The organism is Nocardia sp. NPDC005746 (genome assembly GCF_040630785.1).
GTDB lineage: Bacteria > Actinomycetota > Actinomycetes > Mycobacteriales > Mycobacteriaceae > Nocardia.
On record NZ_JBEXYE010000001.1, the window covers coordinates 627,665 to 683,631 of the forward strand.

Genomic DNA, 55,967 nt, shown 5'->3' on the forward strand with positions numbered 1-55,967 from the left:
GATGCGGTCGTAGCCCCCGAGCACCTTGACGAAGTGCCGCGCCAGTTTCGCGGTGTCGGCGCGGTACCCGGTATTGCAGTGCATCTGCCCGCAGCAGCTCTGTGCCGTCGGGAATTCCACCTCGACGCCGAGCCGCCGCAGCAGTTTCACCGTGGCCTGTCCGGTGCCGGGGTAGAGCACATCGTTGATGCAGGTGACGAAGAGAGCGATACGCATACGGTCCCTTCCGTAGTGGTCAAACGCTGTGGCGGACTTCGGTGGCCGGTTGCCACTGCGGGGCGTTGCGGGCGAACAGCCACATGATCGCGCCCATCACGGCCAGCGCGACGGCCATCAGCACGTGGGTCTGGGTGCGGCCGAGGTGGTCGACCAGGCGCGGGGTGAGCAGCGCCGCAAAGGAATTCGACCATCCGACGAGCAGCACCGGGATGATCGAGATGAAGCAGATGGCGGTGAACATCAACCGCCCGCCGAATTTGTCGGTCAGCACGCCGACCGGAATCCGGCCCAGCGATCCGACCAGGACCGGGGTGGCGACCAACAGCGATTGCCGGCCGGGGGAGAGGTCCAGCCGCTTGGTATAGCTGCTCGATAGCGGACCAATCAGATTCCATGCCAAGAAGGTGAATGCGAAGGCGGCTGTAGCGAGTGTCAGATTTCTCGCGTTCATCCCTTTTGTCTAACAGATTCGCAGGTAGAACGGGCTAAATTGGGCCATTTCGGCGCGCCTCCGAGTGCCGTGCCGCCGCATCCGCACTATGGTCTGCTGTCGGATTGCGCATCTCCCAGGAGGAGCAATGAAAGTGTGGCGATCTCGCCGGTGTCGCGCGGCCCTGCTGCCGGCCCTGGCGGGTGCGATCGCGGTGGCCGGAATCGTGGCGCAGGCTGGTCGGCCGCTACCCGCCGTCGCCGAACCCGCGAGCGACCTTCCCCTCATCATCGACGTCAGCGCACCCCCCGACGGGCCGTGCGCCGGCCCGCTGCACGGCACCGCCGCCGTCTACTTCCCGCCGGGAGTCGACTCGCACGCGGAGGTGGAGTGGCGGATTCTCGGTGGCGGCCAGCCGATTCGCAGCGGCATCACCGTGGTGGAGAACGACGTGATGGCGGTCGGGTTCGACCTCCGACACGACGAGCTACCCAGCGACGGCCTGCTCCGCGTGGACGCGCGCGCTCGGATCCCGGGCGGCGACGTCAGCGGCTACGGCAAGCCGTGGAACTTCCGGGTGAACCGGGATTGCCGCCCGCTGCACGTGGTCTCGGTCGGCGACTCGGTGTTGTGGGGCCAGTCGGTGCTCGGCGGCGTGAGCGCCCCGCGCAAGCACAGCTTCGCCAACGTGGTGGCCGATGCCCTCGGATCCAGGACCGGCCGCGGCGCCACCCTGCACGACTACACCGCCTCCGGCGCCGCCCTGGACGCGCCCGGCGAGCACCCGACCGGCAAATGCCCCGGCGGGGACGCCACCCTCGACGTGTTCTGCCAGCTCGACAAGGCCACCGGCGAGGCCACCGCGAACGGCTACCCGGTCGATCTGGTGCTGATCGACGGCTGCCTCAACGATCTGGACCCGGTCTTCGGCATTCCGGTGGGCGTCACGCCCGGCACTCAGGATCTGACGGCCGCCGTGCACCGAGAATGCGGTGGCGTGGGCGCGGACGCGGTGAACCCGGCCGCCGCCGTGCCCTATTACAGCGGAGCCGCTCTCGGGTACGGCGGACGTGGCATGCGGGAGGCGGTGCAGGCCGCGCACCAACTGCCCGGCACACCGAAGGTACTGGTGGGCAACTACTTCCACGGCTACGACGGGGATCGGGTGCCGGAGTCGTTGACCCAGCGCTGGTCGGAGTTCGTGCGGGTGTCCTCGGAGTTGTTCCGGCAGGCCGTCGCCGACGCCAATGCCGCCGCGGGCGAGGGGTACGCCACCGCCGCCGACGGGTTGTTCACCGAGGATGCCGTCGGCGGTCAGGATCCGGCGCAGGTCGTGAAGGAGCCCGCGCAGACGACGCCCCGGGACATCGCACAGCCCGCCGAGCGCACGCCGGCCCTGAACCCGCTCGGCGACGAGGCGGCCTCGCTGCGCCTGCTGGTCTGCCCCCAGGTCAACGACCTGCCGCAGTGCCGGGCCATCCCGGCCGTGTCCCCGCCCGACCTCGAGGTCGCGCGCAAGCACGCCGACGCCTTCCTGATGAATCCCCGGATCAGCGAATGGTTCGGTGGCGGTGAGCCGTTCGGTATCGGGTTCACGGCGTCGAAGGTGACCGCCCGGTCCGGCAACGCGGTCAGTTTCGACGCGGAGCGAGCGGGCGGCGCCATTCGCCGGTACGACTGGTACTTCGGCGACGGCTCGCACGAGACCACCACCGATCCGGCGGCCTCGCACGTCTACAACGGGCTCGGTCCGAACCTGCCGCGGCTGGTGGTCACCGATATGACCGGCCGCCGAAGCCTGTACGAGCTGGCCGAGCCCATCACCGTGGGCTGATCAGGAGTGCGGGTCTCGATCAGGCGTGCAGTGCGGCTACCAGGTCGGCGATGGCCTCGTCGCGGACCTGGTAGCCGGGGAAGTAGCAGCAGACGCGAGCGGCGGTGTCCCCGAAGCGGTTCCGGATCTGCGCGGCGCACTGAGCGGGCGTGCCACTGACCGTGAGCGCGTCGACCATGGTGTCGTCGATCAGTGCGGCCATCTCCCGCCAGCGACCCTGTTTGGACAGCAGATTGAGCTCGGGCTGCAGATCCGCCCAGCCCTCGACCTCCAGCACCGGGCGGTAGGCGGGCGTGGAACCGTAGAACGCCAGCAGGTTTCGCACCGCCTTGCGCGCCGTGGTCAGCTCTTCTTCCGTATCGCCCATGGCCACAATGGCTTCCACGATGATCTCGAACGGCCGGGTGGAGTCGCCGCGGCCCTTGCCCACCGCGGCGAGGGTCCGCTCCCGGTAGTGGCGCTCGGTGGTGAACGGCATGACCAGCAGCCCGTCCGCGACCTCGGCGGCCATGGCGGTCATGCGCGGACCCAGCGCGCCGACCAGAACCGGTGGCGGCCCGGACGGATTCGGACCCGGATCGAATTGCGGCGTCATGAGCGTGTGCTGCCAGAACCGCCCGCGGTAGTCGAGGCGCTCGCCGGTCTGCCAGGCCCGCAGAATCGCCTGCACCGCGAGCACCGTGTCGCGCATCCGCTCCACCGGCTCCGACCAGACGCTGCCGTACCGCTTCTCGATGTGCGGGCGGATCTGGCTGCCGAGCCCGAGCCGGAACCGCCCGCCCGAGAGCGCCTGCAGATCCCACGCGGTGTGCGCCAGATGCATCGGGCTGCGCGGGAACGCCATGGCCACATTGGTCATGATGTCGGTTCCGGCGGTGGCGGCCAGGGTGAGCGGCGCGAACACGTCGTGCGCGCCCTCGAAGGTGAACACGCCGTCCACCCCGAGTTCGCGCAATCGCGCTGCGCGCGAGGCGGATTCGGCCAGTGGCGCGTTGAGCCACAGATCGACGGGCAGGGTCACCGCTGACTCCTCGGAAGAAAGGACAACAGCCCCGGGCCGAGAGGTAGGAGGCCCGGGGCTGTTGCAGGTCAGCGATGGTCGTGGCCGCTGACCCGCGCGCCGGAGCTACCAGGGAAGTAGCAGTCTCCGGAGCGGCTCGGTGGGATTACTGTCCGCCGTTGATGAACTCGGCGGCCTTCTCGCCGATCATGTAGCTCGGCGCGTTGGTGTTGCCGCCGGTGATGCTGGGCATGATCGAGGCGTCGGCGACGCGCAGGCCCTCGATGCCGTGCACCTTCAGGGTCGGGTCGACGACCGCGCGCTCGTCCACGCCCATGCGGCAGGTGCCGACCGGGTGGTAGATCGAGTGCACGCGGTTGGGGAGCTCGCGGCGCAGCGCGGTCTCGTCCGCCCACTGCTGGCCCGGGAAGAAGTTCTCGGTCCAGTCGCCCGCGATGCTCTTGTGCGACATGATCTCCTGGATCATCTTGATGCCCTCGACCAGGAACTCGGTGTCCCACGGGTCGGTCAGGTAGCCCGGGTCGATGAGCGGCGAGGCGAACGGGTCCGCCGAGGCCAGCTTCATCTCGCCGCGGCTCTTCGGGTAGATGAGCGACGGCATGATGGTGAAGGCCGGGCGGCGGTCCACCAGGTGCAGCTTGTCGGCGTCCTGGTTGGGCGTCGGGTAGCTCCACGGCAGGGTGTGGATCTGCATGTCCGGGTGGTCGCCCTCGGCGAACTTGGTCTTGACGAAGCCGGCGGCCTCGAAGACCGTGCGGCCCATGAAGGAGCTGCCCGGGTTGCGCATCTCCTTGAGGATGCCGCGCGCGAAGTAGGTCGGGATGCCGCGGTGGATGGCCTTCTTGGACACGAAGGTCATGGGCACGAACAGGTGGTCGTGCAGGTTCTGGCCGACCGGCAGGTCCGCGACGACCTCGATGCCGTGCTCGCGCAGCTGCGCGGCCGGGCCGATGCCCGAGAGCATGAGCAGCTGCGGGGAGCCGATCACACCACCGGAGACGATGACCTCCTTGGCGGCCTTCACGATCCGGCGGGTGCCGTTCTTCTCGGCGATCTCGACGCCGGTGGCGCGGCCGTTCTCGATGACCACGCGGGTGGCGTGCACGTGCGTGAGCACGGTCATGTGCGAGTTCGGCATGTTGGTGATGAAGCCACGCGAGGAGCTGTAGCGGATGCCGTCCTTGACGGACTGCTGGAAGATCGAGAGGCCTTCCTGCGACCCGCCGTTGTAGTCCTTGATGATCGGCGCGCCGAGGGACTCGGAGGCGGCGGTCATGAACTGCTCGGCGATCGGGGTGATCTCGCGGGGGCGGGTCACCTCGATGGGGCCGCCGGTGGCGCGGTAGTCGTCGGCGCCGTCGACCCAGTTCTCCAGGCGCTTGTAGGCTGGCAGGACCTCGTCGTAGGACCAGCCCTTGTTGCCCTCGGCGGCCCAGGAGTCGAAGTTGGCCTTGTTGCCGCGCACGTAGAGCATGCCGTTGACCGAGGACGAGCCGCCGAGCACCTTGCCGCGGGTCATCGGGATCTTGCGGTCGTTGGCGTGCTTCTGCGGGACCGAGTACTGCTTCCAGGTCACCAGCTTCTTCAGCTGCGGGACCGTGTGGACCATCGAGATCATGCCGGGGCGGGTGACCAGCTGGGTGTTGTCCTTGCGCCCGGCCTCCAACAGGATCACGCTCGCGCCGGCCTGCGCGAGGCGCCCCGCCAGCACGGCGCCGGCGCTACCCGCGCCAACGACGACGTAATCGGCTTCGGACGTGGAGCCCGGGGAAGGGGTCATATCAGTTACCTCATCTTCGAGTGTGCCTGGCATCACTGTAGAACAGGTTCTAGTCTGCCGACACCCCGGATGGGCTGTCCAGTCCCAAGATCGACTTCGGGTTGGAGGCTGGAAACGCTGCCCTATGGCCGGTCGGCATGGTTGAATTCCTGTGAAACACGTTCCAATTTCGTGATCTTAGCGGCACCTTGCCCGAGGAGGAACAGTGTCTGTTCCGTCACTGCCCGCCGGCTTCGACTTCACCGATCCCGCGCTCTGGGCCGACCGTAGTCCGGTCGAGGAGTTCGCTCTGCTGCGGCGTACCGCACCCGTCTGGTGGAACGCGCAGACACCCGAGCAGGCCGCCCCCATGGACGACGACGGGTACTGGGTGATCACCCGCCACGAGGACGTCAAGGAGATCTCCCGGCGGCCCGAACTCTGGTCCTCCCATCGCAAGGGCTCGATCATCCGGATGCCCGCCGATTCCGAACCCGAACAGCTCGAACTCGGCCGCGAAGCGTTGCTGGTGAACATGGATCCGCCGAAGCACACCAAGATTCGGCGCATCGTGTCCAAGGGCTTCACCCCGCGCGCTGTCGAGGGCTTGCGGGCCGCGCTCACCGAACGCGCGGAAAAGATTGTGCGGGAGGCGAAATCCACCGGCGGCGGCGATTTCATCGAGCAGGTGGCGTGTGAACTCCCGCTGCAGGCCATCGCCGAACTGCTCGGGGTGCCGCAGGACGATCGATACAAGCTGTTCCACTGGTCCAACCAGCTGATGAACTACGACGATCCGGAATTCGCGGGCCAGAACATGGCCGCCAATGCCGAATTGCTGGGCTACGCCTACAACATGGCCGAACAGCGCCGGGCCTGCCCGGTCGGCGACATCGTCAGCCAGTTGGTGACAGCCGATGTCGACGGCGAGGCGCTGGGCTCCGACGAATTCGGATTCTTCGTCATCCTGCTGTCGGTGGCGGGTAACGAGACCACCCGCAATGCCATCGCGCACGGAATGAAGGCCTTCGTCGACAACCCCGATCAGTGGGAGCTGTACCGGCAGCGCCGCCCGCACACCGCGCCCGACGAGATCGTGCGCTGGGCGACGCCGGTGACGGCGTTCCAGCGGACCGCCACCCAGGACACCGAACTCGGCGGGCAGAAGATCCGCGAAGGCCAGCGCGTCGGATTGTTCTACAGTTCCGCCAACTTCGACGAGGAGGTCTTCGACCGCCCCTTCGAATTCGATGTGCTGCGCGATCCCAATCCGCACGTCGGGTTCGGCGGCACCGGCACGCATTTCTGTGTCGGCGCGAATCTGGCGCGGCTGGAGATCGACCTGATGTTCAATGCCATCGCCGACGCCATGCCGGAAATCCGCGAGGTCGAACCGCCGCAGCGGCTGCGTTCGGGCTGGATCAATGGGATCAAGCATTGGCAGGTCCGCTACTCCTGAGCCGGTGACCCCGTCGAACCCGTTCTAGAATTCGGCCTTGTGACCAATCTTCGCGAAATTCCGCTGCGCACCCTGACCGACAAGCCCACCTCGCTGGCCGAGCTGGCCGACGACCAGGTCGTGCTGCTGGTCAATGTCGCCTCCAAGTGCGGGCTCACCCCGCAGTACTCGGGCCTGGTCGAACTCCAGCAGACCTACGGGTCGCGCGGGTTCACCGTGGTCGGCGTGCCGTGCAACCAGTTCATGGGCCAGGAGCCGGGCACCGCCGAGGAGATCGCCGAGTTCTGCTCGGCGACCTACGGCGTGGACTTCCCGTTGCTGGAGAAGAGCGACGTGAACGGCGATGGCCGCATCCCGCTGTACCAGGAGCTGACCCAGGTGGCCGACGCCGACGGCGCGGCCGGGGACATCCAGTGGAACTTCGAGAAGTTCCTGATCGGCCGGGACGGCTCGGTGCTGGGCCGTTTCCGCCCGCGCACCGAGCCCAAGGACGCGGCGATCGTCGCCGCGATCGAGGCCGCGCTCTAGTCAGTCCTGGGACGGCCGGGCGCGGCGGCGATAACGGACCGCGCACGGCTGTTCCAGCTGGACCACCATCTTGGAGTGGTCGTTGCGGTAGCTGTCGGACGGCTGCGCCAGTTCGAACTCCCAGTCCCGCAACAGGATCGAGAAGATCGCCTTCAGCTGCATGAGCGCGAACGCCGCGCCCACACAGCGGTGCCGGCCCGCGCCGAACGGGATCCAGTTCCAGCGGTTGGCCAGATCCTCCTGATTCGGGTCCAGGTAGCGGCCCGGATCGAAATGCTCCGGATCCGGGAACGCCTCCGGAATCCGGTTGGAGACAGCGGGACTCGCCGCCACCAGGTCGCCCGGATCGATGCGGTGGCCGCACACCTCGAACTCCTCGCGCGCCACCCGCATCAGGATGATGAGCGGCGGGTGCAGGCGCAGCGCTTCCTTCAGCACCGCCTCCAGATTCGGAATCTGGCGCAGCGCATGGAAACTCACATCCGCGCCGTCGGCGTAGAGGGTGTCCAGTTCGGCGACCACCTGACCGAGCACCTCCGGGTGCCGGAGCAGTTCGATGATGGTCCAGGCGGCCGTCCCCGAGGTGGTGTGGTGACCGGCGAACATCATGGAGATGAAGATGCCGGTGACCTCGCTGGCCGAGAACCGGGGCTGGCCCTGCTCGTCGCGCACCGACACCAGCACGTCGAGCATGTCCCGATCGTCCTTGCCGGTCGGCGGATTCGCCATCCGCCCGGCCATGATGTGGCGCACCAGCTTCACCAGCTGGTGGCGGGCCTCGTCGCGGCGGCGGAAGCTCTCGATATCGGCGTACGGGTCGACGTAGCAGTAGGCGTCGGTACCGCGCTCGAGCTCATGGTAGAGGTGCGCGAAGCGGTCGTCGAGCTCCTCGCGGAACTTGGTCCCGATCAGGCAGGCCGAGGACGTGTAGATGGTGAGTTCGGCGAAGAATTCGAGCAGGTCGATCTCGCCCTCGTCGCCCCAGCGGGCCAGCATGCGTTCCACCTCGCGGGCGATGGTGGTGGCGTGCCCGCGCATCTGCTCGGCGCGCAGGGCGGTGTTGTGCAGCATTTCCTTGCGCCGTTCGGGCGGGGCGTCGAAGACCACGCCCTCGCCGAAGATCGGCTTCATGAACGGATACGCCGCGGCTTGATCGAGTTCATCGTCGCCGGCGCGGAAGAAGAACTCATTGGCCTGCGCACCGGTCAGCAGGATGACATCGCGATCCGCCAATCGGAACGAGCCGATATCACCGCATTCGCTCCGAACCCGGGCCATGAGGGCGATGGGATCGGTGCGGAATTCCTCCAAGTGGCCGTGCTCGTGCTCGCCACCGGATACCGCGCGCGGTTTGACCAGGGTCATCTGTGACCTCCCGGGTAGACACCTGTCCAGACGGTACTACGGAAGGGAATGCACGGCAAGGTATCCCACGGATTCCCGCGCGAAATCGGAATGGTTATTTCAGGGCCGCAGGATGCGCAGCGCGGATTTCTCCATGCGCTCGGCAATTTCGGCGTAGGACGCGTAACCCATGCCCGCGCGCACCAGCGCGCCCGCGTAGATCATTTCGAGCGTCTCGATGAGTTCGGGATCGGAGTCGGAGCCCAGCGCGTCGATCAACCGCCGCCGGATCTCGCCGCCGATCCGCAGCCGCAGATGCGCCACATCGGGGTCGACACCCAGTAGCGCGGCCGTCACGGCGCCCGCGAGTGTGGGCTCGTCGGCCATCAGCATCGCGATCTGCCGCAGCACTGCCAGCACCCGGGCGGTGGAGTCGATGCCCTCCCCGGCGGGTGCGTCCGTGGCGGCGAGCCGCCGCCAGAACATCTCCGCGACCAGGTGTTCCTTCGAAGAGAAATACGTGTACGCGGTCGCCGTGCCGACCCCGGCCCGGGCCGCGACCATGCGCACGGTCAGCCCCGCGAACCCCTCCTGGGACAGCACGTCCATGGCCGCCCGGGTGAGCTTGTCCACGGTGTCGGCCTGCTTCTCGGTGAGCCGCCGGCGGGTGGCCTCCATGCTCACCGCTGAGCGGTCGGAAAGGGGATCAGACACGTGTCCGGATGCTACTATGACTCGGCCCGCCGGGCAACTCGCGGTATGCGCGATCGGTATGAATGAGACCGCACCGGAAAGGCTTTCGAATGCTCCCCGCCGCGCTCTCCGCCACCCCGCGCGAATTGCCCGCACTCATCGAGCAAATCACCGCCACGCTGCCCCCGGACGAGGCCGCCGCATTGTCCGAGGCCGCCCGCACCTATGCGGGCAAGGGCGCGATCCTGGAGATCACCGCGGGCCCTGGCGATGCCGCCGATGCCTACGCCGCCGCCGTCCGGGAATGGCGCGCTCCGCTGCGCCTGCTGCTGATCACCGGCTCCGACTCCGCCGCCGCCGAACGCGCCTACGACGACTGGTCCCACTGGGTGGCCGGCGGCGGCCTGCTGGCACTGCGCGCCGCGGACGAGCTCTACCGCCGCGCCGAGGCCACCGGCAAGTTCCGCACCCTCGCCGCCACCGGAACCCTGCGCATCCTGCAGCGCATCGCCGCCTGCAACTAGCGGCTCGCTGCCATTTCGGCATTCAGCGCGCGAATGTAGGCGATCGCGAAGTCCGGGAACAATTCCCGCGGGTACGCGCCGCCGTCCAGGCCCCGCAGTTCGACCACCCCGTCCTGCATGCGGATATCGCTGATCCATTCGTACCGGATGCGGGTTCGCCGGCTGCCCAGGTGAATATCCGCCGCGTCCGGCCCGAAGCGTGCCGCGAAGCCCGTGCCCGGCGGGAACTGGTGCGCCATTTCCCTTTCCCGCCGATTCCGGTTCGCGGTGTAGGTCAGGGAGAACGCGACGGCCAGCAGCAGGATGCCCGCGGCCGCGAGCGGAATCGGCCCCGACCCGCGGATCGGATACAGCGTGCTCAGGTAGATCGACGAGAGCGCGGCGAAGATGATCGCCCGTCGCACCCGGAATCTGTGCGCCGGAACCCGGACCAGCCGGCTCGTGTCTCCGGGCCGCACGACGTAGACGGCCGACGGATCGGCCAGCGGCGGAATCGGACTCGGCGGATCGGCCGGGTGGGCATCCGCCGTCATGAGTTGGAGTGCGCTGTTGGGGAACAGTTCTCGCGGATAGGTGTGGTACTGCTGACCCTCGCCGAAGGCGACCGCCGCGGGCGTGACCTCCAGGTCGCGGATGCCGTCGTAGCGGACCCGGCGGTGGGTGTCCGCGCCCACCTGGACGTCGAACGCGGCGGGCCCGAACCGGGTCGCCATCACCGTGCCCGGCGCGGCCATGGCCGAGAACAGGGCCAATGTCCGTGCGGGATCGGAATTCCAGCGCCGCCGGTACATTCCGACCAGCGCCGCGCAGATCGCCAGCCCGATCAGCAGGCCGCTGACCGACCACAGCGAGTACAGCACGATCGCCGTGATCACCCAGCGCAGCGCGTTGCGGCGTCGTCGCCGGGAGTGCCGTCGCACCCAGGCCAGCGCCGACTCGGCCAGCGCCCGCGCGGTGTCCTCGTGCGTGATGAACACCGCGGTCGGGTCGGACAGGCCGGGCATCGGCGGCAAGGGTTCGAACACGGCTCGAGCGTACGATTCTTGCCGCCGTACCGAATCCGCAGGTGAATCGGCCATGGCGGCCGATCCGATCAGGCGGACGGGGTGTTCAGACCCAATGGGGTGAGCTTGGCGGCCAGCCGGTCCAGGTAGGCGAGGACCTCGTCCTCGGACTTGTCGGGCAGACCGTAGACGGCGTCGGTGACCCCGGCTTCGGCCCAGGCCGCGAGCTGGTCGGCGTCCGGCTTACCGGCCAGCGCCACCACGCGCGGGGCGCCCTGGCGGCCCGCCTCCTGCCAGTGCTTCAGCAGCAGGGCGGTGGAGGCGGAGATGTCGGACTCGTACGGCGTGGTGATCCAGCCGTCGCCGGAACGAGCGATCCACTTGAAGGTCTTCTCGGTGCCGCCCGCGCCGATCAGCAGCGGAATGTGCGACTGGACCGGCTTGGGCCAGGCCCAGCTGGGCCCGAAGGAGATGAAATCGCCGCTGTAGGAGGCTTCTTCCTCGGTCCAGAGGGTCCGCATCGCCTCCATGTACTCGCGCAGCACGGTGCGGCGCTTGTTGCCCGGGACGCCGTGGTCGGTGAGTTCGTCGGTGTTCCAGCCGAATCCGGCGCCGATGGTGACCCGGCCGCCGGAGAGGTGGTCCAGGGTGGCGATGGTCTTGGCGAGGGTGATCGGGTCGCTCTCGGTGGGCAGCGCCACCGCGGTGGACAACTCGATGCGGGAGGTGACGGCGGCCGCGGTGCCCAGCGCGACCCATGGGTCGAGGGTGCGGGTGTAGCGGTCGTCGGGCAGTTCGCTGGTGCCCGTGTGCGGGTGGGCGGCGTCGCGCCGGATCGGGATGTGAGTGTGCTCGGGCACGTAGAACGAGTCGAAACCGCGGTCCTCGGCCGCCTTGGCGGCGGCCGCGGGCGTGATACCGCGGTCGCTGGTGAAGAGAACGATGCCGAAACGCATGGGGGAGAAGTCCTTTCAGAGCTGCTTGGCGGCGGAGACGCCGGCGCGGCGGCCGAAGAAGCTGCCGTCGCCGAGGGAACAACCGGAGGCGTATCCGCCGGCGCAGATGCCGGAGGTGACGCGACCCGCGGCGTACAGGCCGGGGATCGGTTCGCCGGAGACGTGCAGGACCCGCGAGTCCAGATCGGTGCGCAGGCCGCCGAGTGTGAAGCCGCCGGTGTAGCCGCGCAGGTCGTAGGCGCCCAGCGGGGTCCGGATGGGCTTGACCCATTCGGTCTTCTTGTTCAGGAACGGGTCGTTGCCCTGCGCCGCGTGGTGGTTGTAGAGGTCGATGGTCGACTGGAGGGTGTGCTCCGGCAGCCCCATCTCGCCTTCCAGCTCCGCGACAGTCTCGGCGACCCAGGTCGGCGCGATGCGCAGGAACGACATGGACGACTTGGTCTCCATGGCCTCCTCCAGCGCGAGCTCGTCGATCACCAGGTACGCCTTGTTGTCCTGATCCTGCAGCACGGCCTGACCCATGCGCCCGGGGTAGGTGTCCTCGGTGATGAACCGCTGCCCGTGCCCGTTCACCAGGATGCCGCGGGCCACCAGCTGCGGGTCCACCACCAGGGCCACCTCGGTGGCGTCCATGTGGGCGAGGTCCGCGCCGAGCGCCTGCGCCACCCGGATGCCGATGCCGTCGTGCTCCTCGACCGTGGCGGCCGGGCGGCCGGCGATCTTGGGCGCGAACTGTTCCACCATCTCGTGGTTGTAGGCGAAGCTGCCGGTGGCCAGCACCACGCCGCGCTCGGCACGTACGTGCACGGGCTTGCCGTAGCGGGTGGCGGCCACGCCGACCACGCGGCCGGTCTCGTCCACGATGAGCCGCCGCATCCGCACGTCGTACTCGTGCCGCACGCCCAGCTCGTCGGCCTTCTGGGCGAGCGGCTCCATCAGCATGTAGCCGCCGCCCTTCTCGCCCAGCTTCTTGTCCTTGGTCCAGGCCAGGTGACCGCGCGGGGCGGGCGGGATCTTGTCCTTGAAGGGGGCGGCGTTCTCGCCGCCGGAGAACATCAGGCCCTCATCGGCAGGCGGCTCGTAGCCGGGTTCGCCCCAGAACACCTCGTTGAACGGGACACCCTGCGCGACAAGCCAATCGAAGTGCTCGACACTGCCCTGGCAGTAGTCGTGGATCTTGGCCTTGTCGACGCCGGGGCCCAGGGCCGCGGTGAGGAACGCCTCCATGTTCTCGGCGGTGTCCTCGAAGCCCAGCTTCCGCTGGAGCGCCGTGCCACCGCCGAGATAGATGAAGCCGCCGGACATGGCGGCCGCGCCGCCCCAGCCGCCGGTGCGTTCCAGCACCAGGACATCGGCCCCGGAGCGGGCGGCCTCGAGGGACGCGCACACCCCGGCGATGCCGAAGCCGACGACCACGACGTCGGCCTGGTAGTCCCAGGTCTCGACCTCATCGGCCAGAAGCGGGCTGACGCTTGCGGTTTCCGCCATTGTCTCTGTATTCCTCACTGCGGGTCGGGATTACTACTTCTTCTGGTCTTTGGCGAGCGTCTTGCGTACGGCGCCGTCGAGCTTGGTCGCGCTGGGCCAGCCCACATAGTGGGCCAGGAACACCGTGATCTCGCGCAGCTGATCGGCGTCGAGCTCGCCGTTGCGCAGGGCCGCGCCCACCTGGATCTCGAGGATGTCGGCGTGCCCCTGCGCGGTGATCGCGCCGAGCAGCAACATGCGCCGGTCCCGCATGGAGAGGCCGGGCCGGTTCCAGATATCCGCGAAGAGATGATCCGCGGTGACCTCGAAGAACGGGTCGCCGGAGAAGTTCGGCAGGTCGAAGCCGTACACCTCCGACATCGTCTTCAGGCCCTGCTGCCGCTGTTCGGACATCTGCTCGTCGCTCATTTCTGCTCCTTCGCAATGGATCCGGGCCCCACGCCGAGTCCGTCTCCCAAGTTGTGCAAGGCCTGCTGCGCCAGCGGTAGGTCGAGATCCAACCGGCCCGCGAGATCCAAGGCCAAGGACAGGTCCTTCTCACCGAGATCGCGCACATGACCGAGGATGGGGAACCAGAAATCGTCCGCCTCGACCGGTGCGGTGGTCTTGCGCAGCATGATCGCGCCGGGCCCGCCGGTGTGCGAGTCGGAATGCCGGACCACCTTGCCGAGGGCGGCGATATCCAGTCCCGCGGCCTCGGCCAGCCGCTGCGCCTCCGACGCCGCGGTGAAGGCGACGAAGTGGAGCAGGTTGCGCGCCAGTTTCATCCGCGTGCCCGCGCCGACGTCGCCGGCGTGGATGACCAGCGATCCGAACCGCCCGAACGGCTCGCGCACCGCCTCGAAGGCGGCGGGACTGCCGCCCACCATGACCGCGAGCGCGCCCTGCTGCGCGGCGGGCGCCCCGCCGCTGATCGGCGCGTCCACGAATTCGACACCGTGCGAAGCGCATTCGGCACCGAGTTCCACGGCGGTCCGATCGGAGATGGTGGAGTGCACCGCGATCACGGTGCCGGGCTTCGCGGTCCGGAGCAGACCGTCCGGGCCGGTCACCACCGTGCGCACCTGCGCGTCGTCGAGGACGACCACCGAGATGACCCGGCACCGCTCGGCCACGTCCGCGGCGGTCGCGGCGGCGGTCGCCCCCGCGTCGGTGAACGGCCGCAGCGCGTCGGCCCGCATATCGCAGACCACGAGCCCGCCCGGCCATTCGACCAGCCGCTGCGCCATCGGCGCACCCATATTGCCGAGTCCGATGAACCCGATCGAGATGCCCTCGCTCATGGCCGGAACACCTGCCCGCCATCGACATTCAGCACCTGACCGGTGACCCAGCCCGCGTCGTCGGACAGCAGGTACAGGCAGGCCCCGACCATGTCCTCGGTGGTGCCGAGCCGCTTGAGCGCCATCTGCTTCACCAGCTGATCCACGAACTGCTCGGGCACGATGCTGCGGGTGGCCTCGGTGTCGGTGGGTCCCGGTGCGATGGCGTTCACCCGAATCCTGGAGTGCCCCAACTCGTGTGCCAGCTGCTGGGTGAGGCTGTTGATCCCGGCCTTGGCCAGCCCGTAGAAGCCGGAGTAGGTCCAGGCGGCGGTGGAGGACTGGTTCACGATGGACCCGCCGCCCGCCTTGGCGATGTGCTTGTAGACCGCGCGGGTGACGTTCAGCGCGCCGTCGAGGTTCACGGCCATGAACTTCTTGTAGTAGTCCCACGGCACGGACACCAGCAGGTCCAGCTTCATATCGCCGTAGATGGCGGCATTGTTGACCAGGTGGTTGATGCCGCCGAACTCGGCGACGGTGAAATCGGCCAGGGCCTTGGCGGATTCCGGATCGGCGACGTCGACCGGCGCGAAGACCGCGACGCCGCCGTCGGCGGTGATCTCCTTGGCGGTCGCCTCGCCCAGTTCGCTGTTCAGGTCGGCGACGACGACTTTCGCGCCCTCGGCGGCCAGCGCCTTCGCGTAGGCCGCCCCGATGCCGCGCGCGGCGCCGGTGACGATGATCGACCTGTCGGTGAATCGGCTCATGTCGGTACTCCTCAGACGCCGGTCGCGATGAGTTTGGTCTCGGTGTATTCCTCGAATCCGAGGACGCCCATTTCCCGGCCCACGCCGGACTGCTTGTAGCCGCCGAAGGGCGCGTCGGCCGAATACCAGATGCCGCCGTTGACGCTGAGCGTCCCGGTGCGCACGCCGTTCACGACCTCGCGCAGCCGCTCGGGGTCGCTGCCCCACACCGTGCCGGACAGGCCGTAAGGGGAGTCGTTGGCGATGCGGACGGCATCGGCGTCACCGTCGTGCGGGATGACGGTGAGGACCGGCCCGAAGATCTCCTCCTGGGCCACGATGGAACTGTTGGGCAGGCCCGTGATCAGCGTCGGTTCGACGAACCAGCCGTTCTCACGGTCGGGCCGCTTGCCGCCGGTGACGATGGTGCCGCCCTCGGCGCGCGCGATGTCGAGATAGCGCTCGATCCGCGCCCGCTGGCGTTCGGAGATGACCGGGCCGCACACGGTTCCGGGTTTCGCCGGATCCCCGGGACGAATGCCCGCCATGGTGCGCGCGGCGGCTTCGACGGCCTGATCGTGCAGTTCGCGCGGCACCAGCAGGCGGGTGCTGATCGCACAGCCCTGGCCCGCGTGTACGCACACGCCGAACGCGGCATAGCTCGCGGCGGCCGCGATGTCCGCGTCGTCGAGCACGATGAACGCTGACTTGCCGCCCAGCTCCAGGAACACCTTCTTCAGCGACGCCGCCGCGGCGGTCATCACCGCCTTGCCGGTCTGGGTGGACCCGGTGAACGAGATCATGTCCACCCGCGGATCGGTGACCAGCTGCGTGCCGAGGCCGTGATCGTCGGAGGTGACGATATTGACCACCCCGGCCGGAATGTCGGTCTCCTCGGCGATGATCCGGCCCACGGCCGCCGCGCACCACGGGGTGTCGGGCGCGGGCTTGAGCACCACGGTGTTTCCGGCCGCGAGCGCCGGACCCAGTTTGGCGAAGTTGATCTGGTGCGGGAAATTCCAGGGCGTGATCGCCCCGACCACGCCGATGGGTTCGCGCCGCAGCCGGCGCGAGCTCTTGATCCCCATGGGCGCGGCGACCCCGAGATCGGTTTCCCACGCGTAGTTCTCGGCCAGATCGGCGAAGTAGCCGAGATCCCCGACCGGTCCCTCCAGCTGCGGACCGCTGGTGAGCATGCGGGGTGCGCCCGCCTCGGCGATGGTGATCTCGCGCAGTTCCTCGATGTGCCCGCGCAGGGCGTCGCGCAGCTGCCGGAGGCAGGCCGCGCGGAATGCCGGATCGCGGGACCAGTCGGTGGTGTCGAAGGCGGTGCGGGCCGCGGCGATGGCCGCGTCCATATCGGCGGAGTCGGCATTGGCGGCATAGCCGAGGGGTTCCCCGGTGGCCGGGTCGACGGTGGTGAACACACCGCCGCCGCCGGGCGTCAACTTGCCGCCGATCAGCAGGTGCGAACCGCCGTCGGGGACGAGATCGCTCGGGCTCATAGGTAGCTCCCATGCTGTCCGGACACGTGTACGGACTATAGGTTCGCGGCTCGGAAACGCGCAAGAACAGGTTTCAGTTTCTGCGGTCCGGCCGATTTTCTTCGCGGGATTCCGTTGTGAGGTGATCCCGTCGCTAGTACCGTACAGACACATGTCCAGCTACGTGTCTCCGTTGCTGGAAAACGTTCGTCAGAGCCGATGAACGAGTTATCGAATACGAGGTGGACCCACCATGACCGCAGCCTCGCTGGAGCCGCTGCTGTTCGACCCCTACGACTACCGCATCCACGAGGACCCCTACCCCGTGTACCAGCGGTTGCGCACCGAGGCCCCGGTGTACCACCACCCCGAGCTGGACTTCTGGGCGCTCTCGCGGCACGGGGACGTGGCGGCCGGCTTCCGGGACAACGTGCGCCTTTCCAGTGCCAACGGGGTCTCGCTCGACCCCGCCGCCTGGGGGCCGCACGCCTGGCGAACCATGTCCTTCCTGGCCATGGACGACCCCCGGCACCTGCGTCTGCGCAAGCTCGTCTACCAGGGATTCACACCCCGGCGGGTGACCGAGATGGGCGCGCGGATCCGCGAGATCACCCTGCGCTACCTCGAACCCGCCCTGGCCGGCGGCGATTTCGACTGGATCGACGCGGTCGCGGGCCAGGTCCCGATGGACGTCATCTCCGAACTGCTCGGCGTGCCCGAAGCCGATCGCGCCGAACTCCGGCGGCTGGCCGACCTCCTGGTGCATCGTGAGGAGGGCGTGCTGGACGTGCCGATCGCGGCCATGGAGGCGGCCATGAAACTCGCGGGCTACTACAACGAGATCCTCGCCGAACGGAAGCGCAAACGCGCCGACGACCTCACCTCGGCCCTGCTCGACGCCGAGGCCGACGGGGACCGGCTGACCGAGGAGGAGATCCTCGGCTTCATGTTCCTCATGGTGGTCGCAGGCAACGAGACCACCACCAAACTGCTCGGCAACGCCCTGTACTGGGCGGGCCGCAATCCCGAGCAGTACGCCAAGGCCGCCGCCCACCCCGAACTCGTGGAGGACTGGGTCGAGGAGACCCTGCGCTACGACGCCTCCAGCCAGATCCTGGCGCGCACCGCCGCCGAGGACCTCGAGTACTACGGGCAGACCATTCCCGCGGGCTCGAAGGTGCTGCTGCTCATCGGATCCGCCAATCGCGACGACGCCGTCTTCCACGACCCGGATCGCTACGACCTCGAACGCGGCGACAAGGGCGGGCTGATCAGCTTCGGCCGCGGCGTGCACTTCTGCCTCGGCGCGCACCTGGCGCGACTGGAGGCGTCGATCGTGTTGCGCGAGTTCGCCGCTCGCGTCCGCTCGTACGGCATCGCCGACACCGGTATCCAGCGCGTGCATTCGGTGAATGTGCGCGGCTTCGCCCACTTGCCCGTCTCCGTGGAGGTTCGCTGAATGGCCCGCTTCGCACCGCATCCCGCCCGCCGCCCCGCCATCGTGGCGGGCGCGTCCTCCGGAATCGGGGCCGCCACCGCGGAAGCCCTTGCCGCGCTGGGACACCCGGTCGCGCTGGGTGCGCGCCGGGTGGAGATCTGCGAAACCCTCGCCGAGAAGATCCGCGCCGAGGGCGGGGAAGCCTTCGCCGGACGGCTCGACGTCTGCGATACCGCCTCGGTGAACGAATTCGTCACCGCCGCCGAGTCGGCGCTCGGGCCCACCGAGGTCCTGGTCTCCGGCGCGGGCGACCTCGAATTCGGGCAGGGCTGGGCGATGGATCCCGACCTGTTCGAATCCCAGGTGCGGGTGCACCTGGTCGGCGCGCAACGCCTCGCGCACCGGGTGCTGCCCGGCATGATCGAGCGGCAGCGCGGCGACTTCGTGGTCATCGGCTCCGACTGCGCCGTGCGGGCCCGGCCCGGCGCGGGCGCGTACAACGCCGCCAAGACCGGCGTCGAGGCGTTCGCCACCCAGCTGCGCATGGAACTGGAGGGCACCGGCGTGCGCTCGTCCATCGTGCGGCCGGGCCAGACCCTCACCGGCATGGGCATGCAGGCCACCCCGGAAGTGGTGGGTCCGCTGCTGGAGAACTGGGTGAAGTGGGGATTCGCCCGGCACCCGCAGTTCCTGCGGCCCGCCGATCTCGCGGCGGCCGTGTCCGCGGTCGTGTCCACCCCGCGCGGCGTGCACCTGGTGCTGGTGGAGGTCCAGCCCGAAGCGCCACTGCGCGAGCCGAATCCGGAAGGACCCTGACCATGCGCCTGGTCGTCGATCTCGACCTCTGCCAGGGCCACGCCGTCTGCCAGGACGAGGCCCCCGACCTCTTCGAGGTGCCCAAACAGGGACAGGTGCGGATCCTGCGCGCCGACCCCGGCACCGACCTGGACGCGGCCCGCGCCGCCGTCCGCTACTGCCCGACCCAGGCCCTGTCGCTCGTAGACGACAGCGCTGTCGAATGAAGGAGACAGCCGTGAGCTGGTCCCGCGACGAACTCGACGAGATGATCCGCCGCTGGGTGGACGAGAACAAACAGTGTGAGGCGGCCGGGGACTGGAAACCCCTCGAGCACTTCTACACCGACGACGCCACCTATGGCTGGAACTACGGTCCGCAGCAGGAATTCATGGCCGTCGGACGCGACGAGATCCGCGATATCGCGCTCGGCCAGGAGATGTTCGGGCTCGAGGGCTGGACGTACCCGTACCAGGAATTCGTGGTCGACGAGCGCACCGGCAGCGTCATCGGATTCTGGAAACAGGTCAACGATCAGCAGCGGGCCGACGGACGGCCCTACAGCCCGGAAGGGCTCGGCGGCAGCTGGTTCCGCTACGCCGGGAACTACCAGTGGAGCTGGCAGCGCGACTTCTTCGACTTCGGCAATGTGACCGCGCTGTTCGTGGAGATGATTTCGAACAACGCGCTCTCGTCCGGCATGCGCAAGCGCATGGAACGGTCCATGTCGGGCGAACCGTTGCCCGGCTGGTACCCGGTCGGGAAGGGGCCGGTGCCCCTGTGGTGACCAGCAGATACGCGTCACTCACCAGATCCGAACTGGCCCTGCTGGTTCCGGAACTGCTGCTGTGCGGGCACCTCATCGACCGGTCCGGGATGGCGCACGTGCTCGGCGCGCTCGGCCGGGAGGGCATGACCGCGGTCGCCATCGACGAATGGCAGCTGGCCAGCCCGGTCTACACCCGGCGCATGCGGCGGGCGCTCGGCATCACAAGTGACGGGGTGGACGCCATCTTCAAGGGCTTCCAGCTGGATATCGGCGCGCCACCGCAGTTCATGGACTTCCGCTACACGGTGATCGACCACGATCACGGGGAATTCCATCTCGACCACTGCGGCGCGCTCGCCGACGTCGAGCCGATGGGCACCGAATTCGTGGTGGCCATGTGCCACGACATCGAGGACCCCACCTTCGACGCGACCGCGCTCGCCACCAATCCGCACGCCCAGGTGCGACCCGTGCATCGGCCGCCCCGCGAACCGGCGGACCGGAAACCGGTGTGCGCGTGGACCGTCACGATCGATCCCGCGCACGAACCGCCGATCCCGCACGAGGACGCGCAGGTGGTGGCCGGATCCGAGGCCGCCGCCACCGTGCTCGACCCCATCGACCCGGAAGATCCCGGGCAGGCGGACTATACGGGGCCGCTGCTGAGTGACCTGCGGTTCGAGGACTTCTCGCGCTCGGCGCTCATCCGGATCGCCGACGAGGTGTGCCTGCAGCACCACCTGCTCACCCTCGGCTACCGGACCGCGGTGGAGAAGCGCGCGAAACCGGAAGTGGCGCTGGACATCCTGCGCAAACAGTTCACCGGCATCGCGGGCCTCACCGCCGAACGCATCCGCATCGCGCTCGGGCTCGGCGACGGTATGGCGGCGTTGGCCAAGGTGCTGCGCCTGCACCCGGCGCTGAACCCGGCCGCCTATGTCGACGTCGGCGTGACGGCCGAGACCGCCGGTGGGGAGCAGCTGGTCGAACTGCGCATCGGCCGCGGCTGCGGCGCGGTCGACGACGGCGCCTGGCCCGCCCTGCTCGACCCCGGCCATCTTCAGCCGCTCGACGCCCTGGTGCGCGGGGTGAACCCGCGTTTCCACGCCCGGGTCCGCGAGGCCGCCGACTGCGGGCTCACCCTCGAAATCGGTTGCGCCGACCTGCCGTTCCGGGAAGCCGACGAGGTCGCCATCACCCGGTTCAGCTCCGGGGCGGCCTTCACCTTCACCGACCGGGGCACACCGCTGCCGCTCACCGTCCTGTAGCCGGAACACACCAGGAGAAACGGCCATGGCGTGCAACTTCGCCGACCTCTACGAACACTCGGCCGACGCCGTGTCGGACCGGACCGCCGTGATCGAGGGGACACGGCGGCTCACCTTCGCCCAGCTCGACGCCCGCGCCAACCGGGTCGCCCACCACCTGGCGGCGGCCGGGGCCGGGCCCGGCACCCACATCGGGTTCCACATGCACAACAGCATCGAGAGCCTCGAAACCCTGCTGGGCTGCTACAAGATTCGCGCGGTGCCGGTCAATATCAACTACCGGTACCGGGCCGAGGAACTGCGCTACGTCTACGACAACGCCGACCTCGAGATGGCGGTGCACCACCGCTGCTACGCGCCGCTCATCGAGGAGATCCGCGATCAGCTGCCGAAGCTGCGGCACACCCTGGTCGTGGAGGACGACCAAGGGGGAGCGGGACTGCCGAGCCGTTCGCTGCCCTACGAGGAGGCGCTCGAATCGGCCTCCGGCATCCGGGATTTCGGGCCGCGCAGCGCCGACGACCACTTCATCATGTACACCGGCGGCACCACCGGTCTGCCCAAGGGCGTCATCTGGCGCCAGGAGGACATGTGGCGGGTGCTCGGCGGCGGCATCGACTTCTACACCGGTGAACCCGTCGCCGACGAATACCAGCAGTCCCGGGTGGCCGCGCAGAACGAGTTCCCCATGACCTGGTTCGTGCTACCGCCGCTCATCCACGCCGCCGCCATGATGCCCACCTTCACCGCGCTGTGGTCGGGCAACGCGGTGCTGTTCCAGCCGCGCTTCGATCCCGACGAGGTGTGGCGGGTGGTGGCGCGGGAACGGCCGCACGTCCTGGTCGTCACCGGCGACGCCATCGCCCGGCCGCTGGTCGACTCGTATCGGGCCGCGCCCGTGGACGCCTCCTCGCTCATCTCCATCGGGTCAGGGGCGGCGCAACTGACCCAGCCGGTGAAGAACGCACTGCTGGAACTGTTCCCGAGCACCCTGGTCACCGAGTCCATCGGTTCGTCCGAAACCGGTTTCGGCGGAATCGGATTCGCGCAGAAGGACGACGACCCGGCCCGCGCGCCGCGAGTGAGCACCGGCCGAGGCGCGCTGGTGGTCGACGATGACGGGCGGCCCGTCGCACCCGGCGGGGAGGGATGGGTGGCCAAGACCGGCAATGTGCCGATCGGGTACTACAAGGATCCGGTCAAGACCGGCAAGCTGTTCCGCGTCGTGGACGGCGTGCGAATGGTGATCACCGACGATCGCGCGCGCGTCGAATCCGACGGGTCGGTCACGTTGATCGGGCGCGGCAACATGGTCATCAACACCGGCGGGGAGAAGGTCTTTCCCGAGGAGGTCGAGGCCACCCTCAAGGCCCATCCGGCGGTCTACGACGCGGTGGTGGTGGGGGTCCCGCACGAGCGCTGGGGACAGCTGGTCGCGGCCGTGGTCTCCCCGGCGGACGGCGACATCGACCTGGCGGCCCTGGAGGCTCATGTGCGCGATCGTCTCGCCGGATACAAACTGGCGCGGCGGATTTGGGTGGCCGCGACCGTCGCCCGGACCCCGAGCGGGAAGCCCGACTACCGGTGGGCGAAGGCATATGTCGCCGAGCGGGCGCCAGACCATGAAAGTAGGTGACCGGTGAGCGGACGAACTGCGTGAAACAACCGGCGCGCCTAGGTGAAACCTGTTCTAATTCGAACATGGTAGATGCCCACACCGTGCTCGGGGAGCGGGTCAGCATGCCGGTGCGGATCCGGCACGCGGACGCGAGTTCGGCGCTGTTCCTCGTCGACGCCCGCGCCGCCGCCGAACTGCTCACCGGCACCGGGCTGGAGCCGCTCACCGTGCTCGGCAAGGCCGTGCTCTCGCTGGCCTTCGTGCGCTACGTCGACGGCGACCTCGGGCCGTACCACGAATTCGCTTTCTCGATCATGGCGAAACAGCCCGGGCGCAAGGACAGCACCGGGGCCTACATCCACTGGCTGCCGGTGAACCAGAGCTTCACCTGCGAAGCGGGACAGTCGATCTGGGGATTCCCTAAGCTCATGGCCGACATCGACATCACGCCCGACGGGCGCGGGCACCGGTGCGAGGTCCGCGTCGAGGGGCAGTTCGTGCTCGCGCTGCGAGTCGCCGACGGTATCCCGATGCCCGCCGGCGCGGGCGGGGCCTCCATCGACGCCTACACCTCGCGCAACGGAATCCTGCGCCGCACACCCTGGATCATGAACCCCGGCCAGGTCCGGGGACGGCCGGGCGGCGCCCGCATCCACCTCGGAGACCACCCCGTCTCCGATCAACTGCGCGCCCTCGGGCTGCCTGGGCGCGCACTGTTCTCCAGCCGGATCGGCGCGCTCCGCATGACTTTCGAGGACGCCGCCACGGTCTTGCAGACCCAGGAGGTCCGATGAGCCGCACTGCACTGGTCACCGGAGCGGCCAGCGGCCAGGGCCGCGTCGTCGCGCAACGCCTCGCCGCCGCGGGCTGGCAGGTGGCCGCCGTCGACGTCAACGCCGACGGGCTGGCCGTCACCGCCGCCCGCTCGCCCAACACCCACACCTACGAATGCGACGTCTCCGATGCCGCGCAGGTCCGGGCCGTCGTCGACAAGGTGCGCTCGGAACTGGGGACCATCGACCGGCTGGTGCACGCGGCCGGCATCGGCCATGTGCACGCCTCGGTGCTGGACCACGACGTGGCCCTGATCCGGAAGATGATGGACGTCAACTACATCGGGACCGTCAACCTGGTGCAGGCGGTCGTGCCCGCCATGCGCGACGCGGACGCGGGGACCGTGGTGCTGTTCGCCTCGCTCGTCGGCTGGCTGCCCTCACCCGGCATGGCCGGATACACCGCGTCCAAGCACGCCGTCATCGGCTTCGCCGACAGCCTCTCCTATGAACTGCACGGCACCGGCGTGCGCCTGCTCGTCCTGTGCCCGCCCGGCGTCGAGACCCCGTTCCTGGACGTGGTCCGCGAGGAGAACGCCAGCGTGCTCGGCAACGCGGTCCCCGTCACCCCGGAATTCGTCGTCGACGCCCTGGAAAAGGCGTTGGCCGCACCGAAGACGCCGCTCTACGTATTCCCCGGAGAGGCTCGGCCCGCCTATTACATGCGGCGATTCCTGCCCGGCGTAGCGCGGGCCATCATCCGGCGCACGATCCGTCCGATCGAGTAGCACCCCCGAACGTGGATGCCGGCACGTGCTCCGATCGGCATCCGCTCCGGTGCTGGGCGGCCGGGCTCTGCGGCCGCCCAGCACCCGTATCCCGCAACCATCCAGCAATAATTCAGTAGCGCTATCACTTCCCTCCGGGCACTCTGGGCTCTCTGCAAGCACTAGCCGAGAGGGGGATGAATGAGTACGCGCACGTCCGCGGTACGGCTGGTTCTGCGCTATTACGGCCGGGAAATGGCCCGGCGCAAAGCCATCACGATCACGGCCATGCTGGGGCCCGCCCTCGGCAATATCTGCCAGCTCTACATCGCGCCGCTGCTGGTCGCGATCGTCGTCGGCAAGGTCGCCGCCACCGGTGACTCGTCCATCGGCGCGCTCGCACCCTATGTGGTGGGGTTCGGCGCGCTGCTGTTCATCTCCGAGGTGTGCTGGCGCGTCGGCATCCACTTCCTGAACCGCCTGGACGCCAACGGGATCGAGAACCTCTACAACACCGCGATGGACGAACTCCTCGCCAAGGACTCCGCGTTCTTCCACAACAACTTCGCGGGCTCGCTGACCAAGCGCGCGCTGAGTTTCGCCACCCGGTTCGAGGACTTCGCCGACACCTTCGCCTTCGAGATCGTCGCCGCCTTCGTGCCGCTGACCTTCGCGTCGGTGGTGCTGTGGCGCTACGACCCGATGCTGGTCGTCGTGCTGCTCGGCCTCATCGCCGTCAGCGGCGTGGTCGTCACCCCGCTCATCCGGCGCCGCCAGCATCTGGTCGACGACCGCGAGGCGGCCATCGCCCTGGTGTCCGGGCACGTCTCCGACACCCTGTCGAACATGCAGGCGGTGCGGGCCTTCGCGGCCGAACCCGAGGAGATCGCCGAACACCGGCGGCGGGTCGCGGTGCAACGGCGAAAGTCGTTGCTGTCGTGGGATTACAACAATCTCTACATCGACACCGCCATCACCCCGCTGATGGTGATCGTGAACGTGGCCGGGCTGCTCATCGCCCTCGGCATGGGCGGCGGGCACGCGTCGGTCGAGGTGATCATGGTGGCCTTCACCTACTACTGGAACGCCACCGGGATCATGTTCCGGTTCAACCAGATCTACCGGCGGCTGGAGAGCACCACCACCGAGGCCGCGCAGTTCACCGAGCTGCTGCTGGAATCGCCGACCGTGCTCGACATCGCCGAACCGGAACCCTTGCGGCCCAAGGGATCCGACATCCGGTTCGAGAAGGTGAACTTCGCGCACGCGGGGGCGCAGCCGCTGTTCCGCGGCCTGGATCTGCACGTGCCCGGCGGCGCGCGCATCGGCCTGGTCGGCCGGTCCGGCGGCGGCAAGAGCACGCTCACCCAGTTGCTGCTGCGCATGATGGACATCGACGGCGGCGTGATCCGCATCGGCGGACAGGACATCTCACGACTGCGCCAGAACGATCTGCGCAGTCTGCTGTCCTACGTGCCGCAGGACCCGGCCATGTTCCACCGATCGCTGAGCGACAACATCCGCTTCGCCCGGCCCGAGGCCACCGACGAGGAGGTGCGGCGCGCCGCCAAGGCCGCCCACGTCACCGAGTTCGCGGACGGGCTGCCCGACGGCATGGGGACGCTCATCGGCGAGCGCGGCGTGAAACTGTCCGGCGGACAACGCCAGCGGGTCGCGCTCGCGCGGGCCATCCTGCGCGACGCCCCGATCCTGCTGCTGGACGAGGCCACCAGCGCCCTCGACTCCGAGAGCGAGATCCTGGTGCAACAGGCGCTCTGGGAGTTGATGGAAGGGCGTACGGCGCTGGTGGTCGCGCACCGGTTGAGCACCGTGGCCGGGATGGACCGGCTCATCGTGCTCGATCGCGGGCGGATCGTCGAACAGGGCAGCCACGAGGAACTGCTGCGCGGAGAAGGCACCTACGCGCAACTGTGGCGGCACCAGTCCGGCGGATTCCTGGCCGAGGAAGTGGCCGCCCGCTGATGGTTCGAGGTGGTGACGGGAGAGGTTCCGTCACCACCTCGAATTCCTCAGTTGCCCTGGAAGTTCGGCTTACGCTTCTCGGCGAACGCGCGCGGGCCTTCCTTGGCGTCATTGCTGCGGAAGACCGGCAGGCCGACCTTGGCGTCGATCTTGAACGCCTCTTCCTCGTGCAGGCCCTCGGTGTCGCGGATGACCTTCAGGATCGCCTGCACGGCCAGCGGGCCGTTGTTGTTGATCAGCTCGGCGATCTCGAGGGCCTTGTCCAGCGCGGTGCCGTCCGGCACCACGTGGCCGATCAGACCGAAGTTCAGCGCCTCCGCGGCGGTGATGTGGCGGCCGGTCAGCAGCAGCTCCGCGGCCACGGTGTACGGGATCTGGCGCGGCAGGCGCACCGCCGAGCCGCCCATCGGGAACAGGCTCCACTTCGCCTCGGACACACCGAACTTGGCGCTCTCACCGGCGATGCGGATGTCGGTGCCCTGCAGGATCTCGGTGCCGCCCGCGATGGCAGCGCCCTCGACCGCGGCGATCAGCGGCTTGGTCAGACGGCGGCCCTTGAGCAGACCCGGCATGCGGGACGGGTCGAAGGCCGAACCCTCCTTCATGCCGTCCTCGGGCTTGTTCTTGTTCATGTTCTTCAGATCCGCGCCCGCGCAGAACGCGCCGCCGGCACCGGTGAGGATGCAGGAGCGGATCTCCGGATCGTTGTCGACCGTGTCCCACGCCGCGGTCATGATGGCCAGCATCTCGCCGGTCAGCGCGTTCTTGGACTTCGGGCGGTTCATGGTGACGATGAGCGTCGCGCCACGCTTCTCGACCAGCGCGTGCGGCTCGGTGTTGGCGGGGGTTTCAGCAGTCGCTGCGGTCATCGCCGACCCTTCTTTCGATATGGACGAACCAAGATTCCGGCACGAAAGTACCCCGCGCCGTTGTCCTAAACAATAACGTGTTCTAGTTTGAACCATGGTGACCGCCGTCACGGGCGGCAAGTAGTGGAGAGAGTCCCATGAGCACAACGAGTAAGGCGAAGCTTCCGCCGCGCGTCACGGAATCCCTCATCAACCGGCTGACCGCGATGGTGACCGCGGGCAAGGCCGGCGAGGCCCGCGAGCCCTTCGAGATGACCGAGGTCTACACCGGCGACGTCGTCGGCTACCTGCCCCAATCCTCCCCCGAGGATGTGGTGGCCGCGGCCGAAATGGCTCGCGCCGCGCAGAAGGAATGGGCCGCCCGCCCGCTCAAGGACCGGCTCGCGGTCTTCGAGCGCGCGCACGAGCTGCTGCTCACCGAGATCGAGACGCTCGCCGACCTGATCCAGATCGGCTGCGGCAAGGCCCGGCGCATGGCCATCGAGGAAGTGTGCGACACCCCGCTGGTGATCGCGCAGTATCTCAAGACCGCCGAGAAGACGCTCAAGCCCAAGAAGCGCTCCGGGCCCATGCCGGTCATCACCTCCTCCACCGAGGAGCACCGGCCGAAGGGCGTCGTCGCGGTCATCGCGCCGTGGAACTTCCCGTTCGCCATCTCCATGTCCGACTCCACCCCGGCGTTGATCGCGGGCAACGGCGTGATCATGAAGCCGGACAACAAGACCGCGCTGTGCACCCTGTACGGCATCGAACTGCTCCACAAGGCGGGCCTGCCGCGCGGGCTCATCCAGGTGGTCTGCGGCATCGGCCCCGATGTCGGGCCGACCCTGATCGACAATGTCGAGTTCGTCATGTTCACCGGCTCCACCGCCACCGGCCGCACCATCGGCGAGCAGTCGGGGCGAAACCTGATCGGGTGCAGCCTCGAGCTCGGCGGCAAGAACCCGATGATCGTGCTCGATGACGTCAACTTCGACGAGGCCATCCCGTCGATCCTGTTCGCGGCCTTCGGCAACGCCGGCCAGATCTGCATGCACATCGAGCGCATCTACGTGCAGGAACGCATCTACGACGAGTTCCTCCGCCGGTTCACCGCGGCCGCGGACGAACTCGCCGGGAAGATGGGCGCGTCCTACGACTTCGCACCCGAGATGGGGTCGCTGGTCTCCGTCGACCACATGAAGCGGGTCGCGGCGCACGTCGACGAGGCGCGGGAGAAGGGCGCGACCATCGTCACCGGTGGCAACCCGCGTCCGGACCTCGGACCGGCCTTCTTCGAGCCGACCGTCCTCACCGATGTCACCAAGGACATGGCGCTGGCCACCATGGAAACCTTCGGACCGGTCGTCAGCATCTACAAGTACAAGACCGACGACGAGGCCGTGGCCCTCGCGAACGACACCCCCTACGGGTTGAACGCCGCCATCTGGACCGGAAACTTCGACCGCGCAACGAAACTCGCCGAGCGCATCGAATCCGGCTCGATCAACATCAACGACGGCTTCATTACCAGCTATGCCGCCAAGGGCACGCCGTCGGGCGGCGTCAAGCAGTCCGGCGTCGGCACCCGCCACGGCGCGGCCGGGCTGCTGAAGTACACCGACACCATCAATGTCGGCGTGCAGAAGAAGCAGATCATGGCCTCCCGCTCCTCCATGCCCTACGAGAAGCAGCTCAAGTCCACCCTGGTCACCCTGCGCCTGATGCGCCGCCTGCACCTGGGCTGACCGCCTTCGCGCGGAAAAGGGTTCCACGTCACAGGGTCCCGGCCACCTGGCCGGGACCCTGTGACGCTGTTCCGGGTCAGGGACGCTGCGCGGTCAGCGTCAGGTGCGCGACGCCGATGATGTGCGATCCCATCGAGAACGACACCACCGTGGGGGTCGTGGTCGCGGCCAGCCCCAGGCTCGGCGTGTCCAGTGCCAGCACCGAGATCTGATAGTTGTGCGGGCGGTCCCCGTTGGGCGGGCACGGACCCAGGTAGCCCGCCGCGCCCGCGTCGTTGGTTCCGGCGACACCGGCCGCACCCGCCGTGAAATCGGTGGCGGTGGCGGGGATATCCCAGTTCACCCAATGCCAGAAGCCGGCGCCGGTCGGGGCATCCGGATCGAACATGGTGACCGCGAAGCTCTTCGCCCCCGCCGGAGCCCCCGACCACCGCAGCCGCGGTGCGTGATTGGCGGCGGTGCACCCGAACGCACCCGCGTAGAAGTCGGCGGGGAAGGCGTGATCGCCGGTGGCGTCCGGGGTGGTGACCGTGAACTGGGCGGCCGAGGCCGGGACCACGGGCCGAACCTGAACGGACGCAGCCGGATTCGCGGCGGGCGTGGGCGTCGAATCCCCGCTGTCGCCGCAGGCGGCGGCGGACAGCAGGGCCGCCACCGCGAAGGTCGCGGAAACGATGCGTGCGATGCGAGTCATGGCGGTTCTCCTCGGATTCGAATGACAGGACGAGCATCCCGAAATCCGCAACCCCCGGGGAGAGCCTCCGCACCCTGGTATTCCGCGTACCACCCGGCCGCTCCTACGCTGGACACGCACGAATGAAGGAGCGAGCGTGGACACGACGACATCCGGCCAGGAGCTCGGCGCTTTCCTACGCGCCATGCGTGAGCGACTGACACCCGAGCAAGCGGGCCTCCCGGCCGTCGGCCAACGCCGCACCCCCGGCCTGCGCAGGCAGGAAGTGGCGCAGCTCGCCGCCGTCAGCATCGACTGGTACATCCGCCTCGAACAGGGCCGCGTCGGCACCCCCGGCGCCGCGGTCCTCGACGCCCTCTCCGAGGCGCTGCACCTCACCGACACCGAACGCGCCCACCTCCACCTCATCGCCCGCGGCGCCACACCCCCGCCCCGCGCCCCCATCGCCGCCCCGCCCGCCTCGCTCCTGGCGATCCTCGACGGCATGCCCGCCCTCCCCGCCTACCTGACCGACTTCCGCCTGGACGTCCTCGCCCGCAACACCGCCGCCGTGGCCCTCTTCGGCCCCGGATTCGACTCCGGCACCAACACCGCCCGCCTGACCCTGCTCGACCCCGGCCTCCGCGCCGGTCAACTCGACTGGGCCCGCATCGCCCGCGAAACCGTCGGCATCCTCCGCCGCAACCAGGCCCGCCATCCCGCCGACCCCGGCCTGCGCACCCTCATCGACGAATTACGCACGGACAGCCCCGAATTCGCCGACTGGTGGGACGACCACACCGTCCAGGACCGCAGCCACGGCACCAAACGCATCCGCCACCCCGAAGCCGGCGACCTCACCGTCGCCTATGACAGCCTCACCAGCCCCAACGACCCCGACCACACCCTCACGATCCTCACCCCCGCCGACCCCGCCACCACCGCGGCCCTCGACACCTTGCTCGCCACCCACGCGAATCGTCTGGGCACCACCCGGCTTCGCCCCGTCGCCGGATGACGCACGGCCCCGGGTCCGTGAGGGAGCCGGGGCCGCGTCGCGGTCACGCTACTTCTGCGCCGACAGGCTGCTCAGCAGTCCACCGATCACCGGAATCGAACTGGCGCTGCCCGTTCCGCCATTTCCGGCGGTCGGCGGCGCGCAGGTCGTTCCGGCAGGAGCGGTCTGGACAACAGTCACGGTCGGGCCGTTCTCGCCGAAATTGGAGAGCCCCCGATCGGTGCTGTACGGCCACGCGCTGGTCATGAACTCTCCCGGAGCGGTCGGCGTCCACGTCGCCACGACATCCTTGCCCGCCACATACGGAGCCGTCGCGACGATATTGAACGTCGCATCGCCGGTCGCCCGCGTCTGGAACGCGAAAGCGTTCTGCCAGGGGACATTGCCGATCAGGACCGTGGCATCGGCGGCCGGCAGCGTCAACGTGTAGGTCGATCCGACGCAATAGGCCGTCGACGCCGAGATGGTCACCCCCTCGGCGGCCGCGGGCGCCGCCGTCGCAGCAATCGTGGCCACCGCCACCGCACCCGCTGCCGCGACAAAGCCGAGCCGCGGCCGGGCAAGCATCGCCATATTCATTTCTGCACTCCCCATTTGTCGAAAATCCCCCTGTGTCAAGGGGACTGGCGCAGCCTAGCGCAGCACGCCGACACGTCACCTCGCCCGGCGTAGGCCCTCGAACGCGTATCGTCCGGCCCCATGAGCACAGCCGCTGACACGACCGCCGTGACAAACCTGATCGCGCAGTACGCAGAACTGGTCGATGCCGGAGATTTCGCCGGAGTCGGCGCCTTGTTCGCGGAGGGTGAGTTCATCGGCGGCGGTGGCTCGATCCGAGGCAGCGCGGACGTGGAGCGGATGTTCCAGCGCATGGTGATCCGCTACGACGACGGCACCCCGCGCACGCACCACGTCACAACCAACATCGCCATCGAATTCGGCGACCCCGCGGATACGGCGACCTCGCGCGCCTACTTCACGGTCTTCCAAGCCCTCCCGGACCTGCCCCTCCAGGCCATCGCCACGGGCCGCTACCGCGACCGTTTCCACCTGCGCGACGGACAATGGAGATTCGCGGAGCGCCACGTCACCATGCACTTGACCGGCGACCTCAGCCGCCACCTCCGCCGCTGATCAACCCCGGAAAACACAAAACCCCCGGCTCTCGAAAGAGCCGGGGGCCGAGTTGTGTCTCAACCACACAGTCGGGGTGACAGGATTTGAACCTGCGACCTCTTCGTCCCGAACGAAGCGCGCTACCAAGCTGCGCCACACCCCGTGAAGTGAACCTGCAGTAGCTTAGCGCACCCGTTGTCCAGGTGTTAAATCGGCTGGTCAGGGGGCTAAAGGAGGCGGAAGGTGGCGAAGATTCCGCGGGCCGGATCGGGGGAGACGGAGCGGTCCACGCCGGTGTCGGCGACTATGACGAGGACCAGGGAGCCGCTGGCGGAACCGGCGCTCACCGCGTAGGTGAAGACGGAGAAGGTGGTGGCGCAGCCGGCGGGGGCGGTGGCGGCGGACAGGTCGGAGGTGGAGAGAAACATGGTGGTGCGCACATTGTTCGGGCAGTAGTCGATGCCCTCCTGGGCGAAACCGGCGGCGGGGATGTGGTCGGCGTCGGTGCCGTATCTGGTGGTGGAGAGGTCGACGGACCAGTCCTGGGGGACGTCCCAGGCGGCCTTCAGGTCCTTGGGGACCACCACCTGGTAGCCGGGGATGCGTGGGGTCAGGGTGGAGGCCGGGGCGGTCGTGGAGCTGCGCGGAGCGGTGGTGGTCGGTGCGGCCGACGACGGCGGAGTGGCGGAGTGGGGGTGGAGTCGGAATCGCGCAGGACGAACACGATCGCGGCGATGGCGACGATCGCCACCGCGACCGCGCCGATGGCCGCCAGCAGCCACAGGCGGCCACGATCACCGCGCGGGGGTGGATAGGTGCCGGGAAGAGGCGAGCCGAGGGCGACGGCGGCAGGGCCGGTGCCGTACGAATTCGCGCCCGGGGATTCGGGCCCGAGGCGTAGGGACTGGGTCCGGATGCGTACGGGTTGCGGCCGGACGCTTGGGGATTCGGTCCGGAGCCGTGCCGACTTCTCCCGGACACCTGGGGGCTCGGCTCGGAGGGGTGCCGGTTCGGCCCGGACGCTCGGGAGCTCGGTCCGGGGGCGTACGGATTCGATTCGGAAAGCTGGGGGCCCGCGCCGGAGGAGTGCGGGTTCGGTTCGGGGACAGGGGGATTCGGAGTCGGGCGATACGGCGGCCGCGGCGGGTCGGCGGGGCGGTCGTGGACCGGGCCCTGCCACCAATCACCGCTGGACGTCGTTCGATCCGGATCGTCGCCCTGGTCGTCGCGTTCTCCGCGCACCGCGGCCCCCTGTCCGACGAGTCGTGCCGCCTACTGGATCGGGCGGATGCTGGCGAGGATCTTCTTCGCCAAGGCCGCGTCCACCGCCTGCGCCACACCGGTATCGGCCGCGATCGTGAACACGAAAGCGCCGCTGTCACCGGGAAACGCGAAGGTGTAGATCGAGTAGGTCGACGCGCAACCCGCGGTCGACGGGATGGCTGTCCCCTTGGTCTCCAGGTAGACGCCCTGCAACTGTCCGTCCGAGGACTGGAACGACTCCGGCGCGCCCGGCGTGGTGCCGGTGGAGGTGGACCAGCCGATGCGGCCCAGGCGGGTCCCGATGTCGGTGGCGGCCTTGCCCGGATCGGTTTCGTCGGACTGGGTCAGGAAGACGTTGGTGCGCACGTTCTCCGGGCAGTAGTCGACGCCGTCCTGCGCCAGCCCGGCCACCGGCACGGAGTCCGAGCCCTTGCTGAACGAGTCCTGACCGGTGTGGTCCAGCTTCCAGCCCTGCGGAATGTCATAGGCCGCACCGTTGTTCGGGATGGTCACGACCTGATAGCCGGGAATCACCGCGCCCGGCGTACCGGTCGCCTTCGGCGCCGTGGTCTTGCCGGGCGTCGGCTTGCCCGAGGACGACGGCTTGGCGGTGGTCGAGGTGAGCGCGCTGATCAGCGACGGCGTCGTATTCGACTGGGCCGACGGCGAATTCGAGCCCTTGTTCACCAGCGCGACGATCCCCACCACCGCGACGATCGCCACCAGCAACGCGGCGAGACCGCCGAACAGCCAGCCGCGGCCCCTGCCGGCGCCCGGAGGCGGGGGATACGCCGGCTGTCGCCCGTAACCCGGCTGCTGACCGAATTCCGGCGGCCGGGTGAACGCCTGCGTCGGCGGATACTGCGGCGGCGGAACGTACTGCCCGGGCATCGGCGTGGTCGGCTGATACCCGGGCTGCGGCCACGGCTGACCCGGCGGTTGATTCTGCTGCGGCGCCGGATAATCCGGCTGCCAACCCTGCTCCTGCGCGGGCGGCGTGCCCTGCCACCAGTCCGGATTGGGCTCCGAACCGCCGGCCTCGTTGCGGTGGTTGTCTCCACTGGTCACGATGGCCCCCTACTGAACGACTACATACCGCGCTGTATATCGCGGCGGGAGCCCGGGGCAATATCGCCGCGGGACGATCAGCGTGCGACGGCCTCCGAGGACGCGGCCCGGCCGCGCCCCGACTCGGCCACCGGCTTCTTCGGCGGCGCGCCGACCAGCGTCAGCAGCGTCGCCTCCGGACGGCAGCAGAACCGGTACGGAGCCCACGGCGAGGTGCCCAGACCGGCCGACACGTGCAGCCGCGTGTGGGCGCCCCAGCGCGACGCGCCCTTCACCCGGGCCCGGTCGATCCCGCAGTTGGTCACCAGCGCGCCGAAACCGGGCACGCACAGCTGCCCGCCGTGGGTGTGGCCCGCCATCACCAGGTCGTAGCCGTCGGCCGCGAACCGGTCCAGCACCCGCGGCTCCGGCGAGTGGGTGAGCCCGATGCTCAAGTCCGCCAGCGGATTCGGCGCGCCCGCGACGGTCTCGTAGCGATCCCGCTTCAGGTGCGGGTCGTCCACGCCCGCGGTGGAGATCTTCACGCCCGCGACCTCGATATCGCGGCGCACGTGGGTCAGGTCCAGCCAGCCGCGCTCGGTGAACGCGGCCCGCATGTCCTGCCAGGGCAGCGGCTCGCCGTAGACGCGCTTGTGGTCCTTCTTGAAGTACTTGAGCGGGTTCTTCGGCACCGGCGCGAAGTAGTCGTTCGAGCCGAACACGAAAATGCCGGGGCGCGCGAGCAATCCGCCCAGCGACTGCACCACGGCGGGCACCGACTTCATGTGCGAGAGGTTGTCCCCGGTGTTCACCACCAGGTCCGGCTCCAGCCGATCCAGCTCACGTAGCCACGCCTGTTTCAACTGCTGGCCGGGCATCATGTGCAGGTCGCTGATGTGCAGCACCCGCAGCGACGGCTTGCCCGGTTCCAGCACGGGCAGCGTCGCCTCCCGCAGGGTGAAGGCGTTGCGCTCGATGAGCGTCGCGTATCCGATTCCGGCGACCGCGGCCCCGGCGGCTCCCAGGGCGGCACGGCTGAGGGCGGTGGTCGAGAAGACGGGCATTTGCCCAGAATAGGCGACCCGGCGGAGAAACATCGAGTCAAATGAGCTGGACCACGATAGAAGTCCCTCGTACCGTGTCGCTCATGTCGGAACTCAAAACCACGCTGCGCACGGATATGACCGCCGCGATGAAGAGCAAGGACGCGCTGCGCCTCGGCACCCTGCGGATGCTGCTGTCGGCGATCCAGAACGCCGAGGTCGCCGGACCCGAGGCGCGTGAGCTTTCCGACCCCGAGATCATCGCCGTCCTGCAGAAGGAGGCGAAGAAGCGCAACGAGGCCGCCGTGGTCTACGAGCAGGCCGGGCGTGGCGAGCTCGCCGCCAATGAGCGCGCCGAGGAATCGATCATCGACGAGTACCTGCCCACCCAGCTCACCGAGGCCGAGGTCGGCGATATCGCCGACACCGCCATCGCGCAGGTCGCCGAGCAGCTGGGCGAGCGGCCGGGCATGCGGCAGATGGGTCAGGTCATGAAGGCCGCGACCGCGCTGGCCGCCGGGCGCGCCGACGGCACCCGGATCTCCGCCGCCGTGAAGGCCCGCCTCTGAGACGGTCCGGACGGCGGTTCATGCGGTGCCGCTATTAATACGAAAGGCCCGGAGCGAATGACTCGCTCCGGGCCTTTCGTTCGCGGCTAGCGCGGGATGGGTATCGGGATCGGGATCGGCGGCAGCGCCGGGATCGTGATGCCCGGCAACCCCGGCACCGACGGCGGCGCGTTCGGCGGCGCCGTGACCGGCAGCTGACTGCCGTCGCTGACGTACATGGTGATCACCGAGCCGGGAATCGCCGACCCGTTGGGCGACACGTTCATGACCGTGCCCTTGCCCGCGCCCGGCTGGGTCACCACCGACACCTGGAAGCCCGCGCCGACCAGCGCCGCGTTGGCCTCGGCCTGCTGCATGCCGATCACGTCCGGAATCTGCGAGTTGTTCGATCCGCGCACGTACTTGTCGTCGACCGGCGGCAGCACGGCCGGCGGGAACCGGTCGAGCACGTTCTTCATCGCGCCCAGGTAGGTGCGGGCCGGCTCATTACCGCCGTACAGGTTTCCGCTGCCGCAGCTGCGCAGCGGGAACGAGCAGATCTCACCGGGCGTCGGGCTGTCGCCGTAGACGTAGGAGGCGCCGGCGAAACCGTTGGTGAAGGCAAGGAAGGCCGAGGACCGGTGACTCTCGGTGGTGCCGGTCTTCGCCGAGGTCGGAATGTTCCAGCCGACGGAATGCGCGGAACCGGCACCGGTGCCGCTCACCACGTCCTGGCCCAGCGCCACCGCGAGGGTATTGGCCAGACCCGGGTCGACCACCTGCTCACACGCCTGCTGGGTCAGCGGTACCTGCTTGCCGCTGCGGTCGATCACCTCGCGGATCGGGGTGGGCGGGCACCACTTGCCGCCGGAGGCCAGGGTGGCGGCCACATTCGACAGCTCCACCGGGTTGATCGCGACCGGTCCCAGGGTGAACGAGCCCAGGTTCTGGTCCTTGATCATGTCCGAGAGGCTCTGGTTCCCGTGGCCGGAGGTGCCGGGCAGGGTGTACGAGCGCATGCCGAGCCGGACGGCCATGTCCACGGTCGGGGCCACGCCGACGGCCTGGATCAGCTTGACGAAGGCCGTGTTCGGCGAGGTGGCCAGCGCCTCGGTCACCGACATCGAACCCTTGTAGGCGCCCGCGTTCTTCACGCAGTACGTCTCGGGCGGACAGCCGGGCGTGCCGGAGTTACCCATGCCCTTGGCGGAGAAGAACGCCGGAACATCGAGGGTGGCGTTGATGCCCAGGCCCTTCTCCATGGCCGCGGCCGTGGTGAAGATCTTGAAGATCGAGCCCGCGCCGTCGCCGACCATCGAGTACGGCTGCGGCTGCACGGTCTGGTGCGCGTTGGCGTCCAGGCCGTAGACCCGGCTCGAGCCCATGGCCAGCAGCGGATGCGAATCCTGGCCGGGCGCGATGATGTTCATGACCTCGGCGATGTCGTCGAGGTTCGGGTTGGTGTTGGCGGCCAGCGAGTCCCGCACCTGGTCCTGCACGGCCGGGTCCAGGGTGGTCTTGATCAGGTAGCCGCCCTTTTCCAGCTGATCGCGGCTGATGCCGGCATTGGTCAGGTACTGCATCGCGTAATCGCAGAAGAAGCCGCGGTCGTTGGCCGCGATGCAGCCGCGCGAGAGGCCCTTGGGCTCGGGCAGCACGCCCAGTCCCGTGTCCTTGGCCTTACGGAACTCCTCCGCCCGGCTGGGCACGTTCTGGATCAAGGTGTCGAGCACGGTGTTGCGGCGCTCCAGCACGCCCGTGGGGTTGGTGTACGGGTTCAGCTTGGAGCTGGACTGCACCATGCCGGCCAGCATGGCCGACTGCGTCATGGTCAGGTCCTTGGCGTCCACGCCGAAGTACGTCTGCGCGGCGTCCTGGATGCCGTAGGAGCCGTTGCCGAAGGGCACCAGGTTGAGATACCGGGTGAGGATCTCGTCCTTGGTGAGCCGCTTGTCCAGCGTCAGCGCCATGCGGATCTCACGGATCTTGCGGGCGGGGGTGGTCTCGGTGGCTGCCCGGCGCTCGGCGTCGGTCTTGGCCACCACCAGCAGCAGGTAGTTCTTCACGTACTGCTGGTCGAGGGTGGAACCACCCTGGGAGACCTGGCCGCCGGAGGTGTTGGTCAGGAAGGCCCGGAAGGTGCCCTGCCAGTCCACACCGTGGTGATCGGCGAAGCGCTTGTCCTCGACCGAGACCAGCGCCAGCTTCATGTTGTTGGAGATCTTGTCGCTGGGGACCTCGAAGCGGCGCTGCTCGTACAGCCAGGCGAAAGGCGTCCCATTGGTGTCCACCATGGTCGAGACCGCGGGCACGCTGCCCTCGACCAGTTCGGCGGAGACGTTGTCGACGGCGTCGGCTGCCCGGTTGGAGATGAACCCGAAGCCACCGGCCAACGGGAACAGCAATCCGGCCAGCAGCACGGCGGCCAAGACGCACGCGCCTGCCAGTCTCCAGAGCGTTCGTGTGATCGGCACGGGCCCTAGCCTAATTGGCCTTCCGGACACTCGGTGTTCGCCCGCCACGGGTGTCCTTTCGTCCTCAAAGGTACGGACTGACCGGTTCTTGGCAACGAATGCGTGGACGGACGTACCAGAAAATCTCGGGACGGTCTTGCGCAGCCGATACACGACTATCTAGATTGAGAACCCAGTGTGATAGAGCTAACACTCAAAGTGGAATGTGGTGCAGAACGCAGTGGGGTTGGGTAACTGCGCGCTGCACTCGCGATTCTGGAGCGCCGTGACCCGGTGTTCGGACTGCAAAGGGGCACACCAAATGCACATGACTACCCCGATCGCTCGATTGGACGTGGAGCAGGCCGAAGCGAGAATCGCCTGGGTTTCCCAGGCCCGATGCAAGGAAGTGGATCCCGACCAGCTGTTCGTGCGTGGCGCGGCACAGCGCAAGGCCGCAACCATCTGCCGGCACTGCCCGGTGCTGATGGAGTGCGGCGCTGACGCCCTCGACAACCGAGTCGAGTTCGGTGTGTGGGGCGGTATGACCGAGCGGCAGCGCCGTGCGCTGCTGAAGCAGCACCCGGAGGTGACGAGCTGGGCGGACTTCTTCCGCGTCCAGCGATCACAGAAGGTAGCGATGTAAGCGAGTATCCCTTACCTAGATCCCCCCTATAAGCAGAACGGATCGAGCCCGCGGGAGCGGGCTCGATCCGTGTCCGGGGTCGGATCGGGCATTTCAAACCAAAGGGTCGAAATCCGGAATCGAGCCGAGGGCTCGGCGGGTTCGCGTCAGGCGGGCTTGGCGCCGGCCTCGACGAGCTGATCACCGACGGCGCGCAGCGCCTCCAGATCGGCCACCTCGAAGGGCAGCGCGGTGACGGCCACGATGGGCACGCTCGGGTGGGCGCCCGTGAACCGGTGCAGCAGATGCTGTTCCCGCTTGGCGGTGGCGGCCCGATGGGCGTGGATGCGCAGCACCGCGGCCGCGAGCGCCTCCGGCGTCTCCGCCTCGGGTTCCGGCGTCGCGCCGTTCTCGGGCTCCGGGACCAGGCGATCCGCCGCGACCTGCGCCTGCTCGCCGGACAGCGAGCTCAGGACCGGGTGGGTGCGGTTGAGCACCAGTCCGGCCATCGGCATCTTGTCGGTCGAGAGCCGATCCACGAAGAAGCTGGCCTCGCGCAGCGCGTCCGGTTCGGCCGCGGCCACCACCAGGAAGTGGGTGCCCGGGCGGGACAGCATCGCGTAGGTGCGGTCGGCCCGATCCTGGAAGCCGCCGAACATGGATTCCAGTGACTGCAAGAAGACACTGGCGTCTTTGAGAAGCTGGCCCCCGACGATGGTCGAGACCCCGCGCAGCGCCAGGCTCATCGCGCCCGCGACGAACTTCCCGACGCCGCGGCCCGGGGCCATGATGACCCGGATCATCTTGCCGTTGAGGAAGTTGCCCAGCCGCTTCGGCGCGTCCAGAAAGTCCAGGGCGTTCCGCGAGGGCGGGGTGTCGACCACGATCAGGTCCCACTCCCGCTTGGCCGCGAGCTGGCCCAGCTTCTCCATCGCCATGTACTCCTGCGTGCCACCGAAGGAGGACGCGACGGTCTGATAGATCGGATTGGCGAAGATCTGCTCGGCCTTGTCCGGGGTGGTGTGCTCGAGCACCATGTCGTCGAAGGTGCGGCGCATGTTCAGCATCATGGCGAACAGTTCGCCCTTGGCCTCGGGCCCGAGCTCGACCTTCTGCGGCACATTGCCCAGATCGCTGACGCCCAGTGACTGGGCCAGGCGGCGGGCCGGGTCGATGGTCAGCACCACGACCTTGCGGCCGGTCTCGGCCGCGCGCAGCGCGATGGCCGCGGCCGTGGTGGTCTTGCCGACGCCGCCGGAACCGCAGCACACCACGATCCGTGCCGACGGGTCGGCGATGATCTTCGAGACATCCAGGGGCACAGTGCCTGCCGGAACGACCATGACTAGCGAACCCCCTGCGCGCTCAAGACTTCGGCGAGCTCGTAGAGCCCGCCCAGATCCATGCCGTCGGTGAGCGACGGCAGGTACAGCCGCGAGATGTCGAGCTGGGACAGCTCGGCGGCGCTCTCGTCCTGGGCGGCCAGGCGCGCGGAGTGCTCGACGGTCTCGGCGACCAGGCCCTGGAAATCGGCCTCGGACAAGGTGACTCCGGCCTCGGCGAGCCCGGCCTTCAGGGCGTCGACGTCGACCTCGCCGAGGGCGGCGCGTTCGCGCACGGTGCGCGGCAGGTAGCCCTCGCCGGCCCGGTTCACGATGACCGTGCCGATGTTCAGGTCGTTGGCGGTGAGTTCGGCGACGGCGTCGGCGGTCTCCTGCACCGGCAGCGCCTCCAGCAGCGTGACCAGGTGGATCATGGTCTGCTCGGAGTGCAGCAGCTTGGACACGCCCTCGGCCTGCGCGGCGATCGGCCCGCCGCCGGCGATGTCGGCCATGGCCTGGGTGACGTCCAGGAAGCTGGCGATCCGGCCGGTCGGGGGCGCGTCGATGACGATCTCGTCGTAGGCGGGCTTGCCGGACTTGTCGGCCCGCACCGCGCATTCCTTGATCTTGCCGGTGAGGATGACGTCCCGCAGGCCCGGCGCGATGGTGGTGACGAACTCGATGGCCCCGACCCGGCGCATGGCCCGGCCGGCGAAGCCGAGGTTGTAGAACATGTCGAGGTATTCCAGGAAGGCGTGCTCGACGTCGAGGGCCAGCGCCATCACCTCGCCGCCGCCGTCCGCGGTGGCGATGCGAGTCTCGGTGGGCGGCAAGGGCGGCAGATCGAACAGCTGCGCGATGGACTGTCTGCCCTCGACCTCGACCAGCAGCACCCGGCGCCCCCCGGCGGCCAGTGCCAGCGCGAGCGCCGCGGCGACCGTCGACTTCCCGGTGCCCCCCTTCCCGGATACGTAATGCAGGCGGGCCTTGTCTGCCCGCTCCGGCCAACCTGCTTCGACCCCCGGCTCAACCGAAACGGGCACTGCTATCGGTACTCCCACGCTCGCGAGCCTATAACCCGTTCCGAGTTCCTGCCCACAGGCACGACAAACTGTCTGATACACCACTTCTGGTTCGCGGACCGCCTCGGCCTGGACCGCGTCTTGATGGACCTCCGCCTCGGAGCGGGGAGCGAAGCGGACGAGTGGAGGAGGGTGAGGCCGAGGTTACGAGGGCCGTGAACAGCCGGGGCGACACGGAGGCAGATGGGGTGCGGCACTGCGGGAACCCCGCCGGGGCTACTCTCAGCCCATGAGTGAAGTGACCGTGTGGGAGTACGCGACGGTGCCCCTGTTGACCCATGCCACCAAGGCCATCCTCGACCAGTGGGGTTCCGACGGCTGGGAACTCGTCACCGTGCTGCCCGGACCGACCGGTGAACAGCACGTCGCCTACCTGAAGCGGGCGAAGAGCTGATGACCTGGGCCGAGAACCTGAAGGAGCTCGGGCTTGAACTGCCGGTCGCGCCGAAGCCGGTCGCGGTGTACGTGCCGGGCGTCCGGACCGGCAATTACGTCTACACCTCCGGCCAGCTGCCGTTCGTCAACGGCGAACTGCCGCTGACCGGCAAGCTCGGTGCCGAGATCACCATCGAGCAGGGCGCGGAGCTGGCCAAGCTGGCCGCGCTCAACGCGCTCGCGGTGGTGCACGACCTGGTCGGCCTCGACAATGTCGTGCGCATCGTCAAGGTGGTCGGCTTCGTGGCCTCGGCAGCCGGTTTCAACAGCCAGCCGCTGGTCATCAACGGCGCGTCCGAGCTGCTGGGCGCGGTCCTCGGCGAGGCCGGGGTGCACGCCCGCTCGGCGGTCGGCGTCAACGAGCTGCCGCTCGACACCCCGGTCGAGGTGGAGCTCATCGCCGAAGTGCGATAACCCCCCACTGAAATCCTTTGGGGCACAGTAGAAAGCGTGATGCGTCCAACACTGGACGCATCACGCGCGGTGCATTAGGACGGAACAGTATGACGCTCACCCACCCCGCGTACGAACAACTGCGGCAAGTGACTCCGTCCGCCGCCGTCGTCCTGGCCGACAACCCCAGCGGAATGACGTTGCAGGGCACCAACACCTGGCTGCTCCGCGCCCCCGGCGCCACGGAATATGTTGTGGTGGACCCGGGTCCGAAGGATCGCAAGCACACCGAGGCGCTGGTCCGCGCGACCGGCGGTGAGATCGCGCTGACGCTGATCACCCACGAGCACGCGGATCACACCGACGGCATCGACCACCTGGTGAAGGCCACCGGAACCCCGGTGCGCGCCAAGGGCTCCGAATTCCTGCGCGGCTCGGGCACGGTCCTGGCCGACGGGGAGGTCATCGAGGCGGCCGGGGTGCGCATCACCGTGCTCGCCACCCCCGGTCACACCGGGGATTCGCTGAGTTTTCTGGTCGACGGCCCGGACGGCGAGCGGGTCCTGCTCACCGGTGACACCGTCCTGGGGAGTGGGACCACGGTCCTCGAATCCTCCGACGGCGCGCTGGCCGCGTATCTGGATTCGCTGAATCGCCTGGTGTCGGTGGCCCCCGGCCGCACCCTGCTCCCGGCGCACGGCCCGGACCATCCGGATGCCGAACCGGTCATTCGCTACTACATCGCGCACCGCGAGGAGCGCCTCAACCAGGTGCGTGCGGCGCTGGAGAAGCTGGGCCCCAACGTCAAAGCCCTGCAGATCGTCGCCGAGGTCTACGCCGATGTCGACAAGCGGCTCTGGCCCGCGGCGCACAGTTCGGTGAAAGCCCAGCTGGCCTACCTGCGTTCGCAGGGCTAGGCACACAGGTCGCACGGCTGGGCGCACGGGTCGCAGGGCTGGGCGCACGGAAACGCGAAAGGATCGGGCACCGCTACGGAGGTGATGCCCGATCCTTTCCGCGTATTCGTTTGTCCGTCTCGCGTCAGCGAGCGCGGCGCGCCAGCCGCTCCGAGTCGGAGATCAGCACGCTCTTGCCCTCGAGCCGCAGCCAGCCGCGGTGCGCGAAGTCGGCCAGGGCCTTGTTCACGGTTTCGCGGGAGGCGCCGACCAGCTGGGCGATCTCTTCCTGGGTCAGGTCGTGGGTCACGCGCAGGGCGCCCGCTTCCTGGGTGCCGAAGCGCTGGGCGAGCTGCAGCAGCGCCTTGGCGACACGACCCGGCACGTCGGTGAAGATCAGGTCGGCCAGGTTGTTGTTGGTGCGCCGCAGGCGGCGGGCGAGCACCCGCAGCAGCTGCTCGGCGATCTCCGGACGCTGGTCGATCCACGCCTTGAGCGCGTCCCGGTCCATGGTGACGGCTCTGACCTCGGTGACGGTGGTGGCCGTCGAGGTGCGCGGGCCCGGGTCGAAGATCGAGAGCTCGCCGAACATGTCGGACGGGCCCATGATCGTCAGCAGGTTCTCCCGGCCGTCGGGGGAGCGGCGGCCGATCTTCACCTTGCCCGAGGTGATGATGTACAGCCGGTCGCCGGGCTCACCCTCGTTGAAGATGACGTGGCCGCGCGGAAAATCAACGGGCTGTAGTTGTTTGGCGAGAGCGGCCACCGCGGTGGGCTCGACGCCTTGGAAGATGCCTGCTCTGGCGAGGGCCTCGTCCACGAATGTGCTCCTTATGGGAAATGGCTCTGTCCTGGACCGAAACGACTCGGCCGACAGTGCAGTCTACTTTGCATTACCGCCGGGTAGTGATAGACACCACGCGCCGAGCTGATACTCGGATACGCGGAGCCCAGTACGCGACACACAACGCAACGTGCGACACGCTTCACACGAATCTACGACACGCCGTGAGACCGGCGTCATGAAGATCGTAAAAAGTGGTCCGGGGCTCGAAGCCACCGGACCACTCGACCGCCGACCCGCCCGGGTCAGCTGGCCTGTGCGACGTCCATTCCCTTGGCCGCGGGCCGGGCCCGTCGGGGCCGCGCGGCGGCGGCCGGCAATCCCAGCTTGGTCAGATCGCTGACCTCGGCATTCGTGGCTCGATCAAGGTACTGCTGAACCTCCGGGTCGGGTTCGAGCAACTTGCGCAGTCGATTCTCGACCCGTTCCATCACCAACGCGAACAGCATCAGCGCTATCGGAAACAGCACCACAGCGAGTCCTTGCATAGGCAGCAGTAAACACGCCAAAGGTCTCAGATGGAACACGGCAGGTCCGCTGGCCGGTTGTGACGTAGTGCTGGTTCCGTAAGGTGGACGCGTGCGTGTCACTGAATCCAACGCGGCCCTGAGCGGGGCAGACCCGGATAATTCGGGCCTCGCGACAGCGAAATCGGACGCTGCCACGGTTCCTGCCGAGGCCGCGGTCGGTGTCGCGGATGCGCCATCGTTCACGCGCCCGGCCAAAGCGCGCAAGCGCGACAAAGAGACTCGGACCGGCCTGGTCAGGCGCGCGCGGCGGATGTATCGGGAAATGACACGGGAGTTCCCCGACGCGCACTGTGAGCTTGATTTCACTACGCCGCTCGAATTGGCGGTCGCCACAATTCTTTCCGCGCAGTGCACCGATGTGCGGGTGAACCAGACCACACCGGCATTGTTCGTGAAGTACCGCAGCGCACGCGATTACGCCGAGGCCAATCGCGCCGAGCTGGAGGAGTACATCCGGCCCACCGGCTTCTATCGGAACAAGGCCAATTCGCTGATCGGGCTCGGGCAGGAACTGGTCGAGCGATTCGACGGGGAACTGCCGAGCACCCTGGACGAACTGGTCACCCTGCCGGGGATCGGGCGCAAGACCGCGAATGTCGTCCTCGGCAATGCCTTCGGGGTCCCCGGCATCACCGTCGACACCCACTTCGGGCGACTGGTACGGCGCTGGGGCTGGACCGCCGAGGAGGATCCGGTCAAGGTAGAGCATGCCGTCGGCGCGCTGATCGAGCGCCGCGACTGGACCATGCTCTCGCACCGGGTGATCTTCCACGGCCGCCGCGTCTGCCATGCCCGCAAGCCCGCGTGCGGCGCCTGCCTGCTGGCCAACGACTGCCCCTCCTTCGGGACCGGCCCAACCGATCCGGCCGAGGCCGCCAAACTCGTGAAGGGCCCGGAGACCGAGCACCTTCTCGAACTGGTCGGCCTGTGAGCGCCGAGGCGACGCGGGGCAACATCTGGTGGCGCTGGGTCCTGGTGGCGGTGATCGTCGCCGTGGCGGCCGTCGTCGCGCTGTGGCCGCAGCTCACCCGCACCGATGACAAGAGCACCGCCACCGGGTCGACCACCGCCCCCGCCGAACCGGCGGTCGCCGAGGCCGATCGGGCCGCGGCCGCGCTGGCTTCCTGCCCGCAGCCCACCGGCGCGGCCGTCGGTGACACCCCGCTGCGCGGCATCACCCTGGACTGCCTGGCCGACGGCAAGCCCGTGGACCTGGTCACGGCGCTGGCGGGCAAGCCCGCGCTGATCAACCTGTGGGCCTACTGGTGCGGCCCGTGCGCGGAGGAACTGCCGCTGCTGCAACAGTTCTCGCAGCAGGCGGGGACCGCTCTCACGGTGCTGACCGTGCACAGCGATCCCGGCACCGGCAAGGCGCTGTCGCGGCTGAGCGGGCTGGGCATCCACCTGCCGGGTGTGGTGGATCCGAACTCCAAGGTCCGCGCCGCGGTCGGCGCGCCCGCCGTGCTGCCGATCTCGGTGCTGTTGCGCGCGGACGGCACCGTTGCCAAAGTCGTGGTGCGCCCGTTCCGCAGCGTCGAGGACATTTCCGATACCGTCGCGGCCGAATTGGGAGTCCGGGCGTGAGCGCGGCCGGTCCGCGGTGGTTTTCGGTGAGGGTGTGGTGATGAGACTCGAGGCGTCCAGCAATGGGATTCCGGCCTGGCTGCGCGGGGTGGCCGAGCACGATCCGGCCGACCCCACCGGCGTGAACCCGGTCCTGCGCCGCAGTGCCATGCGGCGGTTCGCCGCGGCCGCGACCCGGCCCCGGGACGCGGCCGTGCTGGTGCTGTTCGGCGGTTCCCCGGAGGCGGATCCCGATGCGCCGGGCGGGCTTCCGGCCGACGCCGACGTACTGCTCACCCAGCGTGCCGCCACCCTGCGACAGCACAGCGGCCAGGTGGCGTTCCCCGGCGGCGGGGTGGAGCCGCAGGACGACGGCCCGATCGGCACCGCCCTGCGCGAGGCCAACGAGGAGACCGGCCTGGATCCGGCGAGCGTGGAGCCGCTCGCGGTGCTGCCCAAGATCTTCGTGCCGCCGTCGCGGTTCGATGTGACCCCGGTGGTCGCCTATTGGCGCACGCCCGGCGCGGTAGGTGTGGTGAGCGAGACCGAGGCGGCCCGTGTGGCGCGGGTGCCGGTGAGGGAGCTCATCGACCCGGCCAATCGTTTCGTGGTGCGGCATCCGCTGGGCTATATGGGCCCGGCGTTCACCGTGGACGGAATGCTGGTGTGGGGGTTCACCGCCGGCGTGCTCGCCGGACTGCTGGCGGTATCCGGGTGGGAACACGAATGGGACCATCACGATGTACGTGATCTGCAGGCCTCGCTGGCCGCGGTAGGGATGACATTATGAGCGCCTCTGGCTGGCTCGACCTCGGCATCATCATTCTGGCGTTGCTCGCGGCCACCTCCGGGTGGCGGCAGGGCGCGGTCGCCTCGGCGCTCGCCTTCCTGGGCGTCATCCTTGGCGCGGTGGCCGGAATCCTGATCGCGCCGCACATTCTGAAGCACCTCAGCGAGGGGCGGACGCGGGTGCTGGTGGGCGTGCTGCTCATCGTGGCGCTGGTGATCATCGGCGAGGTCGCGGGCATGGTGATCGGGCGGGCCGCGCGCGGCGGCATGCGGGATCCGTTCACCCGCAGCGTGGACAGCGTGGTGGGCGCGGGCCTGCAGGCGGTGGCGGTGCTGGCCACCGCGTGGCTGCTGGCGCTGCCGCTGACCAACTCCTCGCAGCCGGGCATCGCGGCCGCGGTCACCAACTCCCAGGTGCTGCGCAATGTCGACCACGTCGCGCCGGACTGGCTGCGCCGGGTGCCGACCGACTTCTCCAACCTGCTCAACACCTCCGGGCTGCCGGATGTCATCGGCCCGTTCGGGCATGTCCCGATCACCGCGGTGGAGCCGCCCGACGCCAGCGTGCTGCAGTTGCCCATCGCCCAGCAGTTGCAGGGCAGCGTGCTGCGCATCCGCGGCATCGCGCCCAGTTGCCAACGGCAGCTGGAGGGTTCGGGCTTCGTGGTGGCCCCCGAGCGGGTCATGACCAACGCCCACGTGGTGGCGGGCACCAACAGCGTCAGCGTGGACACCGCGCGCGGCCCGCTCCCGGCGACCGTGGTGCTCTTCGATTCGCAGAAGGACGTCGCGATCCTCGCGGTGCCGGGCCTCAATGCCCAGCCGTTGGCGCTGGCCCCGAAGGACGCCGGCACGGGCGAGAGCTCCATCGTGCTCGGCTACCCGGGCGGCGGGCGCTACACGGCCAGCGCGGCCCGGGTGCGCGAGACGCTGAACCTCAAGGGCCCCAACATCTACCGCGACGCCGATGTCAAGCGCGAGGTGTACACCATCCGTGGTCAGGTCCGGGCCGGTAACTCGGGCGGTCCGCTGGTGGACACCGACGGCCGGATCCTGGGCGTGGTGTTCGGCGCGGCCGTCACCGACGACGACACCGGGTACGTGCTGACCCTCGACGAGGTGAAGCCGGAACTGGATACGGCGTCGAGCCAGACGACGGCCGTCGGCACCGGCAGCTGCGTGCTGAGCTGATCGAGACCGAAAGCGGCCCCCGGCGACAGGATTCGCCGGGGGCCGCTTCGGTGGGCGGGCCGGTCAGGCCAGCATTTTCGCGATCTCCGCGGTCACCGGTTCCGGATTCTCCTGGTGCGCATAGTGACCCGCGCCGGGAATCTCGACCAGCCGCCGCTCCGGCGACAGCTGCGGTCCCCGGTGGATGGTGCTCGGCAGGATGTAGGGGTCGCGGTCGCCGTACATCGCCAGTGTCGGCACCCGTACGGGCTCGCTCATGGCGGCCATGAATCGCCGTCCGTCGGGCCGCCATTGGCTGCGGAAGGCCCAGCGCTGGTATTCCAGCCCGCAATGCGCGGCGCCGGGGATCCGGATGGCGGTGCGCATGCGGCGGGCGGTGTCGGCGAATTCCTCGGTGGCCGAGAACCGTTCGCTGACCCGGTCGCGCAGCAGCAGTTCGATCTCGATGCCGTCGTCGCGGGTGAGCCGGTGCTCGGGCAGGCGCGGCAGCTGGTAGCGCAGGAAGCCGGGCAGCCAGGACGAGCGTTGCGCGTCGTCGCGCAGCACGGCCCGCTTCAGCGCCACCGGGTGCGGGGAGCTGATCAGGGCGATGGACCGCACCACCCGGGGGTGCAGGACCGCGGTGGCCCAGCACACCAGCCCGCCCTCGGCGTGCCCGACCAGGGTGGCCTCGGTGTGCCCGAGGGCCCGGACCAGTCCGGCCACGTCACCGGCGAGGGTCCAGCCGTCGTAGCCGCGCGGCGGCTTGTCGGTGTCGCCGTAGCCGCGCAGGTCCACCGCGACGGTGCGGTAGCCGCGCGCGGCCAGTCCGGTCAGCTGATGCCGCCACGACCACCAGAAATCGCCGAAACCGTGCAGCAGCAGCACCAGCGGCGCGCTGGTTCCGGGCTGGGCGGGTTCGGGCGCGGCCTCGACGACGTGGAAGCGAATGCCGTTGGCGCGCACGTCGCGATGGGTCCACGGCCCGTCATAGCGGACTGCGGACGGATCCGGCTGCGATTTCGACGACACGCCGAAGGAGCGTAATCGAAGGTCTAGGCCCGGGGCTTGCCGACTTCGGCGGAGCCGAATTTATCGGTACTGCCGACGGTGGCGTCCACCGAGTGCTCGTCGGAGTGGCTGAAGCTGCTCGACAGCAGCGTCTGGGTCTCCTTCAGCGAGCCGATGGTCTTCTCCGGCGCGCGCAGTTTGCGCACCTTGAGGTAGCCGAGCAGCGCGAACGCCGCGACCGCCGCGATCATCAGCAGGAACACCACCAGGAACGCGGCCCAGCGGTACAGCCACACGTCGAGCAGTTCGGCGAGGAAGAAGAAAAAGAAGAAGGAGCTGAACAGCAGGATGGTCAGCGCCAGGATGAAGAAGACGCTGCCCTGCAGGCCCTTCTTGATCTCGCCGGTGACCTCGGTCTTGGCGAGCTCCACCTCGGCGCGCACCAGGGTCGACATCTGCTCGGTGGCGTCGCGGACCAGACTGCCGATGGTGGCCGACTGATGGGCGTCGATATCGGACAACGGAATCGAGGTGACGGTGCGGGTGCGGTTCCCGTCGTAGCCGTTACCGCCCTGTGTGAAGCTCAATTGCTCGACCCTTCTCCATGTCCCGGTAGTACGTTCCGGTGTCACTCTTGACTTTGCAGTGCGCGCTCGTCACGTCGTGCCTGGTGAGCACGGCCACGACGCAACAGTAGCGCCGAACCGGCCAGGGAAGCCGTCAAAGACGTGAGCAACACAGCCGCTTTCGCGAGTTCTGCCGCCGACCCGTCGCCGACGTCTTCCAAGGCCAGTTCTGCCACCAAGAGGCTAACGGTGAAGCCGATCGCGCCCAGTACCGACAGGGCGAACATGTCCCGATACCCGAGATCCCCCGGTCGTTCGGCGATCCTCAACCGCACGGCGAGCCAACTGAATCCGAAGATACCGACTGTCTTGCCGACCAGCAGACCCAGGATGATGGCCAGCGACATCCGGTTGGTGAACAGCTTCGACAGCACGGCCGAATCCAGCGGGACGCCGGAGGCGAACAGCGCGAACAGCGGCACGCACAGCGCCGCGGAGATGGGCTGGAAGAAGTGCTCGAGCCGGGCCGCGGGCACGCAGTGCTCGTCCTCGCCGGGATCCGGGCGCACCCGGGTGAGCAGGCCGCACGCGACGCCCGCCAGCGTGGCGTGAATCCCGGCCTCGTGCAGGGTGTACCAGGACAGCAGGCCCAGCGGCACATAGAGGAACGGGGTGCCGATCCGGAACCGCTGGCCCAGCGCCCAGCCCGCGAAGCACAGGACGGCGATCAGCAGCCACAGCATCTTCAGGGTGGTGGTGAACAGCACCGCGATCAGGATGATGGCGATCAGGTCGTCCACCACGGCCAGGCTGAGCAGGAACACCCGGGCGCCGGCCGGGATCCGCGACCCCGTCATGGCCAGCACGGCCAGCGCGAAGGCGATGTCGGTGGCCACCGGGATGGCCCAGCCGCGATCCATGCCCTCCACGCCGTGCCCGACCACCATGGCGATGATCGCGGGCATGATCACGCCGCCGACGGCGGCCACGATGGGCAGGGTGGCGCGTTTGCGATCGGCGAGCTCGCCGATCACCAGCTCGCGTTTGAGCTCCAGTCCGGCGACGAAGAAGAAGACGGCGAGCAGGCCGTCCTTGGTCCAGTCGGCCAGCGTGAGGTCCAGGTGGAGGGCGGGAATCGCGAGCTTGGTCTCGACCATGGTGGTGTAGCTCGCGCCCCACGGTGAGTTGACCCAGATGAGCGCGCTCGCCGCGGCGATGAGAAGGAGTGCGCCACCGAAGGTTTCGGTTCTCAGATAGCGCGTGAGCTCCGATCGGACCTGAGCGATCACCGGGTGCACCTTTCAGCCGTGCGTTCGACAGAACAGCGGCGTGCACACCACTGACGGGATCATCGGCACAACCGCATGCCGACCAGACTTCCCGGCACACCTTTTTGCGCAATTCTAACGGTTTGCCTGGAACTTCTTGACCATCCCACGGCAGCGAGGCCCCCCGATCAGCGATCGGAGGGCCTCGCGCGGGGTGCTACCGGTTACGCCTTGCCGGCCCGGATGGCCTCGAAGACGTTGGGGTCCACCAGGGTTGAGGTGTCGCCCAGTTCGCGGCCCTCGGCCACGTCGCGCAGCAGGCGGCGCATGATCTTGCCCGAGCGGGTCTTGGGCAGCTCCGGCACCACGTGGATCTCCCGCGGGCGCGCGATGGGGGAGATCTCGCGGGAGACCTCGGCCTTGAGCTCGGTGATCAGATCCGCACCGGTGTCCTTGGCCTCGGCGGTCAGGATCACGAACGCCACGATGCCCTGGCCGGTGGTGTCGTCGGACGCGCCGACCACCGCCGCCTCGGCCACGCCCGAGTGCCCGACCAGCGCGGACTCCACCTCGGCGGTCGAGATGCGGTGGCCCGACACGTTCATCACGTCGTCGACGCGGCCGAGCACCCACAGGTCCCCGTCCTTGTCGAGCTTGGCGCCGTCGCCGGCGAAGTACCAGCCCTTCTCGGCGTAGCGGGACCAGTAGGTGTCCGCATAGCGCTCGTTGTCGCCCCAGATGCCGCGCAGCATGGACGGCCACGGCTCGTCGAGCACCAGGTACCCGTTGGCCTCGGTCTCGCCCAGCTGGACCGGATTGCCCTCCTCGTCAACCACTTTCGCGGAGATACCGGGCAGCGGGGTCATGGCCGCGCCCGGCTTGGCCGCGGTGACGCCGGGCAGCGGGGAGATCATGATGGCGCCGGTCTCGGTCTGCCACCAGGTGTCCACGATGGGAGTTCGGTTGCCGCCCACCACATCCCGGTACCAGCGCCAGGCCTCCGGGTTGATCGGCTCGCCGACCGAGCCCAGCAGCCGCAGGCTCGACAGGTCGTGCGCGTCCGGGATCTCGCGGCCCCACTTCATGAAGGTGCGGACCAGCGTCGGCGCCGTGTAATAGATGCTGACGCCGTACTTCTCGATGATCTGCCAGTGCCGGTGCTCGTCCGGGAAGTTCGGGGTGCCCTCGTAGACGATCTCGGTGGCGCGGTTGGCCAGCGGGCCGTACACGATGTAGCTGTGCCCGGTCACCCAGCCGATGTCGGCGGTGCACCAGTACACGTCCTGGCCGGGGTTGTGGTCGAACACCTGGTGGTGGGTGTACGCCGCCTGGGTCAGGTAGCCGCCGGAGGTGTGCAGGATGCCCTTGGGCTTCCCGGTGGTGCCGGAGGTGTAGAGGATGAACAGCGGGTGCTCGGCGTCGAAGGCCTGTGCCTCGTGCTCGGGGGAGGACAGCGCGACCGTCTCGTCCCACCACAGGTCGCGGCCCTCGGTCATCTCGGTGTCGAGGCCGGTGCGGCGCACCACGAGCACGTGCTCGACGGTCGACTCGCCCTCGGCGAGCGCCTCGTCCACGGCCGCCTTGAGCGGCGCCGCGGCACCGCGCCGCCACTGGCCGTCGGTGGTGATGACCAGCTTGGCCGCGGCGTCGTCGACGCGCTGGCGCAGGGCGCTGGGCGAGAAGCCCGCGAACACCACCGAATGGGTCAGGCCCAGGCGGGCGCACGCCAGCATCGACACGATGGCCTCGGGGACCATCGGCATGTAGATGGCGACCCGATCGCCGGCGACCAGGCCGAGACCGGTCAGGTAGTTGGCGGCCTTCGACACCTCGGCCAGCAGGTCGGCGTAGGTGAGGTCGCGGGAATCGCCCGGCTCGCCCTCCCAGTGGATGGCGACCTGATCGCCGTGCCCGTCGAGCACGTGCCGGTCCACACAGTTGTAGGCGACGTTCAGCTTGCCGTCGGCGAACCACGTGGCGAAGGGGGCGTCGGTCCAGTCCAGCACCTGGGTGAACGGCTGATGCCAGTGCAGGCGGCGCGCCTGCTCGGCCCAGAAGCCCTCCCGGTCGGACTGCGATCGAGCATAAAGAGAGGCGTCGCCATTGGCGGCGGCCGCGAACTCAGCGCTGGGCGGATAGGCATCCAGGTGGTCTGCGGATGTCTCGGTCATCTCGTCTCTTCTTCTCTCGCGTGCAAGCCGCGTGGGTGACGACGGCCACGTCCGACCCTAACCGACTGTGACCTGGGCCGGGCTTCGCTGTCTCGATCGGTGGGGCGGCCCCCGGGACACACGGTGATGCGATCCCCTGACAAGGGCGGTGGCGGTCACTACTGTCCCTGTCACCGACAGCGGCTCGAGGCGGGAGAACGCGTTGAGAATCAGAGGGATCGCCGTGCTGGCCGCCGTACTCGCGCTGATCGCGGCCGCGAGCCTGACCGGATGCGCCGTCACCCCGGTCTACGGCGACATGATCGCAGTCAACGGCACCGAACCGCAGAATCCGCTGATCCCGTCCAATACCAACGAGAACGGCGGCGGGCGCATCGTCGACCGGCTGTTCGCGGGACTGCGCTACATCGACCAGCGCGGCGCGCTGCACGACGAGGTGGCCGAATCCATCGACACCACCGACCAGCAGCACTACCGGATCACCCTGAAGCCCGGGTGGACCTTCAGCGACGGAACACCGGTCACCGCACACTCTTTCGTGGACGCCTGGAACTATGGTGCGCTGGTCACCAACGCGCAACTGCAGAGCTACACCTACGGGCCGATCGCCGGATTCGCGGACGTGCAGGCCGATCCACCACGCGCGCAGACCATGTCGGGGCTGAAGGTGGTCGACGACCTGCACTTCACCGTCGACCTGGTCGCGCCGACCATCGACTTCCGGACCCGGCTGGCCTACGCGCCGTTCTATCCGCTGCCCGCCGCCGCCTTCAAGGACATGAAGGCCTTCGGGGAGCGACCGATCGGCAACGGCCCCTATCGATTCGCCGACGGCAATGCCTGGCAGCACGACGTGCAGCTCACCGTCGTGCCCAACGAGAGCTACCGGGGCGGGCGGCCGCCGCGCAACAAGGGCCTCACCTTCGTGTTCTACTCCAACTTCGACGCCGCCTATTCCGATCTGCTGGCCGACAACCTCGACGTACTCGACACCATCCCCGACAGCGCCATCGCCGTGTACCAGCGCGATCTCGGCGACCGCGCGATCGAGGCCCCCACCGCGCAGAACCAGTGGCTCGGCTTCCAGCCCAATATGGCCCACTTCGGCGGCGAGGAGGGACGGCTGCGACGGCAGGCCCTCTCGATGGCCATCGACCGCGCGCAGATCGGGCGGAAGATCTTCCACGGCACCCGAATTCCCGCCCGCGACTTCACCTCCGCGGTCCTGCCCGGCTACAACCCGAACCTGCCCGGCTCGAACGTCCTCGACTACAACCCGGCCGAGGCCGTCCGGCTGTGGAACCAGGCCGACGCCATCGCACCCTGGAGCGGGCGCTTCGAAATCGCCTACAACGCCGACGGCGGCCATCAGTCCTGGATCGACGCCCTGGCCAACAGCATTCGCAACACGCTGCACATCGACGCGGTCGGCGCGCCCTACCCGACCTTCAAGCAACTGCGTGACCAGGTCGTGCACCGCACCATCGGCAAGGCCTTCCGCTACGGCTGGCAGGGTGACTATCCGACCATGCTGCAATTCCTCGAACCCGGCTTCGTGACCGGCTCGGAGACCAACGACGTCGACTACAGCAACCCGGAATTCGACCGGCTGCTCACCGCCGCCGAAGCCGCGCCCACCGAACAGGAATCGTGGAAGCTGGTGGGGCAGGCCCAATCCGTGCTGCTGCACGACCTGCCCACCATCCCGGTCTTCGACTACATCAACTCCGCCGGCTACTCCAAACGCGTCCGCGACGTGGTCATGACCTGGAACGGCCTGGCCGACTTCGAGAACATCGAGCTGAGGTGACCTGATGGCCTGGTACATAGCGCGGCGGCTGCTGCAGATGATCCCGGTGTTCTTCGGCGCGACGCTGCTCATCTACTTCCTGATCTGGAAGGTCACCGGCGGGTCGGTCACGGCGCTGGCCGGGCAGCGCACGCTGACACCGGCGCTGGAAGCGCAGCTGAAGGCGCAATACGGGCTGGACAAACCGTTCTGGTGGCAATACCTGCACTACCTGAAGGGCATCGTCACCCTCGACTTCGGCACCTCGTACTCGGGACGGCCGGTGCGCGAAGTGCTCGCCCGCGCCTTCCCGATCACCTTCCGGCTGGCCCTGCTCGCGGTGTTCTTCGAGGCGGTGTTCGGCATCGCGTTCGGCGTGATCGCCGGATTGCGCAAGGGCGGCTGGTTCGACTCCACCATGCTGGTGCTCAGCCTGCTCGTGATCGCCATGCCCATCTTCGTGATCGGGTTCCTGGCCCAGTTCCTGTTCGGCGTCAGCTGGCATCTCGCGCCCGTCACCGTCGGCTCCGACGTGAGCATCCCGCGGCTCGTCCTGCCCGCGCTGGTCCTCGCCTCGCTGTCCTTCGCCTACGTGCTGCGGCTGACCCGGAACTCGGTGGCGGAGAACAAGGACGCCGACTTCGTGCGCACCGCCACCGCCAAGGGCCTGCCGCGGCGGCGGGTGGTCGTGGTGCACATCCTGCGCAATTCGCTGATCCCGGTGGTCACCTTCGTGGGCGCCGACCTGGGCGCGCTCATGGGCGGGGCCATCGTCACCGAGGGCATCTTCAATATCCCCGGCGTCGGCGGCACCCTCTACCAGGCCGTGGTGCGCGGTGAGGCGCCGACCGTGGTGTCCTTCGTGACCGCGCTCATCGTCATCTTCCTGCTCTCCAACCTGATCGTGGACCTGCTCTACGCCGTGCTCGACCCGCGGATCCGCTATGCCTGACGGGAGCGCCGATATGCCCGAAACCTCACCGCCCCGGCGTGATCCGCGACCCGGCCAGCAACGCTGGGTGGCGCCGCCCGACGCCGTCGAAGTGGTCGCCACCGACCGGGTCGACGTGCACGGCGCGCCCGCCGGATTCTGGGGCTCGGCCTGGCGGCAGCTGCGCCGGAAACCGCTGTTCCTGGTCTCGATGGCCATCATCGTGCTGGTGCTGCTGGTCGCCGCGTTCCCGGGCCTGTTCACCGGACAGGATCCGCGGCACTGCGTGGTGGATTTCAGTCTCGCGCCGCCGAATCGGGACCACTGGTTCGGCTACGACCTGCAAGGCTGCGACATCTACGCCCGCACCATCTACGGCGCGCGGGCCTCCGTGCTCACCGGCGTCGGGGCCACCCTGCTGTTCCTGCTCGTCGGCGGCAGCCTCGGCGCGCTCGCGGGATTCTATGGGGGACCGCTGGATTCGATCATCTCCCGGATCGCCGAGATCGTGTACGCCATCCCGCTCATGCTGGCCGCCATCGTCCTCATGCAGCTGGCCGGGCACCGCACCATCTGGGTGGTGATCGCCATCCTCGCGGCCTTCACCTGGCCGCAGGTGGCGCGCATCGCCCGCGGCTCGGTCCTCGCCGCCAAGGGTAA

Annotated in this window: 56 protein-coding genes and 1 tRNA gene (2 of these 57 running past the window's edge); 28 read left to right on the forward strand and 29 right to left on the reverse strand. The window is 68.6% G+C overall.

Annotated features, from left to right (window positions below):
- Positions 1-216, reverse strand: the 5' portion of a protein-coding gene (locus tag ABZ412_RS02835; RefSeq protein ID WP_357275488.1) for a (Fe-S)-binding protein. Its footprint begins 564 nt before the window's first position; 216 of the gene's 780 nt are visible here — the first part of the coding sequence; its start codon is at positions 214-216; its stop codon lies off the left edge, out of view.
- A gap of 19 nt (positions 217-235) precedes the next feature.
- The gene (locus ABZ412_RS02840) at positions 236-670 is read right to left on the reverse strand and encodes an MFS transporter (RefSeq protein ID WP_357275490.1); all 435 of its coding nucleotides are present in this window, start codon (positions 668-670) and stop codon (positions 236-238) included.
- Between the two features lie 127 nt (positions 671-797).
- Between ABZ412_RS02840 and ABZ412_RS02845 the strand changes: the two genes are divergently transcribed.
- Positions 798-2,483 carry a PKD domain-containing protein gene (locus ABZ412_RS02845; protein ID WP_357275492.1) on the forward strand — a complete coding sequence of 562 codons (1,686 nt, stop codon included), beginning with the start codon at positions 798-800 and terminating at the stop codon, positions 2,481-2,483.
- A 19-nt stretch (positions 2,484-2,502) separates the two neighbouring features.
- On the opposite strand, the gene ABZ412_RS02850 is transcribed toward ABZ412_RS02845, so the two are convergent.
- On the reverse strand, positions 2,503-3,498 hold the full coding sequence (locus tag ABZ412_RS02850; protein WP_357275943.1) for a TIGR03617 family F420-dependent LLM class oxidoreductase: 996 nt from the start codon (positions 3,496-3,498) through the stop codon (positions 2,503-2,505).
- A gap of 151 nt (positions 3,499-3,649) precedes the next feature.
- Positions 3,650-5,284 carry a GMC family oxidoreductase N-terminal domain-containing protein gene (locus tag ABZ412_RS02855; RefSeq protein WP_357275495.1) on the reverse strand — a complete coding sequence of 545 codons (1,635 nt, stop codon included), beginning with the start codon at positions 5,282-5,284 and terminating at the stop codon, positions 3,650-3,652.
- 205 nt (positions 5,285-5,489) lie between these two features.
- On the opposite strand from ABZ412_RS02855, the gene ABZ412_RS02860 reads away from it, so the two are divergent.
- Together ABZ412_RS02860 and ABZ412_RS02865 are read left to right on the forward strand one after the other, a co-directional pair.
- Positions 5,490-6,722: a cytochrome P450 gene (locus ABZ412_RS02860; protein WP_357275497.1), complete on the forward strand. Its 1,233-nt coding sequence runs from the start codon at positions 5,490-5,492 to the stop codon at positions 6,720-6,722.
- Between the two features lie 63 nt (positions 6,723-6,785).
- A complete protein-coding gene (locus ABZ412_RS02865) occupies positions 6,786-7,250 on the forward strand; it encodes a glutathione peroxidase (protein ID WP_357275946.1) in 465 nt (154 codons plus the stop codon).
- Here the strand turns inward: ABZ412_RS02865 and ABZ412_RS02870 are convergent, their stop codons facing one another.
- Both ABZ412_RS02870 and ABZ412_RS02875 read right to left on the reverse strand, forming a co-directional pair.
- Positions 7,251-8,615, reverse strand: coding sequence for a cytochrome P450 (locus ABZ412_RS02870; protein WP_357275500.1), 1,365 nt, complete (start codon positions 8,613-8,615; stop codon positions 7,251-7,253). It lies immediately after the preceding gene.
- A 99-nt stretch (positions 8,616-8,714) separates the two neighbouring features.
- On the reverse strand, positions 8,715-9,278 hold the full coding sequence (locus tag ABZ412_RS02875) for a helix-turn-helix domain-containing protein (protein WP_357275948.1): 564 nt from the start codon (positions 9,276-9,278) through the stop codon (positions 8,715-8,717).
- A 119-nt stretch (positions 9,279-9,397) separates the two neighbouring features.
- Between ABZ412_RS02875 and ABZ412_RS02880 the strand changes: the two genes are divergently transcribed.
- Positions 9,398-9,811: a hypothetical protein gene (locus ABZ412_RS02880; RefSeq protein ID WP_357275502.1), complete on the forward strand. Its 414-nt coding sequence runs from the start codon at positions 9,398-9,400 to the stop codon at positions 9,809-9,811.
- Here ABZ412_RS02880 and ABZ412_RS02885 read toward each other — a convergent pair.
- From ABZ412_RS02885 to ABZ412_RS02915, 7 genes are all read right to left on the reverse strand, one after another.
- Entirely contained in the window at positions 9,808-10,836 is a 1,029-nt protein-coding gene (locus ABZ412_RS02885) for a hypothetical protein (protein ID WP_357275504.1), read from the reverse strand. The two genes, ABZ412_RS02880 and ABZ412_RS02885, sit on opposite strands and share 4 nt — an antisense overlap.
- A 68-nt stretch (positions 10,837-10,904) precedes the next feature.
- Complete coding sequence (locus ABZ412_RS02890; RefSeq protein WP_357275507.1) at positions 10,905-11,771, reverse strand: LLM class F420-dependent oxidoreductase; 867 nt, start codon at positions 11,769-11,771, stop codon at positions 10,905-10,907.
- A gap of 15 nt (positions 11,772-11,786) precedes the next feature.
- Positions 11,787-13,259 (reverse strand): FAD-dependent oxidoreductase, encoded by a 1,473-nt coding sequence (locus tag ABZ412_RS02895; RefSeq protein ID WP_357275510.1) that lies wholly within the window; start codon positions 13,257-13,259, stop codon positions 11,787-11,789.
- A 33-nt stretch (positions 13,260-13,292) separates the two neighbouring features.
- The gene (locus ABZ412_RS02900; RefSeq protein WP_357275512.1) at positions 13,293-13,667 is read right to left on the reverse strand and encodes a carboxymuconolactone decarboxylase family protein; all 375 of its coding nucleotides are present in this window, start codon (positions 13,665-13,667) and stop codon (positions 13,293-13,295) included.
- Positions 13,664-14,542 carry an NAD(P)-dependent oxidoreductase gene (locus tag ABZ412_RS02905; RefSeq protein WP_357275515.1) on the reverse strand — a complete coding sequence of 293 codons (879 nt, stop codon included), beginning with the start codon at positions 14,540-14,542 and terminating at the stop codon, positions 13,664-13,666. The genes ABZ412_RS02900 and ABZ412_RS02905 overlap by 4 nt, the downstream gene beginning before the upstream one ends.
- Entirely contained in the window at positions 14,539-15,291 is a 753-nt protein-coding gene (locus tag ABZ412_RS02910; protein WP_357275517.1) for an SDR family oxidoreductase, read from the reverse strand. The genes ABZ412_RS02905 and ABZ412_RS02910 overlap by 4 nt, the downstream gene beginning before the upstream one ends.
- Before the next feature lie 11 nt (positions 15,292-15,302).
- Entirely contained in the window at positions 15,303-16,775 is a 1,473-nt protein-coding gene (locus ABZ412_RS02915) for an aldehyde dehydrogenase (protein ID WP_357275519.1), read from the reverse strand.
- Between the two features lie 232 nt (positions 16,776-17,007).
- Here ABZ412_RS02915 and ABZ412_RS02920 point away from each other — a divergent pair, with 232 nt between their 5' ends.
- The 9 genes from ABZ412_RS02920 to ABZ412_RS02960 all read left to right on the forward strand — a co-directional run bounded on the left by ABZ412_RS02920 (position 17,008) and on the right by ABZ412_RS02960 (position 26,165).
- Positions 17,008-18,213 (forward strand): cytochrome P450, encoded by a 1,206-nt coding sequence (locus ABZ412_RS02920; RefSeq protein WP_357275521.1) that lies wholly within the window; start codon positions 17,008-17,010, stop codon positions 18,211-18,213.
- Positions 18,214-19,008 carry an SDR family oxidoreductase gene (locus tag ABZ412_RS02925; protein ID WP_357275523.1) on the forward strand — a complete coding sequence of 265 codons (795 nt, stop codon included), beginning with the start codon at positions 18,214-18,216 and terminating at the stop codon, positions 19,006-19,008.
- Positions 19,009-19,010: 2 nt separating this feature from the next.
- Positions 19,011-19,214 carry a ferredoxin gene (locus ABZ412_RS02930; RefSeq protein ID WP_357275524.1) on the forward strand — a complete coding sequence of 68 codons (204 nt, stop codon included), beginning with the start codon at positions 19,011-19,013 and terminating at the stop codon, positions 19,212-19,214.
- Complete coding sequence (locus ABZ412_RS02935; RefSeq protein WP_357275527.1) at positions 19,211-19,774, forward strand: nuclear transport factor 2 family protein; 564 nt, start codon at positions 19,211-19,213, stop codon at positions 19,772-19,774. Before ABZ412_RS02930 ends, ABZ412_RS02935 begins: the two co-directional genes overlap by 4 nt.
- Complete coding sequence (locus ABZ412_RS02940) at positions 19,768-21,024, forward strand: hypothetical protein (protein ID WP_357275529.1); 1,257 nt, start codon at positions 19,768-19,770, stop codon at positions 21,022-21,024. The genes ABZ412_RS02935 and ABZ412_RS02940 overlap by 7 nt, the downstream gene beginning before the upstream one ends.
- Positions 21,025-21,049: 25 nt before the next feature.
- A complete protein-coding gene (locus ABZ412_RS02945; RefSeq protein WP_357275531.1) occupies positions 21,050-22,660 on the forward strand; it encodes an acyl-CoA synthetase in 1,611 nt (536 codons plus the stop codon).
- A gap of 65 nt (positions 22,661-22,725) precedes the next feature.
- Entirely contained in the window at positions 22,726-23,436 is a 711-nt protein-coding gene (locus ABZ412_RS02950; RefSeq protein ID WP_357275534.1) for an acetoacetate decarboxylase family protein, read from the forward strand.
- Complete coding sequence (locus ABZ412_RS02955; RefSeq protein ID WP_357275536.1) at positions 23,433-24,203, forward strand: SDR family oxidoreductase; 771 nt, start codon at positions 23,433-23,435, stop codon at positions 24,201-24,203. The genes ABZ412_RS02950 and ABZ412_RS02955 overlap by 4 nt, the downstream gene beginning before the upstream one ends.
- A 180-nt stretch (positions 24,204-24,383) precedes the next feature.
- Positions 24,384-26,165, forward strand: coding sequence for an ABC transporter ATP-binding protein (locus ABZ412_RS02960; RefSeq protein ID WP_357275538.1), 1,782 nt, complete (start codon positions 24,384-24,386; stop codon positions 26,163-26,165).
- Positions 26,166-26,212: 47 nt separating this feature from the next.
- Here the strand turns inward: ABZ412_RS02960 and ABZ412_RS02965 are convergent, their stop codons facing one another.
- The gene (locus ABZ412_RS02965; RefSeq protein ID WP_357275541.1) at positions 26,213-27,034 is read right to left on the reverse strand and encodes a crotonase/enoyl-CoA hydratase family protein; all 822 of its coding nucleotides are present in this window, start codon (positions 27,032-27,034) and stop codon (positions 26,213-26,215) included.
- 137 nt (positions 27,035-27,171) lie between these two features.
- On the opposite strand from ABZ412_RS02965, the gene ABZ412_RS02970 reads away from it, so the two are divergent.
- Positions 27,172-28,761: a succinic semialdehyde dehydrogenase gene (locus ABZ412_RS02970; protein ID WP_357275543.1), complete on the forward strand. Its 1,590-nt coding sequence runs from the start codon at positions 27,172-27,174 to the stop codon at positions 28,759-28,761.
- Between the two features lie 76 nt (positions 28,762-28,837).
- Here the strand turns inward: ABZ412_RS02970 and ABZ412_RS02975 are convergent, their stop codons facing one another.
- Positions 28,838-29,455, reverse strand: coding sequence for a YbhB/YbcL family Raf kinase inhibitor-like protein (locus ABZ412_RS02975; protein ID WP_357275545.1), 618 nt, complete (start codon positions 29,453-29,455; stop codon positions 28,838-28,840).
- Positions 29,456-29,591: 136 nt separating this feature from the next.
- On the opposite strand from ABZ412_RS02975, the gene ABZ412_RS02980 reads away from it, so the two are divergent.
- Complete coding sequence (locus tag ABZ412_RS02980; protein WP_357275548.1) at positions 29,592-30,452, forward strand: helix-turn-helix transcriptional regulator; 861 nt, start codon at positions 29,592-29,594, stop codon at positions 30,450-30,452.
- A gap of 48 nt (positions 30,453-30,500) precedes the next feature.
- Here ABZ412_RS02980 and ABZ412_RS02985 read toward each other — a convergent pair whose 3' ends face one another.
- A complete protein-coding gene (locus ABZ412_RS02985; protein WP_357275550.1) occupies positions 30,501-31,031 on the reverse strand; it encodes a hypothetical protein in 531 nt (176 codons plus the stop codon).
- Positions 31,032-31,151: 120 nt separating this feature from the next.
- On the opposite strand from ABZ412_RS02985, the gene ABZ412_RS02990 reads away from it, so the two are divergent.
- Positions 31,152-31,586 carry a nuclear transport factor 2 family protein gene (locus tag ABZ412_RS02990; RefSeq protein ID WP_357275552.1) on the forward strand — a complete coding sequence of 145 codons (435 nt, stop codon included), beginning with the start codon at positions 31,152-31,154 and terminating at the stop codon, positions 31,584-31,586.
- 71 nt (positions 31,587-31,657) lie between these two features.
- On the opposite strand, the gene ABZ412_RS02995 is transcribed toward ABZ412_RS02990, so the two are convergent.
- From ABZ412_RS02995 to ABZ412_RS03010, 4 genes are all read right to left on the reverse strand, one after another.
- Positions 31,658-31,731 (reverse strand) — tRNA-Pro (locus ABZ412_RS02995).
- Positions 31,732-31,795: 64 nt separating this feature from the next.
- On the reverse strand, positions 31,796-32,155 hold the full coding sequence (locus ABZ412_RS03000; protein WP_357275555.1) for a hypothetical protein: 360 nt from the start codon (positions 32,153-32,155) through the stop codon (positions 31,796-31,798).
- Between the two features lie 685 nt (positions 32,156-32,840).
- Positions 32,841-33,899 carry a hypothetical protein gene (locus ABZ412_RS03005; RefSeq protein WP_357275557.1) on the reverse strand — a complete coding sequence of 353 codons (1,059 nt, stop codon included), beginning with the start codon at positions 33,897-33,899 and terminating at the stop codon, positions 32,841-32,843.
- Between the two features lie 77 nt (positions 33,900-33,976).
- Positions 33,977-34,942 carry a metallophosphoesterase gene (locus ABZ412_RS03010; RefSeq protein WP_357275560.1) on the reverse strand — a complete coding sequence of 322 codons (966 nt, stop codon included), beginning with the start codon at positions 34,940-34,942 and terminating at the stop codon, positions 33,977-33,979.
- Between the two features lie 83 nt (positions 34,943-35,025).
- Here ABZ412_RS03010 and ABZ412_RS03015 point away from each other — a divergent pair, with 83 nt between their 5' ends.
- The gene (locus ABZ412_RS03015; RefSeq protein WP_357087687.1) at positions 35,026-35,490 is read left to right on the forward strand and encodes a GatB/YqeY domain-containing protein; all 465 of its coding nucleotides are present in this window, start codon (positions 35,026-35,028) and stop codon (positions 35,488-35,490) included.
- An 86-nt stretch (positions 35,491-35,576) separates the two neighbouring features.
- Here ABZ412_RS03015 and ABZ412_RS03020 read toward each other — a convergent pair whose 3' ends face one another.
- Complete coding sequence (locus ABZ412_RS03020; RefSeq protein WP_357275563.1) at positions 35,577-37,943, reverse strand: penicillin-binding protein; 2,367 nt, start codon at positions 37,941-37,943, stop codon at positions 35,577-35,579.
- A gap of 301 nt (positions 37,944-38,244) precedes the next feature.
- On the opposite strand from ABZ412_RS03020, the gene ABZ412_RS03025 reads away from it, so the two are divergent.
- The gene (locus ABZ412_RS03025) at positions 38,245-38,568 is read left to right on the forward strand and encodes a WhiB family transcriptional regulator (protein ID WP_033089817.1); all 324 of its coding nucleotides are present in this window, start codon (positions 38,245-38,247) and stop codon (positions 38,566-38,568) included.
- Between the two features lie 146 nt (positions 38,569-38,714).
- Here ABZ412_RS03025 and ABZ412_RS03030 read toward each other — a convergent pair whose 3' ends face one another.
- Positions 38,715-39,890 carry an ArsA family ATPase gene (locus tag ABZ412_RS03030; RefSeq protein WP_357275565.1) on the reverse strand — a complete coding sequence of 392 codons (1,176 nt, stop codon included), beginning with the start codon at positions 39,888-39,890 and terminating at the stop codon, positions 38,715-38,717.
- Between the two features lie 2 nt (positions 39,891-39,892).
- Positions 39,893-40,912: an ArsA-related P-loop ATPase gene (locus ABZ412_RS03035; protein ID WP_357275568.1), complete on the reverse strand. Its 1,020-nt coding sequence runs from the start codon at positions 40,910-40,912 to the stop codon at positions 39,893-39,895.
- Between the two features lie 268 nt (positions 40,913-41,180).
- Here ABZ412_RS03035 and ABZ412_RS03040 point away from each other — a divergent pair, with 268 nt between their 5' ends.
- The 3 genes from ABZ412_RS03040 to ABZ412_RS03050 all read left to right on the forward strand — a co-directional run bounded on the left by ABZ412_RS03040 (position 41,181) and on the right by ABZ412_RS03050 (position 42,696).
- Entirely contained in the window at positions 41,181-41,345 is a 165-nt protein-coding gene (locus tag ABZ412_RS03040; protein WP_213558954.1) for a DUF4177 domain-containing protein, read from the forward strand.
- On the forward strand, positions 41,345-41,800 hold the full coding sequence (locus ABZ412_RS03045; RefSeq protein ID WP_357275570.1) for a RidA family protein: 456 nt from the start codon (positions 41,345-41,347) through the stop codon (positions 41,798-41,800). The genes ABZ412_RS03040 and ABZ412_RS03045 overlap by 1 nt, the downstream gene beginning before the upstream one ends.
- Before the next feature lie 89 nt (positions 41,801-41,889).
- Positions 41,890-42,696, forward strand: coding sequence for an MBL fold metallo-hydrolase (locus tag ABZ412_RS03050; protein WP_357275572.1), 807 nt, complete (start codon positions 41,890-41,892; stop codon positions 42,694-42,696).
- Positions 42,697-42,820: 124 nt separating this feature from the next.
- Here ABZ412_RS03050 and ABZ412_RS03055 read toward each other — a convergent pair whose 3' ends face one another.
- Together ABZ412_RS03055 and ABZ412_RS03060 are read right to left on the reverse strand one after the other, a co-directional pair.
- On the reverse strand, positions 42,821-43,495 hold the full coding sequence (locus tag ABZ412_RS03055) for a Crp/Fnr family transcriptional regulator (RefSeq protein WP_019044571.1): 675 nt from the start codon (positions 43,493-43,495) through the stop codon (positions 42,821-42,823).
- A gap of 269 nt (positions 43,496-43,764) precedes the next feature.
- The gene (locus tag ABZ412_RS03060; RefSeq protein ID WP_081986109.1) at positions 43,765-43,992 is read right to left on the reverse strand and encodes a hypothetical protein; all 228 of its coding nucleotides are present in this window, start codon (positions 43,990-43,992) and stop codon (positions 43,765-43,767) included.
- A 307-nt stretch (positions 43,993-44,299) separates the two neighbouring features.
- On the opposite strand from ABZ412_RS03060, the gene nth reads away from it, so the two are divergent.
- Genes nth through ABZ412_RS03080 form a run of 4 tightly spaced genes read left to right on the forward strand, consistent with a single transcriptional unit; the run spans position 44,300 to position 47,592 of the window.
- Positions 44,300-44,980: an endonuclease III gene (nth, locus tag ABZ412_RS03065; RefSeq protein WP_357275950.1), complete on the forward strand. Its 681-nt coding sequence runs from the start codon at positions 44,300-44,302 to the stop codon at positions 44,978-44,980.
- Positions 44,977-45,633 (forward strand): TlpA disulfide reductase family protein, encoded by a 657-nt coding sequence (locus tag ABZ412_RS03070; RefSeq protein WP_357275575.1) that lies wholly within the window; start codon positions 44,977-44,979, stop codon positions 45,631-45,633. The genes nth and ABZ412_RS03070 overlap by 4 nt, the downstream gene beginning before the upstream one ends.
- A 40-nt stretch (positions 45,634-45,673) precedes the next feature.
- Positions 45,674-46,402 carry a CoA pyrophosphatase gene (locus tag ABZ412_RS03075; RefSeq protein ID WP_357275577.1) on the forward strand — a complete coding sequence of 243 codons (729 nt, stop codon included), beginning with the start codon at positions 45,674-45,676 and terminating at the stop codon, positions 46,400-46,402.
- Complete coding sequence (locus ABZ412_RS03080) at positions 46,399-47,592, forward strand: MarP family serine protease (RefSeq protein WP_357275580.1); 1,194 nt, start codon at positions 46,399-46,401, stop codon at positions 47,590-47,592. Before ABZ412_RS03075 ends, ABZ412_RS03080 begins: the two co-directional genes overlap by 4 nt.
- Positions 47,593-47,655: 63 nt before the next feature.
- Here the strand turns inward: ABZ412_RS03080 and ABZ412_RS03085 are convergent, their stop codons facing one another.
- From ABZ412_RS03085 to acs, 4 genes are all read right to left on the reverse strand, one after another.
- On the reverse strand, positions 47,656-48,603 hold the full coding sequence (locus ABZ412_RS03085; protein ID WP_357275583.1) for an alpha/beta hydrolase: 948 nt from the start codon (positions 48,601-48,603) through the stop codon (positions 47,656-47,658).
- A 23-nt stretch (positions 48,604-48,626) separates the two neighbouring features.
- The gene (locus ABZ412_RS03090; protein ID WP_357275585.1) at positions 48,627-49,169 is read right to left on the reverse strand and encodes a phage holin family protein; all 543 of its coding nucleotides are present in this window, start codon (positions 49,167-49,169) and stop codon (positions 48,627-48,629) included.
- A 41-nt stretch (positions 49,170-49,210) separates the two neighbouring features.
- Positions 49,211-50,437 (reverse strand): Na+/H+ antiporter NhaA, encoded by a 1,227-nt coding sequence (gene nhaA / locus ABZ412_RS03095; RefSeq protein ID WP_357275588.1) that lies wholly within the window; start codon positions 50,435-50,437, stop codon positions 49,211-49,213.
- A 203-nt stretch (positions 50,438-50,640) separates the two neighbouring features.
- Complete coding sequence (gene acs, locus ABZ412_RS03100) at positions 50,641-52,587, reverse strand: acetate--CoA ligase (RefSeq protein WP_357275589.1); 1,947 nt, start codon at positions 52,585-52,587, stop codon at positions 50,641-50,643.
- Positions 52,588-52,885: 298 nt separating this feature from the next.
- Between acs and ABZ412_RS03105 the strand changes: the two genes are divergently transcribed.
- The 3 genes in view from ABZ412_RS03105 to ABZ412_RS03115 are tightly spaced (at most 13 nt apart) and all read left to right on the forward strand, a layout consistent with a single transcriptional unit that may run on beyond the window.
- Positions 52,886-54,397, forward strand: coding sequence for an ABC transporter substrate-binding protein (locus ABZ412_RS03105; protein ID WP_357275953.1), 1,512 nt, complete (start codon positions 52,886-52,888; stop codon positions 54,395-54,397).
- A gap of 4 nt (positions 54,398-54,401) precedes the next feature.
- Positions 54,402-55,328: an ABC transporter permease gene (locus tag ABZ412_RS03110; RefSeq protein WP_357275592.1), complete on the forward strand. Its 927-nt coding sequence runs from the start codon at positions 54,402-54,404 to the stop codon at positions 55,326-55,328.
- Between the two features lie 13 nt (positions 55,329-55,341).
- On the forward strand, positions 55,342-55,967 hold the 5' portion of the coding sequence (locus tag ABZ412_RS03115; RefSeq protein WP_357275594.1) for an ABC transporter permease. It continues 334 nt past the right edge of the window; only the first 626 of its 960 coding nucleotides appear in the window; it begins with the start codon at positions 55,342-55,344; its stop codon lies off the right edge, out of view.

Coding starts and splice junctions, on each gene's coding strand:
- ABZ412_RS02965 (WP_357275541.1), bottom strand. CDS start 27,034: ATGACCGCAGCGACTGCTGAAACCCCCGCCAACACCGAGCCGCACGCG.
- ABZ412_RS03105 (WP_357275953.1), top strand. CDS start 52,886: ATGATCGCAGTCAACGGCACCGAACCGCAGAATCCGCTGATCCCGTCC.
- ABZ412_RS02920 (WP_357275521.1), top strand. CDS start 17,008: ATGACCGCAGCCTCGCTGGAGCCGCTGCTGTTCGACCCCTACGACTAC.
- ABZ412_RS02960 (WP_357275538.1), top strand. CDS start 24,384: ATGAGTACGCGCACGTCCGCGGTACGGCTGGTTCTGCGCTATTACGGC.
- ABZ412_RS02950 (WP_357275534.1), top strand. CDS start 22,726: ATGGTAGATGCCCACACCGTGCTCGGGGAGCGGGTCAGCATGCCGGTG.
- ABZ412_RS02900 (WP_357275512.1), bottom strand. CDS start 13,667: ATGAGCGACGAGCAGATGTCCGAACAGCGGCAGCAGGGCCTGAAGACG.
- ABZ412_RS03010 (WP_357275560.1), bottom strand. CDS start 34,942: ATGCCCGTCTTCTCGACCACCGCCCTCAGCCGTGCCGCCCTGGGAGCC.
- ABZ412_RS02855 (WP_357275495.1), bottom strand. CDS start 5,284: ATGACCCCTTCCCCGGGCTCCACGTCCGAAGCCGATTACGTCGTCGTT.
- ABZ412_RS03015 (WP_357087687.1), top strand. CDS start 35,026: ATGTCGGAACTCAAAACCACGCTGCGCACGGATATGACCGCCGCGATG.
- ABZ412_RS03040 (WP_213558954.1), top strand. CDS start 41,181: ATGAGTGAAGTGACCGTGTGGGAGTACGCGACGGTGCCCCTGTTGACC.
- ABZ412_RS02930 (WP_357275524.1), top strand. CDS start 19,011: ATGCGCCTGGTCGTCGATCTCGACCTCTGCCAGGGCCACGCCGTCTGC.
- ABZ412_RS02985 (WP_357275550.1), bottom strand. CDS start 31,031: ATGAATATGGCGATGCTTGCCCGGCCGCGGCTCGGCTTTGTCGCGGCA.
- ABZ412_RS02915 (WP_357275519.1), bottom strand. CDS start 16,775: ATGAGCCCGAGCGATCTCGTCCCCGACGGCGGTTCGCACCTGCTGATC.
- ABZ412_RS02975 (WP_357275545.1), bottom strand. CDS start 29,455: ATGACTCGCATCGCACGCATCGTTTCCGCGACCTTCGCGGTGGCGGCC.
- ABZ412_RS02955 (WP_357275536.1), top strand. CDS start 23,433: ATGAGCCGCACTGCACTGGTCACCGGAGCGGCCAGCGGCCAGGGCCGC.
- nth (WP_357275950.1), top strand. CDS start 44,300: ATGTATCGGGAAATGACACGGGAGTTCCCCGACGCGCACTGTGAGCTT.
- ABZ412_RS02945 (WP_357275531.1), top strand. CDS start 21,050: ATGGCGTGCAACTTCGCCGACCTCTACGAACACTCGGCCGACGCCGTG.
- ABZ412_RS03030 (WP_357275565.1), bottom strand. CDS start 39,890: ATGGTCGTTCCGGCAGGCACTGTGCCCCTGGATGTCTCGAAGATCATC.
- ABZ412_RS02870 (WP_357275500.1), bottom strand. CDS start 8,615: ATGACCCTGGTCAAACCGCGCGCGGTATCCGGTGGCGAGCACGAGCAC.
- ABZ412_RS02895 (WP_357275510.1), bottom strand. CDS start 13,259: ATGGCGGAAACCGCAAGCGTCAGCCCGCTTCTGGCCGATGAGGTCGAG.
- ABZ412_RS02925 (WP_357275523.1), top strand. CDS start 18,214: ATGGCCCGCTTCGCACCGCATCCCGCCCGCCGCCCCGCCATCGTGGCG.
- ABZ412_RS02970 (WP_357275543.1), top strand. CDS start 27,172: ATGAGCACAACGAGTAAGGCGAAGCTTCCGCCGCGCGTCACGGAATCC.
- ABZ412_RS02845 (WP_357275492.1), top strand. CDS start 798: ATGAAAGTGTGGCGATCTCGCCGGTGTCGCGCGGCCCTGCTGCCGGCC.
- ABZ412_RS02905 (WP_357275515.1), bottom strand. CDS start 14,542: ATGAGCGAGGGCATCTCGATCGGGTTCATCGGACTCGGCAATATGGGT.
- ABZ412_RS03050 (WP_357275572.1), top strand. CDS start 41,890: ATGACGCTCACCCACCCCGCGTACGAACAACTGCGGCAAGTGACTCCG.
- ABZ412_RS03075 (WP_357275577.1), top strand. CDS start 45,674: ATGAGACTCGAGGCGTCCAGCAATGGGATTCCGGCCTGGCTGCGCGGG.
- ABZ412_RS02910 (WP_357275517.1), bottom strand. CDS start 15,291: ATGAGCCGATTCACCGACAGGTCGATCATCGTCACCGGCGCCGCGCGC.
- ABZ412_RS02935 (WP_357275527.1), top strand. CDS start 19,211: ATGAAGGAGACAGCCGTGAGCTGGTCCCGCGACGAACTCGACGAGATG.
- ABZ412_RS03080 (WP_357275580.1), top strand. CDS start 46,399: ATGAGCGCCTCTGGCTGGCTCGACCTCGGCATCATCATTCTGGCGTTG.
- ABZ412_RS02990 (WP_357275552.1), top strand. CDS start 31,152: ATGAGCACAGCCGCTGACACGACCGCCGTGACAAACCTGATCGCGCAG.
- ABZ412_RS03045 (WP_357275570.1), top strand. CDS start 41,345: ATGACCTGGGCCGAGAACCTGAAGGAGCTCGGGCTTGAACTGCCGGTC.
- ABZ412_RS02890 (WP_357275507.1), bottom strand. CDS start 11,771: ATGCGTTTCGGCATCGTTCTCTTCACCAGCGACCGCGGTATCACGCCC.
- ABZ412_RS03110 (WP_357275592.1), top strand. CDS start 54,402: ATGGCCTGGTACATAGCGCGGCGGCTGCTGCAGATGATCCCGGTGTTC.
- acs (WP_357275589.1), bottom strand. CDS start 52,587: ATGACCGAGACATCCGCAGACCACCTGGATGCCTATCCGCCCAGCGCT.
- ABZ412_RS02840 (WP_357275490.1), bottom strand. CDS start 670: ATGAACGCGAGAAATCTGACACTCGCTACAGCCGCCTTCGCATTCACC.
- ABZ412_RS02880 (WP_357275502.1), top strand. CDS start 9,398: ATGCTCCCCGCCGCGCTCTCCGCCACCCCGCGCGAATTGCCCGCACTC.
- ABZ412_RS03025 (WP_033089817.1), top strand. CDS start 38,245: ATGCACATGACTACCCCGATCGCTCGATTGGACGTGGAGCAGGCCGAA.